Consider the following 57,671-nt stretch of genomic DNA (forward strand, 5'->3'; position numbering starts at 1 on the left):
GCAGGGCTCGTCGTCAACGAGCGCGGCTTCATCCCGGTGGACAAGCAGATGCGCACCAACGTGCCGCACATCTTCGCCATCGGCGACATCGTGGGCGACCCGATGCTGGCGCACAAGGCGGTGCATGAAGGCAAAGTGGCGGCGGAGAACATCGCCGGACATAAAGCCTTCTTCGAACCGCTCACCATCCCGTCCGTTGCCTACACCGATCCGGAGATCGCCTGGATGGGCCTGACCGAAACACAGGCCAAGGCGCAGGGCGTCGAATACGAGAAGGCATCCTTCCCGTGGGCCGCTTCCGGCCGCGCGCTGTCCATCGCGCGCGAAGAGGGTTCGACCAAGGTATTGCTCGACCCCAAGACCCGCCGCATCCTCGGCATGGGCATCGTCGGCGTCAACGCGGGCGAGCTGATCGCCGAAGGGGTACTGGCACTGGAGATGGGCGCGGACATGGAAGACATCGGTCTCACCATCCATCCGCACCCGACCCTGTCGGAAACCTTGTGCTTCGCCGCCGAAATGGCGGAAGGCACGATCACCGACCTGTTGCCGCCAAGAAAGAAATGATCGTACGCGCCCTGCTGCTCGGCATGCTCACACTTGGCATGCCGGCCGCAGCGTTCAATCTGGATGATCTTAAGTCCAAGCTGGACGGACTGAAGCAATCCAACTCAGCACCGTCCACTTCCCAGCCAACCGGACTGGATGCCTACTCGCCACAGCAGCAGGCCGAGAGTCTCAAACAAGCGCTCACCCAAGGGGCGGAATCCGCCGTCAAGGATCTGGCGCGCGTGGACGGCTATCTGGGCAATCCAAAAGTGCGCATCCCGCTACCGGAGAATCTGCAGAAGGCAGACAGCGCCCTGCGCAAGGTCGGCATGGGCAAGTATGCAGATGAGTTCGTCACCTCGATGAACCGCGCTGCCGAGGCCGCCGTACCGGAAGCCAGGGCGCTGTTGGTCGCAGCAGTGAAGAACATGACCGTGAACGATGCCAGGAACATCCTGCTCGGCGACGACGATGCGGCTACGCAATACTTCCGCCGCAACACCGAAACCGCGCTGGGTACCCGATTCAAACCTGTCGTGGCGGACTCCATGCAAAAGGTCCGTCTTGCCCGGACTTACGACCGGTTTGCGGGACAGGGCATCAAGCTCGGACTGGTCAAGGAAAAGGATGCGCACCTTGACGACTACATCACCCACAAAGCGTTGGACGGACTCTATCTGCTCATCGCGGAACAAGAAAAAGAGATTCGCGCCCATCCACTGCAAGCCACCGGCGATCTGGCCAAAAAGATATTCTCCGCCCTGCGTCCGTGATGACCACAACCAGACTGCATCTGGCGAACAACGACCTTTCAATCAACGGTTCGCCTGCGTGATCTGCCTCGCCAAATAGATGGATACGCTCGCCACCTACCTTTCCAGTGACATCAGCCTGTGGGGCCTGTTCATCTCCAGCCTGCTGGCCGCAACCTTGCTGCTCGGCGGTTCCGAAGCGGTACTGTTCGGCATCCTGAAACTGCACCCGGAGCTGTTCTGGCCCGCCCTTCTGGTCGGCACGCTGGGCAACACGATAGGCGGCATGATCTCGTTCGGCATGGGCTGGCTGTTGCCGCAGACACAGCAACTCAAGCACGTAGAAAAAGTAAGAGCTCACGGCACGCCCGCATTGCTGCTCGCATGGGTGCCGTTGATCGGCGATGCGTTGTGTGTGGCTGCAGGTTGGTTGCGACTGAATCCCTGGCACGCAGCGCTATTCATGCTGCTGGGGAAATTCGCGCGTTATCTGGTGATCGCGTTGACCGCTTGAGTCACTATTTTAGCTTGCGCTCTATAGAAGCCTGAGTCGACAACACGATGTCATGCAGCGGGCCGCCCAACTCTGCCGCGCGCTGCACGAACACCAGCGCCTCCTCATCGTGCCCCATATCTGAAAGTGTCTGCGCCAGATTGTTCAGCGCAGCGACCGAATCCGGATGCGCCGTAACAGCCGCCCTGAACTCGGCCTCGGCCTCATCCATGCGCTTCATCAAATAGGCGATATTTCCCAGTCCGATACTGACACCCAGACTATCCGGCCAGCGCTTCTTGGCAGAAAGATAGGCCAGACGAGAGGCGGGCAGTTGCCCAACCTTGCCGAATGCATTCACTGCAGCAACGTAACGAGATTCCGTTGCAGTATAGGGCACCTTCTCCGGCGGCATAGCGACCATCGCCCAGTGCGCACTGCGCGCCCAGGTGTTTTCGAATGCAACAAGCGATATGCGCTGATCACGCTCGCGCCCGGAACGCAGAATAACTTCCTTCTTATTCAGGTCGTAACCGATGACCACCGCGTAATGCCAGACCGGATACCAATCCAGCGCAAGGTTCTGCAACACCACCACCGGCGTGCCGCGCGCGACCTCTTCCAACACCTCGCCCAGCACCGGCGACATCTGATATGCCACCAGACCGTGACGCCGCGTCGCACCCATCATCTCGACTTGCAATGAACCTTCACGCCCCGGCAGATAGACCTCCGGTTTGAGCACTTCCGGATCGACCGCCAAACCTGCATGTTTCATGACCATCGCCAGTGCAGCTGGTCCGCACTGGTAATCTTCCTGTGCAAAGAAGGGCACTTCGGATAACTCGATCTGACGCGGCAATGCCGCAGCCATATCTTCGGACAAAGCTGCCGGAGGCGGCAGTGTCCTGCACCCCCCCAGCATTAGAAGGAATATGCCAGCCATCAGGCTGGCATAAGCTCTGGACATCGCTGATCAGCGTACCGAGCGTGTGAACGGGAATATCTTGGTGAAGCCGAGGATGTCGGTCACCAGCAGTATGATAAAGATGAATACTGCCGTACCAAGGATGTCACCACCTGCCGGCAACTGGTCCAGCTTGCCTGCGATCTGCATCGCTTCATCGTCGGTCAGCGCATCGACGCGTGCCTGAGCCTGCTCGGTCGTGACGCCGCGCACTTCCAGTTGGGCACGTACATCCTCTCGATTCACCAACGCCATGATCTTGGCTCGGCCCTGTTCGGCCAATGCATGATCGACCACCACATCGGTCTCCACCATCGCGGCATTCGCTGTCAACGGCATCGCCATGCACGTCATGAGCACGATCATCACACGGCTGGTCCAACGCATGAAACTGGAATCTTGCATCGTCATCTTGAATCCTCCTTACAGGTTGAAGAACGGCATCTACTAAAATGGTCGCGACAAAGCTGAAGTTGCCGCGGAGCCATACTATCAGGCGCTCATCCGCTTCCGCAATGACTAACTTGAGCCGGTCAATCCGCGTAGCCGATATCGCGCAAAGCTTCAAAGATCTTAGTGGCAAGCACTGCATGTCCGTCCGCGTTCGGATGGATCTGGTCGCCCTTGAGCAAAGGATCGGACAGCACCTCGGCGATGGCATCCTCGATCAGCGGCACCTGATGTGAGCCCGCCACCCGGCCATAGAATTCAGGCGCGGAGAGATTGCGCAACACGGCGCCGGCAAGACTGGGTTGCGGCGTCGCCACCATCACCACCTGCGCCCCTTCCGCCCTGCTCTTCACCACCAGGTGCGCCAGATTCTCTTCCAGTTGTTGCACCGGCAAGCGGCGCAGCATGTCGTTACCGCCCAATGTCAGCAATACCAACGCGGGCCTGTGTTCTTCGAGCAACGCTGGAAGTCGCTTTAGCGCATCGCCACTGGTGTTGCCGTTCACGCCGCCGTTGATCACCTGCCAGCCGGTACGCTGCGCCAGCAAGGCGGGCCAGGCTTGCTCCGGCGTCACGCCTGCCCCTGCGGTGAGGCTGTCGCCCAAGGCCAACACCACGCTGCCGGACGGCAATGCGGGAAGCTTCTCCGCCTCGCCGCAAGCAGACAGCGTCAACACCAGCGCAAGCAACAGCCAGCGCATCAATGTGTCCCCTTAAGCATCGCCACACCCCACGCCACACCGAAGCCATTCACCTCGCTCGCGACGATGCCCAAGCCGCCTTCGCAACGACTGGACGACAAGTCCACATGCAGCCAGGGCGTGTCGTGCTCGACAAAGCGTTTAAGGAAGCGTGTAGCAAGGATGTGATCGGCGTCGCCGGTCAACGTGCATTGCTTGATATCGGCCACCTTGGAATCAAGTTCCGCTTCGTAGTCTTCATCCTGCGGGAAGGCGCACAGGCGCTCGCCGCTCTGCTTGCCGGTGTTCACCGCGCGCTGCGCCAATTCGTCGCTGCTGGCGAACACGCCGGAATAGCGCGCGCCGAGTGCCGCCGCCATGCTGCCGGTGAGCGTCGCAAAATCGATCATCAGGTCGGGCTTGGCGCGCGAAGCCAGCGTCAAGGTATCGGCCAGCACCATGCGGCCCTCGGCGTCGGTGTGGATGATCTCGATATGCGTGCCATTCAGCGCCTTGACGATGTCGTTCTGCTTGTATGCCTTGGGGCTGATATGGTTCTGCGCGATCGCCAGCCAGCAGTCGATATTCACCGCCAGCTTCTGTTCGCTCACCGCAAGCAGGATGCCGAGCGACACGGCCGAACCATTCATGTCCTCGTGCATGTTGTGCATGTAGCGCGACGGCTTCAGGTTGTGGCCGCCGGTATCGAAGCAGATGCCCTTGCCCACCAGCGCCACGGTCTGTTTCGCCTTCGGATGCTTGTAAGTCAGATGCACGATGGCCGCATCTTCCGGGTCGCTCCCCTGCGCCACCGCGACGAATGCCCCCGCCCCCAGTTTGCGCAACTTGGGCATGGTGAACTCTTCATGCTTCCAGCCCTTCTCATGCGCCAGCTTCTTCACCCGCTGTCGATACAGTCCCGGCGTCAATTCGTTCGGGGCAGTTATCGTCAGCTCACGACTCAACAGGTTCCCGTTCGCCTGTGCTCGCAAGGCTTCGAACGGTTTCCTGTCCACCTCACCGACCAAGGTGATCTTCTGCAAAGGCTTGCGCTCATCCTTCTTCTTGCGCATCGGCAGCAAGGCGCTATTCACCCATGCGCCGTACACTGCCAATTCGGCAGCACGTTGCGCGGTCGCGCCGGACACATGGATCGCCAGCGCCTTCGGCTGCTCGTCCAGCAGCAACTGCAAAGCCTTGCGCACCAGTACCTGCTGCGCGAACGCGTCTTTCTCCACATCCAGCATCGCCCACGCCACCAGCGTGCCGTCCACCGCGTTCGCCGCCACCGGCGATTTCGCCAGCTCCTCCGCCTTCATGTCGCGGCGCTTGAGCACTGCGGCGAGCAGATCGCCGTGCGGCGCGTCTTTGGGCAGGCTCTTGTTCTTGGGTAGCAGCACCAGCAAGTGAGTAGTGGCGGGCAGAGTCTTGGATAGGGTCAGTTGTGCTAGCATTGCGGCCTCGAATTTAGTCAATGAACGCCGCGATTATACGGGCTACCCCATGCGCCAATACCTCGACTTGATGCAACACGTGCTGGACCACGGCACCACCAAATCCGACCGCACCGGCACCGGCACCACCAGCGTGTTCGGCTACCAGATGCGCTTCGACCTCTCGCAGGGCTTTCCGCTGGTCACCACCAAGAAGTGCCACCTGAAATCCATCGTGCATGAGTTGCTGTGGTTCCTGCAGGGCAGCACCAACACCAAGTACCTCAAGGACAACGGCGTCAGCATCTGGGACGAGTGGGCGGACGAGAACGGCAACCTCGGCCCGGTGTATGGCAAACAGTGGCGCTCGTGGGAGGCTGTCGATGGCCGCGTGATCGACCAGATCAAGATCGCCGTCGATCAGCTCAAGAACAATCCCGATTCGCGCCGCATCATCGTCTCGGCCTGGAACGTCGGCGAGCTGGACAAGATGGCGCTCGCGCCTTGCCATGCCTTTTTCCAGTTCTATGTTGCGGACGGCAATCTCTCTTGCCAGTTGTACCAGCGCAGCGCCGACATCTTCCTCGGCGTGCCGTTCAACATCGCCTCGTATGCATTGTTGACCATGATGATGGCGCAAGTGTGCGGCCTGAAGTACGGCGATTTCGTGCATACCTTCGGCGATGCGCACCTTTATTCCAACCACATGGAACAGACCGCGCTGCAACTGTCGCGTGAGCCGCGTGCGCTGCCGACCATGAAGATCAACCCGGAGGTGAAAGACATCTTCGGCTTCAAGTTCGAGGACTTCACTTTAGAGGGATACGACCCTCACCCTGCAATCAAGGCCCCCGTCGCTGTATGAGCGTTTCCCTGATCGTCGCCATGGCGCAGAACCGCACCATCGGCGTGAACAACACGCTGCCATGGCGCTGCCCGGAAGATCTCAAGCATTTCAAGGCGCTGACCATGGGGCATCACATGATCATGGGGCGCAAGACCTTCGATTCCATCGGCAAGCCCTTGCCGGGGCGCACCACGGTGATCGTCACACGCAATGACGCGCTGAAAGTGGAAGGCTGTCTCATCGCGCACTCGCTGCCGGATGCGATCAAGCTGAGTACAAACGATGATGAGGTCTTCATCGTCGGCGGTGCGGAGATCTACGCACAGGCATTGCCACTGGCGGACACCTTGTACATCACCGAGATCCAGCAGGATGTGGACGGCGATGCGCACTTCCCCGCGTTCAACCGGAACGCATGGCAGGAGACTGCACGCGAGGTGCGCAACCAGACCGAACCGCAGGCACTGCAATACCACTTCATCACTTACCGGCGACGATAGTCGACAAGCTTTTCTTCAACGGCCCGCCTCATGCGGGCTGTTTTGTTTTTGCCCCTAATTTTCAACTATTTACCAGCCTCCCTCTAAAACCACAAAACCCTCTTTGTCGACATAAGTAAAACTTACTTGCCATTAATTGCAGTTTTGGTGCTAGCATTTGCGCACTTTGTCGACAATCTGAGGTCGTCCATGCCATCCAGCCTTACCCAGCAAAGCACTCTGGCCGATCAGGCCACCCATCGCTTGGCGCACAGCATCGTGACCGGTGAACTGGCGCAAGGGCAGAAACTGAACGAAGCCGAACTGGCCGAACGTTACGGCATGGGGCGCGGTCCGCTGCGCGAGGCCTTGCGTCATCTCGAAGGCATGCGGCTGGTGAAACGCACGCCGAATGCCGGTGCGCGCGTGGTGGTGCTGGATCGCAAGATGTTGGCCGACCTGTATGGCGTGCGTGAAGCGCTGGAAGGCATGGCCTGCCGCCTCGCCGCCGCACAGATGAGCGACGACGAGATCGCGCAGTTGGGCGCCCTGCTCGACAAGCACGAAGCGCAGATCGCCAAACAGGGCGGCAAGGTCTACGCGCAGAGCGAGGGCGACCTCGATTTCCATTTCCAGATCGCGCGCGGTAGCCGCAACCACATGCTGATGGACCTGCTGGGCAGCGAGCAATACCAGTTGCTGCGCATGTGCCGCCACCGCACCAGCCGCCTCGCCCAACGCACCCTGCCCGCCCTGCACCAGCACCGCCAGATCGTGGAGGCGCTGGCGAACCGAGACGGCGAACTGGCCGAGATGCTGATGCGCCGCCACATCCACGGCGCGTGGCGCAGCATCAGCGAGATCATTGATAAAGAGGAGCAAGTCGCATGAACAACACCCCCGGCAACAAACTGCGCCAGGCAGTCGCAGACAATCACCCACTGCAAGTCGTCGGCGCGGTCACAGCCTATTGCGCCATCCTCGCGCAGAAGAGCGGCCACAAAGCGTTATACCTTTCCGGCGGCGGCGTGGCAGCTTCTTCACTGGGCATCCCCGATCTGGGTATCACCACTTTGCATGACGTATGCGAAGACGCGCGCCGCATCACCGCTGCCAGTGACCTGCCCTTGCTGGTCGATATCGACACCGGCTGGGGCGGCGCTTTCAACATCGCGCGTGCCACACGCGAAGTAGCGCAGTCCGGCGCGGCCGGTTTCCACATCGAAGACCAGGTGATGCAAAAACGCTGCGGCCACCGTCCGAACAAAGCCATCGTCAGCCAGCAAGAGATGGTGGATCGCGTGAAGGCGGCAGTGGATGCGCGCGTGGATAGCAGCTTCGTCATCATGGCGCGCACCGATGCGCTGGCCGTGGAAGGCATGAGCTCCGCCATCGACCGCGCCCAAGCCTGCGCCGAAGCCGGAGCCGACATGATCTTCCCCGAAGCGATGACCACGCTGGAGCAATACGCCGAGTTCACCAAGACAGTGAAAGTACCGGTGCTAGCCAACATCACCGAGTTCGGCGCGACGCCGCTATTCACCACCGAGCAACTGGCGGGGGTGGGCGTGAAGCTGGTGCTGTATCCGCTATCTGCCTACCGCGCCATGAGTCAGGCGGCTTTGAATGTGTACCAGCACATCCTCGCCGACGGCACGCAGCAGAACGTAGTGGACACCATGCAGACGCGCATGGACCTTTATGACTATCTCGGTTACCACGCCTACGAGCAACAGCTCGACCGCCTGTTCGCCGAGAAGGGTGCAGATTAACTACCAAGCAAGGGAGCAAGTGATGACTGAAGAGACCACCTTACCCAAACCAAAAAAATCCGTCGCACTGTCCGGCACTGTCGCGGGCAACACCGCCGTGTGCACCGTGGGCCGCACCGGCAACGACCTGCACTATCGCGGCTATGACATCCTCGACTTCGCCGAGCAGGCAGAGTTCGAAGAGATCGCCCATCTGCTGATCCACGGCACACTGCCGAACGCTACCGAACTCGCGGCCTACAAGGCCAGACTACGCACACTGCGCGGCCTGCCCCAAGCCGTCAAACAGGCACTCGAAGCACTCCCCCCCGGTGCGCATCCGATGGATGTGATGCGCACCGGGTGCTCGGTGCTGGGTACGCTGGAACAGGAATCCCCGTCACACGATCCAGAACAAACCAAACAGATCCTAGACCGCCTGATGGCGAGCTTCGGTTCCATGCTGGTGTACTGGTATCACTTCAGCCACAACGGCAAACGCATCGAAGTCGAGACCGATGACGATTCCATCGGCGGACACTTCCTGCATCTGCTGCACGGCAAACCAGCCAAGGCATCGTGGGTACGTGCGATGCACACCTCGCTCATCTTGTACGCCGAGCATGAGTTCAACGCATCGACCTTCACCGCACGCGTGATCGCAGGCACCAACTCAGATATCTATTCCTGCATCACCGGTGCCATCGGCGCGCTGCGCGGACCGAAGCATGGCGGCGCGAACGAGGAAGCGTTCCGCATCCAGAGCCGTTACAAGAGTGCAGATGAAGCCGAGGCCGATATCCGCGAACGCGTAGGTCGCAAGGAGATCGTCATCGGCTTCGGCCATCCGGTGTACACCATCTCCGATCCGCGCAACGAAGTGATCAAACGCGTGGCAAAACAACTTTCGGAAGAGAACGGCGACACGCTGATGTTCGACGTCGCCGCGCGACTGGAAACGACCATGTGGGACTTGAAGAAGATGTTCCCCAACCTCGACTGGTTCTCTGCCGTGTCCTACAACCAGATGGGTGTACCGACCGAGATGTTCACACCGCTGTTCGTCATCGCACGCGTCACCGGTTGGGGTGCGCACGTGATGGAACAACGCGCCGACGGCAAGATCATCCGCCCGAGCGCGAACTATGTCGGACCGGAGAATCTGCAATGGGTGCCATTGGCTAACCGCGGCTGAGTAACGCAAAGGACATCATGAACACCGAATACCGCAAGCCATTAGCCGGAACCACGCTGGACTACTTCGACACACAAGCTGCAGTCGAAGCCATCCAGCCCGGCGCCTATGCCAAGCTGCCCTACACTTCCAAGGTGCTGGCAGAACAACTGGTGCGCCGCTGCGAACCGAATGAACTGACTGATGCACTGAAACAGTTGATCGAACGCAAACGAGATCTGGATTTCCCGTGGTATCCGGCGCGCGTGGTGTGCCATGACATCCTCGGCCAGACCGCACTGGTTGATCTCGCCGGTCTGCGTGATGCGATCGCCGATCAGGGCGGTGACCCTGCCTTGGTCAACCCGGTCGTACCGACCCAGTTGATCGTCGACCACTCGCTGGCCGTGGAAGCAGCCGGTTTCGACCCCGATGCGTTCCGCAAGAATCGCGACATCGAAGACCGCCGCAACGAAGACCGCTTCCACTTCATCGAGTGGACCAAGACCGCGTTCAAGAACGTGGACGTGATCCCTGCCGGTAACGGCATCATGCATCAGATCAATCTCGAGAAGATGTCGCCGGTGATCCAGACGCGCGACGGAGTCGCCTTCCCCGACACCTGCGTGGGCACCGACTCGCACACCCCGCACGTCGATGCGCTCGGCGTGATCGCCATCGGTGTCGGTGGTCTGGAAGCCGAGACCGTCATGCTGGGTCTGCCTTCCATGATGCGTCTGCCGGACATCGTCGGCGTGAAGCTGGTCGGCAAGCGTCAACCCGGCATCACCGCCACCGACATCGTGCTGGCGCTAACCGAGTTTCTGCGCAAGGAAAAAGTGGTCGGTGCCTGGGTCGAATTCTTCGGCGCGGGCGCGGACAGTCTCAGCATCGGCGACCGCGCGACCATCTCCAACATGTGCCCGGAGTATGGTGGGACGGCGGCGATGTTCTACATCGACAAACAAACTATCGACTACCTGAAGCTGACCGGACGCGAGCCGGAACAAGTTGCGCTCGTGGAAAACTACGCGAAGACCACCGGGCTGTGGGCAGAGCAGATGATTGCCGCCGAATACGAGCGCGTGCTGGAATTCGATCTGTCCAGCGTGGTGCGCAACATGGCAGGGCCCTCCAATCCGCACCGCCGTCTGCCGACGTCCGCACTGCACGAGCGCGGCATCGCCGACGAAGCGAAGCTGGCAGCTGGCAAGACCGAAGAAGCCAAAGGTCTGATGCCGGATGGCGCAGTCATCATCGCTGCCATCACTTCCTGCACCAACACGTCCAACCCGCGCAACGTGGTTGCCGCTGCACTGCTGGCGAAGAAGGCCAACGCGCTTGGCTTGATCCGCAAGCCCTGGGTCAAGACTTCTTTTGCGCCCGGCTCCAAGGTTGCCGAGTTGTACCTGAAAGAAGCGGGCCTTCTGTCGGAGCTGGAGAAACTGGGCTTTGGCATCGTCGGCTTCGCCTGCACCACCTGTAACGGCATGTCCGGCGCACTCGATCCCAAGATCCAGCAGGAGATCATAGACCGCGACCTGTACGCCACCGCCGTGCTCTCCGGCAACCGCAACTTCGACGGTCGTATCCACCCGTATGCGAAGCAGGCATTCCTGGCTTCCCCCCCGCTGGTAGTCGCCTACGCTATCGCGGGTACGGTGCGCTTCGACATCGAGCAGGATGTACTGGGCACCGACAAATCCGGCAAGCCGGTCACACTGAAAGACATCTGGCCTTCCGACGAGGAGATCGACGCGATCGTTGCCGCTTGCGTGAAGCCGGAACAGTTCAAGCAGGTCTACAACCCGATGTTCGATCTGGGCGTGATCGAAGCGGCGAAGAGTCCCTTGTACGACTGGCGTCTGCAGTCCACCTACATCCGTCGTCCGCCGTATTGGGAAGGCGCACTCGCCGGTGAGCGCACCCTGAAAGGCATGCGTCCGCTCGCCGTCTTGCCGGACAACATCACCACCGACCACTTGTCGCCTTCGAACGCGATCCTGCTCGACTCTGCCGCCGGTGAATATCTGGCGAAGATGGGCCTGCCGGAAGAGGACTTCAACTCCTATGCGACGCACCGCGGCGACCACCTCACCGCACAACGCGCCACCTTCGCCAACCCGCAACTGGTCAACGAGATGGCCGTGATCAACGGTGAGGTGAAGAAAGGTTCCCTCGCCCGCGTCGAGCCGGACGGCAAGGTCATGCGCATGTGGGAAGCCATCGAGACCTACATGGGTCGCAAGCAGAACCTGATCATCATCGCGGGCGCCGACTACGGTCAGGGCTCGTCGCGCGACTGGGCGGCCAAAGGCGTGCGTCTGGCCGGTGTGGAAGCCATCGTTGCGGAAGGTTTCGAGCGCATCCACCGCACCAACCTGGTCGGCATGGGCGTGCTGCCGCTGGAGTTCAAGACGGGCGATACCCGCAAGACTTACGCCATCGACGGTACTGAAACTTTTGACGTGGAAGGCGACATCGCCCCGCGCGCCAACCTGTCTGTAGTGATGCACCGCAAGAATGGCGAGACGGTGCGCATCCCCGTCACCTGCCGTCTGGATACCGCTGCTGAAGTGCGTGTCTACAACGCGGGCGGCGTGCTGCAACGCTTTGCGCAGGATTTCCTCGAAGGAGCCGCATGATGTCCATCGCACCGCAAATAAAAATCCCCGCCACCTACATGCGCGGCGGCACATCGAAAGGCGTGTTCTTCCGTCTGGAAGATTTGCCGCAAGCGGCACAGGTCCCGGGCAAGGCGCGCGACAAATTGTTCCAGCGCGTGATCGGCAGCCCCGACCCCTACGCCGCACAGATCGACGGCATGGGGGGCGCGACCTCCAGTACCAGCAAGTGCGTGATCCTGTCGAAAAGCACTCGCCCCGGTCATGATGTGGATTACCTCTACGGTCAGGTCTCCATCGACAAGGACTTCGTTGACTGGAGCGGCAACTGCGGCAACCTGTCCACGGGTGCGGGCGCTTTCGCGATCCATGCCGGATATATCGATGCCGCTCGTCTGGTGCAAGATGGCGTCTGCACCGTGCGCATCTGGCAGGCCAACATCAGCAAGACCATCATCGCGCATGTACCGGTCAGCAACGGCCAGGTGCAGGAGACCGGCGACTTCGAACTGGACGGCGTGACCTTCCCGGCTGCGGAGATCGTGCTGGATTTCATCGATCCCTCCGATGACAGCGAAGAAGGTGGCAGCCTGTTCCCGACCGGCAATCTGGTAGACCAACTCGATGTCCCCGGTGTCGGCAGCTTCCCAGCCACCATGATCAGCGCCGGCATCCCGACCGTGTTCGTGAGTGCGGTGGATATCGGCTACACCGGCACCGAATTGCGCGAGGCCATCAATACCGATCCGGCAGCACTGGCGCGTTTCGAGAAGATCCGCGTGGCGGGCGCATTGCGCATGGGTTTGATCAATACTCCTGAAGAAGCCGCAACCCGCCAGCACACCCCGAAGGTCGCCTTCGTCGCACCACCGGTCGACCATGTGTCTTCGAGCGGAAAAACGATCAAAGCATCTGAAGTCGATCTGCTGGTGCGCGCGTTATCCATGGGTAAATTGCACCATGCCATGATGGGCACGGCAGCAGTCGCCATCGGCACAGCCGCGGCGATCCCCGGTACGCTGGTGAATCTGGCGGCGGGCGGCGGTGAACGCGATGTGGTGAAGTTCGGCCATCCATCCGGCACATTGCGAGTCGGTGCAGCCGCCAGCAAGAATGGCGGCGAGTGGAAGGTCGAGAAAGTCACCATGAGCCGCAGCGCGCGCGTGCTGATGGAAGGCTGGGTACGTGTTCCGGGAGACAGTTTTTAGATTCGTTTCAACCGAATAACTTTGCTTGCCCGCATGGGCTGCACTATCAGGGAGGAGTCGAAATGAGTTACCAATCAGAGTACGACCGTTCGATGAAGGATCCGGAGGGATTCTGGGGCGACCAGGCCAAGTTGCTGGAGTGGTATAAGTTCCCGCAGCAGATATTGAGCACCGACGCTGACGGCATCGGCCACTGGTTCGCCGACGGCGAGATGAACACCTGCTACATGGCGCTCGACCATCATGTGAAGAACGGTCGCGGCAACCAGACCGCGATCATCTACGATTCTCCCGTCACCGACACCAAAACCAAGATCACTTATGCCGAGCTGACCGACCAGGTGGCTCGCACGGCGGGCATGCTGGCCGACCTCGGCGTGGTCAAGGGCGACCGCGTCATCATCTACATGCCGATGATCCCCGAAGCGGTGGTCGCCATGCTGGCGGTGGCGCGACTGGGCGCGATCCACTCGGTGGTGTTCGGCGGTTTCGCGCCGCCCGAACTGGCGGTGCGCATCGACGACGCCACGCCCAAAGTCATCATGACCGCGTCCTGCGGCATCGAGGTGAAGAAGGTCATCGAATACAAACCGCTGGTGGACAAGGCCTTCGAACTGGCGAAACACAAACCGCAAAGCTGCGTGCTGCTGCAACGGCCGCAGGCCACCGCCAGCATGATCGCTGGGCGCGACCACGATTGGGCTACGTTGCTGGAAAAATCGAAAGCGGTGGATTGCACACCGGTGAAAGGCAGCGACCCGCTCTACATCCTCTACACCTCCGGCACGACAGGCAAACCGAAAGGCGTGGTGCGCGAGAACGGCGGCCATGCGGTCGCGCTCAACTACAGCATGAAGGCCATCTACAACGTGGAAGCGGGCGATGTGTTCTGGGCCGCGTCGGACGTGGGCTGGGTGGTCGGCCACTCCTACATCGTGTACGGCCCGCTGCTGCACGGCTGCACCACGATAGTCTACGAAGGCAAACCCATCATGACGCCGGACGCGGGCGCGCTGTGGCGCATCATCGACGAATACAAGGTGAAGTCCTTTTTCACTGCTCCCACCGCGTTCCGCGCAGTGAAGAAGGAAGACCCCGATGCGCTGCTGATGAAGCCGTATGACTTGAGCAGCCTGCAAGTCATCTTCTCGGCGGGTGAGCGTCTCGACCCGCCGACGCAGGAATGGCTCACCGAGAAGAGCGGCAAGACCGTGGTGGACCACTGGTGGCAGACCGAGACCGGCTGGGGCATCACCGCCAACCTGTGGGGCGTGGAACCGAAGCCGGTGAAGCTCGGTTCCTCCACCCTGCCCACACCGGGCTTCGACGTGCGCATCCTCGACGAGAACGGCAAGCAACTGGCGCGCAACGAACAGGGCTACATCGCCATCAAGCTACCACTGCCGCCATCCTGCATGAATCGCGTGTGGGGCGACGACAACAAGTTCCGCGACGGCTATCTGAGTTTCCTGCCCGGCTACTACACCACCGGCGACGGCGGTTACATCGATGACGAAGGTTATGTGTTCGTGATGGGCCGCGTGGACGACGTGATCAATGTTGCGGGACACCGTCTCTCCACCGGCGAGATCGAGGAAGTGGTGGCCGGACATCCGGCGGTGGCCGAGTGCGCCGTCATCGCCCGTGACGACGCCCTCAAAGGACAGATCCCGATGGGACTGGTGGTGCTCAAATCCGGCGTCAACGTCGATGAAGCCGTGCTTCAAAAAGAGCTCGTCACACGCATCCGCGAGCACATCGGTGCCATCGCCTGCTACAAGGACTCGGTGATATTGAAACGCCTGCCCAAGACCCGCTCCGGCAAGACGCTGCGCAAGACCCTGAACGGCATCGTCAACGGCAAACCCTACAACGTGCCGTCAACCATCGACGATCCCGGCGTCATCAACGAGATCATAGAGACCTTGCACAACAAAGGCTTTGTAGCCTGACCGTAAACAGGCATGGCGACGCGTATAATCCGCCGCCATGTCTGAACCCAAACACGCCTTAGAACTTCTCTCCCCCGCCAAGACCGCCGCCATCGGCCGTGACGCCATCACGCACGGTGCCGATGCGGTGTACATCGGCGGGCCGTCGTTCGGCGCGCGCGACAAGGCGGGCAACTCGATGGAGGACATCGCGGCGCTGGTCGAATATGCGCACCGCTTCCGCGCGAAGATCTACGTCACACTCAACACCATCCTGCACGATGCCGAGTTGGACGCCGCGCGCAAGCTGGCGTGGGATTGTTACGACGCGGGTGTGGATGCGCTGATCGTGCAGGACATGGGTCTGCTCGAACTCGACCTGCCGCCCATCGACCTGCACGCCTCCACGCAGTGCGACATCCGCACGCCGGAGAAGGCGAAGTTCCTCGCCGATATCGGTTTCTCGCAGCTGGTGCTGGCGCGCGAGCTGACCATCGAAGAGATCATCAAGGTGCGCGCCGCCGTGCCAAGCGACACGGTGATCGAACACTTCATCCACGGTGCGCTGTGCGTCGCTTATTCCGGCCAGTGCAACATCAGCCACGCGCACACCGGACGCAGCGCCAACCGCGGCGACTGCTCGCAAGCCTGCCGCCTGCCGTACACGCTGGAAGATGAACAGGGCCGCATCGTCGCCTTCGAGAAACACCTGCTGTCGGTGAAGGACAACAACCAGAGCGGCAATCTGCGCGCGCTGGTCAATGCGGGCGTGCGCAGCTTCAAGATCGAAGGCCGCTACAAAGACGCGCCCTATGTGAAGAACATCACCGGCCACTATCGCCAGTTGCTCGACGCCATCCTGGAAGGACGCAGCGACCTGCACGCCGCCTCCAGCGGCAAGACAAAGCTGTTATTCACGCCCGATCCGGACAAGACCTTCCATCGCGGCTCGACCGATTATTTCTCGCAAGGCCGCAAGGACGACATCGGCGCATTCGACACGCCCACCTTCGTCGGCCTGCCGCTGGGCACGGTGTCGCAAGTCGGCGACAAATGGTTCGAGATGGAATCGAGCGAAGCCCTCGCCAACAGCGACGGCCTGAACTATCTGAACCATCGCGAGGTGATAGGCTTGCAGGCGAACATCGTCGAGCAGCGCGGCCCGGTGTGGCGCGTGTTCCCGAACGAGCCGATGCATACCCTGAAAAACCTGCGCGCCGGCGTTTCCATCAGCCGTAACCGCGACCATGCGTGGGAACAGGCACTGAACAAGAAATCTGCCGAGCGTCGCATCGGCGTGTCCGCCACCTTCGCCGAGACCGCAGACGGTTTCTCGCTCACGCTGCTGGATGAAGACGGTTTCGTCGCCAGCGCGCAGACCGCGTTCGAAAAACAGCCCGCCAAACATCCTGCGGAAGCAGAGCACAGTGTGCGCGAACAGCTCGCGCGTTTCGGCAGCTCGGAATTCGAACTGGATACACTCAGCGTCGACTGGACTCAACCCTGGTTCGTACCCAGCTCGCTCGCCAATAAATTACGTCGCGAAGCTGTAGAGAAACTCGAAGCCACACGCCTCGCCGCCTACTCGCGCCTGCCGCGCAAAGCCGCCGTCGAGCCGCCCGCGAAATATCCGGAAGAGACGCTTTCCTTCCTCGCCAACGTGTACAACGCCGCCGCACGAAAGTTCTACGAGAAGCACGGCGTGAAGCTTATCGCTGCCGCGTATGAAGCGCACAAGGAAGCAGGCGATGTATCGCTGATGGTCACGCGCCATTGCATCCGCTACTCGCTCAGCCTGTGTCCCAAGCAAGCCAAGGGAGTGATCGGCGTGCAGGGCCAGGTGCGTGCCGAACCGATGACACTGATCAACGGCAGCGAGAGATTGCGACTGGAATTCGACTGCAAGGAGTGCGAGATGCACGTGATGGGCAAAGCGAAGAAACACATCCTGAAGTCGCCACCGCCTTCGGCCATACCGCTCACTTTCCACGCACAGCGACCAGCCGGCTGATACTGGCACGGCGTTCCATCGGCACACGCCGACCAGTCAAAAGCAAATGGAAGCAGGATATCCTCGAACTATTCGCGGCACGAAGACCGCGATTTTCAACTATCCTTGCCCCTCGCCCTGAACAAGAACACAGCAATGAACGCGACCACAGAGCAGAACGTTTCCGAGACGACCTTCCTGGGACTGGCGCCTTTTCTGCGCGCCAGCGTCGGCGGACAAGAGCTGAAGCCGTATGCAGAATCCCTGCTCGCTGAAGCGCAACAAAGACAAACTGACGGCCCGCTGTGGATGAACCTGTCGGTCGCCATGCAATGCATAGGACAACGCGACATCGGCCTTTCCATTCAGGCGATGGCGCTGGAGCAACAGCGCATCTTCCATCTGCCCGCGATGCAGCAGCCTGTCCTCACACGCTTGCTGGTACTGATGGCACCCGGCGACATCGCCGCCAACACGCCCATCGACTGTCTGCTGGAACGCACGGATGTAGACCTGATCTTTTATTACGTCAGCCAGCCTGACCCATTCACATTGCCGGTCCCCGCACACGATGTGATGCTGGTCGCCATCAGCGAATCCGATGACAACCGCGCCACACTCCGCGCGCTGGAAGAAAAATTGAAAGGCTGGCCGCAGCCGGTCATCAACCAGCCGGGGCGTATCCCCTGCGTCGGTCGTGATGCCGCCAGCGAACTGCTGCGGGATGTGCCTGGCATAGAGATGCCGCCGACGCTGCGCTGCGGACGCGAAGTGTTGCAGGCGATCGCCACAGGCCAGTCAACTCTTTCCGAAGCGTTCCCCGGCCTCGACTATCCGATCATCGTTCGCCCCTACGACTCCCAAGCGGGTCGCGATCTGGCGCGCATCGCCTCATCCGCCGAACTGCTGGAATATCTCGCCAAAGTGCAGGCCAGCGATTTCTTCATCGCACGTTTCGTCGACTACAGTGGCGACGACGGCCTGTTCCGTAAATTCCGCATCGCGCTCATCGATGGTCAGGCCTACGCCAGTCACATGGCCGTATCCGCGCACTGGATGATCCACTACCTCAATGCAGGCATGTACGAGGATGCAGACAAGCGCGCCGAAGAACTCGCCTTCATGGATCACTTCGACGACTTCGTGCAACGCCATCGCGCCGCGCTGGACGAGATATACCGCCGCACGGGTCTCGACTATCTGCTCATCGACGGCGCCGAGACGCGCGACGGCAAGCTGCTCATCTTCGAGATCGACCACACCATGGTGGTGCACGCGATGGACCCGGAAGAACTGTTCCCCTACAAACAGCAGCACATCGCCAAGGCGCGCGATGCCTTCCGCGCCTACCTGCAACGCCTGACCGCGAGCCACCATGCCTAAGCCCAGCAACCGGCTGAACTTCTCCGGCGGGCCCGGCGCGCTGCCGGAGACCGTGCTGCAACAAGTGCAGCAGGCCATCTCTGCCGTGCCCGAGGTGGGACTCTCCATCCTCGGCATCAGCCACCGTTCCGACTGGTTCGCCGCTGTGGTGGCCGAACTGGAAGACAACATCCGCAGCCTGCTCGGCCTGAACAAGGACTATCACGTGCTGTTCCTGCAAGGCGGCGCGACCCAGCAGTTCTCCATGATCCCCATGACATTGCTGCGCGGCAAAACCACGCCAGCGGAATATCTGCACACCGGTTACTGGAGCGGCAAAGCACTGGCCGAGGCCAGACGCGAAGGCCCGATACGCGTGCTATGGAGCGGCGAAACAGAACACTTCAGCCGCCTGCCGAGCGATGCCGAGCTCGACTACTCGCCGGATGCACCCTATCTGCACTACATCTCCAACGAGACCGTGGAAGGTCTGCAGTTCCAGCGCGTGCTCGGCCGCGACGACGTACCGCGCGTGTGCGACATGTCGTCCGACTTCCTGTCGCGCCCCTGCGCGGCGGAGCGCTACGCCATGATCTATGCGCATGCGCAAAAGAACATCGGCCCCGCCGGGGTAACGGTGGTGCTGTTGCGCGACGAGATACTGAAAGACGCACCGGACGACCTGCCCGGCTTCCTCAACTACCGCAGCCACATCAAAGCCCACTCCATCTTCAACACCCCGCCGGTGTTCTCCATCTACGTGGTGCTGCTGGTGACGCGCTGGCTGTTGAACGAGGTAGGCGGACTGGAGAACATGGCCGCGCTCAACACGCAAAAAGCCGAGCTGCTCTATCGCACGCTCGACCAAAGCGACAACTTCTACCGCGGCCACGCCGCCGTCGCCGACCGCTCGCAGATGAACGTGTCTTTCAACCTGCCCAGCAAGGAACTAGAACAACGCTTCCTGCAGGAATCTTCCGCAGCAGGCTTCTCCGGCCTGGGCGGCCACCGCTCCATAGGCGGCATGCGCGCCTCGCTCTACAACGGGTTGACGCTGTCGGCGGTGGAAGAACTGGTTGGATTCATGGCGGAATTCAAGAAGGCGAACGGCTGATTTTCGGCAACGAGGAATCAAGGGTAGACTTCTGCTGTCGGCCACTTTGAGACACCCAGATGTATCCTCCAATTTATGACGTTCAAGCCGTGAGGGCCAGTATGAGAACCCTTCAACTGTGGTTGCAGAGAATTTCCAAACTTGGATTGGTCTTGTTGCTGGGTGCAAGCATGAATGTTTGTGCTGGGATCTTGGGTTTCGGCGGCGATAGCTGGAATGAAGAAGTGCTGCTGCATGACGGGCAGAAAATCATCGCCGAACGCTCGCAAACCTATGGCGGTCGACATGAGGTCGGACAGGCGCTGCCAATCAAGGAGCACACCATCAAATTCACCTTGCCGGGTTCCAATCAGAAACTGACATGGTCAAGTGAATATGGAGAAGAAACAGGGCGCACAAACTTCAACCTGCTCGCACTGCATGTGCTGAACGGCACCGCCTACATCGTTGCCGAACCAAACCTGTGCTTGTCCTACAACAAATGGGGTAGACCGAACCCGCCTTATGTGTTTTTCAAATACGACGGCAAGGGCTGGCAACGTATACAACTGTCAGAGCTCCCCGCCGAGTTCAAGACGGTCAATCTTGATTTTGGAATGACTTGGGCTATTCGGGGTAGGGAGGTCAAATTTGACAGAGGCGACCTTCTTCTTGCTGAAACTATCGCCCGGCACAACCAGGAAAGCAGACAACCCGAATACCGCAGCATTCTGAGGGAGGTGATGAAGGGCGGGGAGGGTTCGCAGGTTCATTGCGAAATACTTATTCCTTACGGGCAAGGGGGATGGCTCGGTGTTGACTGGTTCACCGATCAGCCAACGCTGGCGGCATGCCTGAAATTCTGTGACACAAAAAATGTAAATGCTGATGCCTGCCCATGTAACTCAATCTTTAAGGGAGCGAAATAATCATGGCTACAGCAATCGAATATGCGTTGATGGCGGGTGCTGCATCTCGCTTCTTGAATGACCGCTATGGAGAGACCTCCATGTCCGTTGTGGGTTAGTTCCTGCCGGTCGCCATCGTCTGCTTTCCGGCATTTCAATAATTCAATTTACGTAATGCGCAATCATTACTGCGCCGGTTAGTCGCTGGCTTGCCTTCCCACCCACCCGGATATTCATTTTGCCGATCCCCGCAAAGAATCTATACTCCGGCACTCGCAAAGCAACATTTCCATCGATAGCTTGAAGTTGGATACAGGGAGTCATTCATGAAAACTTATCTTATGGGTTTACTTGCCGCTGCGATGATGCTGTTCGGTGCTAATGCCCTTGCAGCCGGTGAAGAAGGTGGCGGGCATAGCACAACCACCAAGCTGGAAGTTGAAGAACTGAAGCCGGTTACGGGACAGGCACCTGAAGCAGCGGCCCCCGTGGCGAAGCCGGTCAAGCAGCGCAGCAACTCAAACAAACCGCGCTCCAAGGATCTGGATCTCAGACATTGCCTGGAACTGACGGATAACGCTGCGATCGCGCAATGTGCACGGGAGTGAAGCGCTAGCTAGCCAACGCAACCTAGTCGCCGCGCATCCGCTGCGCACCGAGCAAGCGCCGGCCCCACTACCGGCGCGATTCAAAGATTCGCAACCATGATCAAACTCAAACTGCACTGGCAGATACTCATCGCCCTCTTGCTGGCCGCCGTTGCCGGGTCACTGGCGGGCACCGAGGCGACGTTGTTCGGCGTGCGTTATTACGCGGTGTTCGATTTCATCGGCACGCTGTTCCTCAATGCCTTGAAGATGCTGATCGTGCCGCTGGTGGTGTCTTCCATCATCGTCGGCATCGCGGGCATCGGCGGAGGTGGCGCGTTCGGGCGGCTGGGCGCAAAAACGCTGATCTATTACGCGACCACCAGCCTGTTCGCCATCCTGATCGGCCTCGCCATCGTCAACATGACCGCACCCGGCATCATCGACGGCCAACCGGCGAAGGAACGACTCGGCATGGCGCAGGTGAGCGAGGAGGTAGTTGCCAGCATGGAAGGCAAAGGTGCGGGCGATCTGGTCGGCATCTTCCTGCGCATGGTGCCAACCAATATCGTGTCGGCGGCGGCGGACGGGCAGATGCTGGGGCTGATCTTCTTCAGCCTGCTGTTCGGTTTCTTCATGACCAAGATCGAGGCGCCCTACGCCGAGAGTCAGTACAAGTTCTGGAACGGGCTGTTCCAGGTGATGATGAAGATCACCGACTGGGTGATGAAGTTCGCGCCCATCGGGGTGTTCGGTCTGGTGGCGAAGGTAGTGGCGAGCACCGGCTTTGCCGCCATCGCGCCGCTGGCCTGGTTCTTCTTCAGCGTGCTAACGGGGCTGGCTGTGCATTCCCTGCTGGTGTTGCCTGCCTTGCTGTATTTCGTGGGCGGGGTGAGCCCGCTGCGCCATTACCGCGCCATGGCACCCGCCCTGCTCACCGCCTTCTCCACCAGTTCTTCCGCCGCCACCCTGCCGCTGACCATGGAATGCGTGGAGAAGAACGCGGGCGTCTCCAACCGCACCAGCAGCTTCGTGCTGCCGCTGGGCGCGACGGTGAACATGGACGGCACCGCGCTGTATGAATGCGTGGCGGCGATGTTCATCGCGCAGGCTTACGGCATCGAGCTGGGCTTCGTGCAGCAGTTCACCATCGTGCTGCTGGCGCTGGTCACCTCCATCGGCGTGGCGGCCATCCCCTCCGCCAGCCTGGTCGCCATCGCCATCATCCTCGCTGCCATCGGCCTGCCGCTGGAGGCGATCGGTCTCATCCTGGCGGTGGATCGCGTGCTGGATATGTGCCGCACTTCGGTGAATGTCTTCAGCGATTCATGCGGGGCGGTTATCATCGCGCGTCTGGATGGCGAGGAGAACGTGTTGCTCGACACGCCTCCGTCCGCAGCCAAAGGTTAATAATCAGCAAGTTGTTCTAATCAGGAGTCTCCGTTGAGCGTCAATTACGATGAGTCGTCATTCAAGGTGCTGCGCGGCCTGGACCCCGTGCGCCAGCGCCCCGGCATGTACACCACGCTGGACAATCCCAACCACATCATCGCCGAGGTGGTGGACAACGCCTGCGACGAAGCACTAGCCGGTTTTGCCAAGAACATCTTCGTCACCGCGCACATCGACGGCTCGGTATCGGTACAAGACGACGGGCGCGGCATCCCGGTGGGCATCCATCCGGAAGAGCAGAAATCCGTGGTCGAGGTCGCCTACACCGTGCTGCACTCGGGCGGTAAGTTCGACAAGGAAGCAGGCGGTGCCTACCAGTTCTCCGGCGGTCTGCACGGCGTGGGCGTGGCGGTCACCAACGCGCTGTCCACCGCGCTCGAGGTCACCGTGTTCCGCGACGGCGGCGAACACCATCTACGTTTCGAGCAAGGCGTCGCCAAGCAGCCGCTGCTGCGCGTCGGCGAATGTCCCAAGCGCAAGACCGGCACCAGCGTGCGCGCCTGGCCCGACCCGAAACATTTCGACGCGCCCAACGTCAACCTCGCACAACTGGAACGCGCGCTGCGCTCCAAGGCAGTGTTGCTGCCGGGCGTGGTCGTCACGCTGCTGATCGAGAAGACTGGCGAGCGCAAGGAATGGACCTATCCGGACGGACTGCGCGGCTATCTGACGCAGGCACTGGATGCGCAGGAAGACGGCGGCACTTTGATCGCGCCGATCTTCTCCGGCGAGCGCTACGTCGGCAAACACGACGACAACTATGCCGAAGGCGAAGGCGCGGCTTGGGCGCTTGCTTGGACCGAGGAAGGCGCGATCACGCGCGAGTCCTATGTGAACCTGATCCCCACCTGGAACGGCGGCACGCACGACTCCGGCCTGCGCGACGCGATGTTCAACGCGGTGAAGAGCTTCATCGAGATGCACGGCATGCTGCCCAAGGGCGTGAAGCTGACTTCGGACGACGTCGCCAACCGCGCCAGCTTCGTGCTGTCGACCAAGGTGCTCGACCCTTCTTTCCAGGGGCAGACCAAGGACAGGCTGGTATCGCGCACCGCGCTCAAACTGGTCTCGTCGATGATCAACGACCCGCTGCTGCTGTGGCTGAACGAGCATGTGGACTACGGCAAGCGCATCGCCGAGGTGGTCATCAAGCAGGCGCAGAGCCGCATGAAGTCGGCACAGAAGGTGGAGAAGAAGAAAGGTTCCTCGGTGGCGGTGTTGCCGGGCAAGCTGACCGACGCGGCGGATTTCAATCCCGAGCGCAACGAGCTGTTCCTGGTCGAGGGTGATTCCGCCGGCGGCTCGGCCAAGCAGGGACGCAGCAAGGAGTTCCAGGCCATCCTGCCGCTGCGCGGCAAGGTGCTCAATACTTTCGAGGTGGACAGGAACCGTCTGTTCGCCAATGCCGAGGTGCACGACATCGCGGTGGCCATCGGCGTCGATCCGCATGACCTGACCGACAACGTCGATCTGTCCGGCCTGCGTTACAAGGGCATCTACATCATGGCCGACGCGGACGTGGACGGTTCGCACATCGCCACGCTGCTGCTGACGCTCTTCTTCCGCCACTTCCCGCGACTGGTCGCCGACGGCCACATCTTCCTCGCACAGCCGCCTTTGTTCCGCGTCGACGTACCGGCGCAGGGCAAGAAGCCGCTGCGCAAGATCTACGCCTTGAACGAAGACGAACTGACCTCCATCGAAGACCGTCTGCGCAAGGACAAGGTGCGCGAAGGCGCGTGGTCGATCTCGCGCTTCAAAGGTCTGGGCGAGATGAACCCGGAACAGTTGTGGGACACCACGATGAACCCGGACACGCGACGCGCGCTGTGCGTGGCGCTGGATGCGTCGACCAAGGACCACACGCACCGCATCATGAACATGCTGATGGGTAAACAGGAATCGGGCGCGCGACGCGCCTGGCTGGAATATCACGGGAACGAGGTCACAGTCGATGTCTGATCTGCCACAACTTTTCGAAGAAGAGAACGAACAACCGGAAGACGCTGCGCAGGAATCCACTGCTGTGGGCGACGGCGGCAACGGCGCAGTCGAACGCTTCGCGCCGCTGCCCCCGCCGCCGGATGGCGACTCGGTGCCGCTGGCGCAATACGCCGAGCGCGCCTATCTGGAATACGCGGTGTCGGTGGTCAAGGGCCGCGCCCTGCCCGACGTGTGCGACGGCCAGAAGCCGGTGCAGCGCCGCATCCTGTACGCGATGCGCGAGATGGGCCTGGCGCACAACAGCAAACATGTGAAGTCCGCACGTGTGGTGGGTGAGGTGCTGGGTAAGTTCCACCCGCACGGCGACTCATCCGCGTATGAAGCGATGGTGCGTTTGGCGCAGAGTTTCTCCATGCGTTATCCGCTGGTGGATGGCCAGGGAAACTTCGGTTCGCGCGACGGCGACAATGCTGCCGCGATGCGATACACCGAAGCGCGTCTGACACCGATCGCCGATCTGCTGCTGTCCGAGTTGAACATGGGCACGGTGGACATGCAGCCGAACTACGACGGCCACTTCGACGAACCGTCGATGTTGCCCGCGCGTCTGCCCATGGTGCTGCTCAACGGCGCATCGGGTATCGCGGTGGGTATGGCGACCGAGATCCCTTCGCACAATCTGCGCGAAGTCGGCACCGCCGCCGCAATTTGCGTGCGCGACCCAAATTGTTCCGATGAAGAACTGCTGGCCTCGATCACCGGTCCCGACCTGCCCAGCGGCGGACAGATCATCTCCTCGCCGCGCGAGATCAGCGAGTGTTACCGCAGCGGTCGCGGCTCGCTCAAGATGCGTGCGCGCTGGAAGATCGAAGAACTGGCACGCGGCCAGTGGCGCGTGGCAGTGTATGAACTGCCGCACGGCACGTCGGCCAAGAAGATCATGGAAGAGATCGAGGATCTCACCAATCCAAAAGTGCGCACCAACAAGAAGGCACTGACGCAGGAGCAGGTGCAGAACAAGCAACTGCTGCTGTCTGTGCTGGACAAGGTGGCGGACGAATCGGACAAGGATCAGGCAGTACGTCTGGTGTTCGAACCGAAGTCCAGCCGCCAGTCGGCGGAAGAGTTGATGACCATCCTGCTGGCGCACACCAGTTTGGAAAGTTCGCTGCAACTGAACATGGTGATGATCAGCTTGGACGGTCGTCCGCGCCAGAAACCGATGGCGGAGATATTGCGCGAGTGGGCAGCGTTCCGTTTGGGCACCGTGCGTCGCCGCTGCGAACATCGTCTGGCGCAGGTGAACGACCGCATCCACATCCTCGACGGTCGCATGATCGTATATCTGAATCTGGACGAGGTGATCGCGCTGATCCGCGAATCGGACGAACCCAAGCAGGCCTTGATCGAACGCTTCGATCTGTCCGACCGTCAGGCCGAAGACATCCTTGAGATCCGTCTGCGTCAGTTGGCGAAGATGGAAGGCATCAAAATCGAGCGCGAGTTGAAGCAACTGAAGGACGAAGGCGAAGAGCTGGGCAAGCTACTCGCCTCCGACGCTATGATGCGCCGCCGCGTAGCGAAAGAGATCGACGAAGACATCAAGACCTTCGGCGACGAGCGCCGCACTTTGATCGAGCAAGCCGAGCGCGTAGTGCTGACCACGCAGGTGGTGGACGAGCCGGTTACCGTATTAATCTCGAAGAAACACTGGGGGCGCACGCGTCAGGGCCACGGACTCGATCTGGCTGCCATCTCGTTCAAGGACGGCGATGGTTTGCTGGGCGCGTTCGAATGCCGTACCACTGACCACTGCATCGTGATCTGCAGCAACGGTCGTGTGTGCAGCATCCCGGTGCATCTGCTGCCGGGCGGTCGCGGTGACGGTGTGCCGCTGGCGACACTGATCGAAGTGGCGACCGGCGCCAAGATCGTGCATGTGATCTGCGGCAAGGCTGAACAACATGTGCTGCTGGCGACTGCTGCCGGTTACGGCTTCATCTGCACCATCGCCAATATGGTGGGACGCAACAAGGCCGGAAAACAGTTCATCAGCGTGGAAGGCGAAGTGATTCTCGCGCCTGCGTTGTTCACACCAAGCGATAACGCACTGGTGGTGGCGGCTTGCAGATCAGGCCGTCTGCTCACCTTCCTGTTGGCCGAGATGAAACAACTCGCAGGCGGCGGCAAGGGCGTGGTGGTGATGGGTATCGCTGACGATGATGCATTGGCGGCGGTAACCGTAACCAACCAACCCAAGATCACCGTGATCACCAACAACGGCGGCAAAGAGCAGAGCATGCAACTCAACGATAAAGACTTGCAAAACCATTTCGGCAAACGCGCACGCATGGGTAAAGCGCTGGCACTGAAAGGCAAGTCAGTCGTGACAGAGTTGAAGTCGTAAGAATGTGTGTTGCGGGTGACGACATCACCGTCATCCGCACACATCCGCGTTAGAATCCCGCCCCCGTTTTTTCTTCAAAGTTCAGGTCAAATTTATGTGGTTCAAGAATCTACTCATCTATCGTCTAAACAAATGGGATGTCACGCCCGAACAGTTTGAAGAGAAACTCTCCAACCTTGCACTGCAACCTTGCTCCGGTCTGGAGATGCAACGCGTGGGTTGGATCGCACCAAAAGAGAATGCACCCGCTTTCGTGCACACGCTGGGCAAGCAGATGTTGATCTGCCTCGGTGCGGAGAAGAAGTTGCTGCCCGCCTCGGTCATCAACACCATCAGCAAAGAGCGTGCAGCGGAGATGGAAGAGCAGCAAGGCTATAAGCCCGGCCGCAAACAGATGAAGCAACTGAAGGAAGCGGTCACCGACGAGCTACTGCCGCGCGCGTTCGCCGTGCGTCGCCGCACCTATGCATGGATAGACACTGCCGCCGGGCTGCTGGTGCTGGACGCGGCCAACCTCGCCAAGGCAGACGAGTTGGTCGAGCTACTGGTCAAGTCGGTGGACGGCATCGGCTTCACACCGCTCAAGACCGAAGTCTCACCCACCACCGCCATGACTGCATGGTTGGCCGGCGACGATCTGGCATCGGTATTCACCGTCGACCGCGATTGCGAACTGCGCGCCTCCGGCGACGAGAAAGCGACCGTGCGTTACGTGCGCCACACACTGGAAGCGGAGGAGATCGCCAAGCACATCACCGGCGGCAAGGAAGTAACCAAACTGGCAATGACCTGGTATGACCGCATCTCATTCGTGCTGCACGAGAACGGCCAGATCAAACGCCTGCAAGCGCTCGACTTGCTCAAAGACCAGGCCGACAGCGATGCACAGGACGACGCCTTCGATGCAGACTTCGCCTTGATGACCGGCGAGTTGAAGAAGTTACTGCCCGCCATCATCGAGGCTCTGGGTGGCGAGAGTAAACCGACGGCATAGTAGGCACCATGACCGTTAGTGAGGGGCACTAAAGAAGGAGTGCCACTCACACTTAAGAATTATTGTTTCTTGCCGAAACAGGCTTATGCTTCGCCCGAACTGGCAAAGCGTGACCATATTTTGAAAGGGCAATAATGGCGAGCAAGACTCCCTCCATACTCAAGCAACTGAAGTATTCCTTCCTCGGCTTCGGCCTGCTGATGGGCATCATCTTCCCGTTCTATGCAAACATCTTCGTGGAGTGGAAACCCGGCATGCTGGGCTGGTTCGTCACCGGCTGCATCGTGGCCGGCATCACGATAGGCATCACCAATCACATGCTGCTGGAGTGGCTGCTGGTGGGCAAATTGCGCAAGGTCGCGGTCGCCGCCGAACGCATACGCGGCGGCGACTTGCGTGAGGGTTGCGGCATCCGCAGTGCGGATACGGTGGGCGAGATCACCGGCGGGTTCGATTCCATGGCATCGGAATTGCGCGACACACTGAGTGGGGTAACCGCATCCGCGCACACGGTCGATGTGACAGCGCGCGAGATAGGCGATTCGATGAGCTCGCTCGGCAGCAGCATGCAGGAATATCGCCAGAACGAGCAGGAGATCATCAAGGTCATCAACGGCATGGCCGATGCGTCGCGCGCCATACTCGAACTGTCCGACTCGGCGGGCGGCAGTGCCGCTTCCGCCGATGCACTGGTGCGCAACGGTGTGAAGCATGTCGCGGCGACCGAGCAAGCCATCTCCGTGCTGGATGCGGCCAGCCGCAAGATCTCCGCCAATGCCGACAGTCTGGAAAGCAGCGCCAAGGAGGTCGAGACAGCGGTGTCCGCCATACGCGCCATCGCGGAACAGACCAATCTGCTGGCCCTCAACGCGGCCATCGAAGCGGCGCGCGCGGGCGAACAGGGTCGCGGCTTCGCAGTCGTCGCTGATGAAGTCAGGAAACTGTCCGAGCAGGCGGCACAGGCGACCACGCGCATCGACGGCGTGCTCAAACAGGTGAGCGCCGATGTCGCCTCCACGGTCAGCATCTCCGAAGAGAACGCCAGTGCCGTCGCCGACGGTTTGCGCGCTTCGAAACTCTCCTCCGAGACCTTCGTGCAGATCGAGCAAGCCACTGCCGCCATGAATGCATCGGTCGCGGAGGTACGCGAGGCTGCTGACGACCAGCAGATGCTGGTCGGACTCGTACTCAAGCGTATCGAAGAGAATCAACACAGCACGGACGAGACCGCCAAACTCACCTCGCAATGCGTCAAGGAATCGGAGCGCATGATCGCCACGGCGCACACGCTGAATGAAGCCACGCACCGATTCATCGTCTAACCGACAGAAAAAACCATCTGATGCCGCCACTTAAGGACTATTGACCAGCCATAGGGTACGGGTTAGGGTTCGCCACATGATCTCCGCATCCACCTTCCTTGCTGCATGCCGCAGATCGATGCTGCCTGTCGCCGCGTTACTGGCACTGGCAGCGACGCCGCCGCTCTGGGCAGCCCAACCGGTGCTGCGCGTGCTGGCATGGCCGGGGTATGCAGAACCTGAAGTGGTGCAACGTTTCGAACTTGAGCATCAGGTGAAGGTCGAGCTGACCGTGGTCACCTCCGATGCGACGCTGTGGGAGAAGGTCAGCGCACACAACCGCGACTTCGACGTGTTCGCTGTCAACACCGCCGAACTGCAGCGCTACATCGCCGCCAATCTGGTGCAGCCGGTGCATGCCGGGAAGATCCCGAACACACACAACCAACTCGCACGCTTCCGAGACCTGTCCGCCATCCCCGGCCTGATGCACAACGGCAAGGCCTATGCGCTGCCCTATACCTATACGCAGATGGGCCTGATCTATGACCGCAAGCAGTTCCGAACGCCGCCGCACTCGATCAGCGCGCTTTGGGACGAACGCTATCGCGGCAAGGTGATCGCCTACGACGGTGGCACGCACAACTTTTCACTGGCCGCGCAGTCGTTGCGACTCGCCTCTCCCTTTCGCATCGCGCCGCAGGATGTCCCCCGGGCCGCCGCACGCCTGATCGAATTGCGGCGCAATGCGCTCGGCTTCTACACGCAGCCGGCAGAATCGACACAGTTGTTCATGCGGCACGGTGCCGCGCTGATGTTCGCCAATTACGGTATGCAGCAGGTACAGATGCTCAAGCAGGCGGGCGCGGACATCGGTTACGTGATCCCGCAGGAAGGTGCGCTGGCCTGGCTGGATTGCTGGAGCATCACGCGCGATGCGCATGACCCGGCGCTGGCGCATGCCTGGATAGACCATCTGCTCGATCCGCAGGCCAGCCGCTTGCTAGTCGAACGGCAGGGACTTTCCAACACCATGGTCGATGACAGCAACGGCCAGCCGAACGGCAAGCCGCTGTGGCTGGAGCCGCCGGAAGATACCGTCCGGCGCGAAAGACTGTGGGAACGGATACGTTCCGGCGACCGCCTGACACGGGTACTGGCGCCATGAGATTCACCATCGCCTGGCGTCTCGGTCTGGTGCTAGTCATGGTCGGCTTGCTGGGCACCGGCCTGACCGGATACTTCGCCTATCAGGCCAGCCGCGAACAATTGCTGAAGTCTTCCGAGGAACGCCTGCTGACCGCGACCCAGGTGTTGATGCGGCAAGTGACGGTCGCCCTGAATGACGTAAAAGCCGATGTGCAACTGATCGCACAGCATCCGCAAGCGCCGCGCATCCTGCAACGCAGCACAGCCGGCTACCAGGCACTCAGCGAAGAGAACGTCGCCAAGATATTCGAGGGTTTGATGGCGGTGCATCCGGAATATTTCCAGATGCGCCTGATCGAAGCCGACAATCACGGCATGGAACGCATCCGTATCGATCGCGACATGGGCGGACTGCTGCGCATCAGCGGCGACGATCTGCAGGAGAAAGGCCACTATCCCTATGTGTTCGAGACGCTGCGGCTCCCGCCCGGCAGCATCTATGTCTCACGTGCCACGATCAACCACGAGACCGGCGCGCACGCCGGCGAGGGCCGCCCCGCCCTGCAGGTGGCAGCCCCCATCCATGATGCACGGCGACACGCCATCGGACTGATCGTGATCAACGTCGACCTGCAAGGTTTGTTCGCGCAACTGGCTGCCGACCTGCCACCCGAGTTGAAACTCTATCTGGCGAATGGCAGGGGCGACTACCTGATCCATCCCGATCCGTCGCGCAGCTTCGCATTCGACCGCGGGCAAGTCGCCCGCGTGCAGGATGAGTTCCCGGCCATGGCCGCAGCGCTGAATGGCAGTCAGGAAGAAAGAACGCATCTCGTCACTTCCAACCGTGCGTCTGATGCGGAACCATTGGTGGCGGCTTTCGGCACCAGGACCATCCCGGACATGGAAGGCAACGATGCGTTCATCCTGGGCCTGTCACAACCGCGGGAGAGCGTGCTATCGGAAAGTAAGCAGCTCGCCTCGATCACGCTGGGCATCGTGCTGAGCTTCAGTGCGATGACGGTTCTACTCGCCTACTTTCTGGCACGCGCCTTCAACCGTCCCTTCTATCGCATCGTGGCGGAGATCAGACGTTTTTCAGCGGAAGGCAAGATCGGCAACCTGCCCACGAACCGGCGTGACGAGATCGGTGAACTGGCGCACAGCATCCAGTTGATGGAAAGACAGATCCAGCATCAGATCGAAGACCTGCAGATGCAGCAGGAGATGCTCGACCATCAGGCCAGTCACGACAGCCTGACCGACCTTCCCAACCGCCGCATGTTCCTCGACCGGCTACAACATGCGCTGGCACGGGCAAAAAGACAGGATGAACAATTACTGTTGTTGTTCATCGATCTCGATGACTTCAAGATCATCAATGACACGCACGGCCATGCGGCAGGCGATGCGGTGTTGCAGGCGGTCGCGCAACGCCTGCGCGCCCTGCTGCGTGAATCCGATACTGCAGCGCGTCTGGGCGGTGACGAATTCATCATCCTGTTCGAAGGGACATGGGACGATGCGCAGATCGAACAGATGGTACACAAGGTGCAGACCGCCATGGCAGATCCCATCCCATATCAAGATATTGAACTGCACTCCGGCGGCAGCATCGGCTACAGCCGCTTCCCGCAAGACGGCAGCACCTCATCGACGCTGATCGCGGCGGCCGACCAGGCGATGTATCACTGCAAATCGAACGGGCGCTGAGACCTACCAGGGAGAAAAGGCGGGAGAATGCTTCTGCAAGGCCGGCTTCATCAGCAGGTCTTCCTTGATGACGTGATCGATCAGCCAATTGCGCAGGAAGTCAGCAAAGCCTTTGGTCAGTTCCGGCGACCAGGTCTGTTCTGCAGTCACAAAATCCGATTCCATCTTTGCCAGTTTTTCCATCAGCGACTGATGCGACTGCTGCAAGCCCGGGGTCTGCTTATAACCCACCGCGATGGCGATCTTCTCTTCGCGGTCGAAATGCAGCATCGAGTAATCATGCAGGCGCTTCAGCTCCGCTTTCAATGCGGACATATCCTTCTTCGTCAGGCAAACCTCGACCCTGTTGATGATCTCGATCAGGTATTTGTGATCTTCGTCGATGATGTTATTGCCGACACTCAGTTGTTCACGCCACGCTATCGCCATTGCACTGCCCCTTTATTTAATTTTTGCATCCCCACTGCGGCTGACGCATGCTACCAGTACGCGACCGAATTTACAGCGCGTAAACAAACTTTAACAAGCGGCGCCAGCTGCGCGCATTCTCCCCGGATTGGGGTGGTCGCATGGTGTTGAAGCGCACCGCCACCTCCTGCTCCAACGCAGACAACGGCTGCTGCACCGCCTGCAGTTTCTCCAGCACATTCACATCCGCCTCCGAAGCATCATGACGGCGCTGGCGCAGACGTTCGCGCAATGTCTCCGCATCCGCATCCAGCGTTGCAATGATGAACGGCGATGCGGTTTCACACGCCAGTGCGCGAAACTGCTCGCGTTCCTCATGCTGCAGGAATGCCGCATCCACCACCACCGTATGGCCCGCCCGCAACAAGTTGCGCGCCAGCGCCAGCAGTCTGGCATAGGTCTGTGCCGTAGCCTGCCGGCTGTAGATATCCACATTCAATTTGCGACTGCCTTCCAGCGCCGACAAGCCGAACGATCTTTTGCGCTCAACATCGGAACGGATACGCACCGCGCCAATCTGTTCCAGCACGTATTGCGCAAAGGTGGTCTTGCCGGAACCGGGCAGACCATGCGTGATGATCAGGGCCGGCTGTCGTTCAACCAGACATCGCTGCGCCAACAGCAGATGTGCCCTGCATGTTTGCAGAGCACTTGCTCGGTCACTGCCCGCCGACTGGCTGGCACGGATGGCTGCCACCTTGGCGCGCACTGCCGCGCGGTAAGCCAGATAGAATCGCAGCACACCCACGCCGGCATAGTCACCGCTCGCCTCCAGATAGGCGTTCAGGAACCGCCATGCCAGATCCACTCGCTCGTGATGCAGCAGATCCATCATGGTGAAGGCGACCTCGTCCATCACATCTATCCAGCGCAATGCCGGTGAGAACTCGATGCAATCGAACGGCACGGGCACTTCATCGATGAGCGCGATGTTGCCCAGATGCATGTCGCCGTGGCATTCGCGCACGCGGCCCGCACTTCGTCGTTCTTCGAACAGTACCGCACGACCTTTCCACTCGCGCAGCGTCGCCTGCTGCAGCGCTTCAACTAGCTGCAGATCGTCCGAATCCTTCAGCAGTGTGCGCAACTGCTCGAAGTTCTGCAGCGCGGCTGCGAGAATGGTCTTGGCGTTCCCATATTCTGTTGCCTCAGTCACCGTCGCGGCCCGCTCATGGAAACGCGCAACTGCGCCTGCCAGCGCATCGATGTGTGCAGGCACCACCCGGCCCTGCCGCAGGCACGCATCCATCAGCGCATCATCAGGAAAGCGGCGCATCTTCACTGCGTATTCGATGGCGGGCTGCACACCCAACTGCGGCGCATCCGCGCTGCCGCCTATGCTCACCACGTCGAGATAAAGCTCGGGCGCGGTGCGCCGGTTGAGACGCAGCTCCTCTTCGCAGAAATGTTTTCTGGCAGACAGATCGAGATAATCGAGAAAACCAAGATCGATAGCTTTCTTGATCTTGTATGCGTGATCTCCGATCAGCAGCACCCATGAGATATGCGTCTCGATCACCTGCGCCGCATGCGCACTTTGCAGTGCGCGGATCAAACCATGCTGTGAGGCGAGTGTGGACATGCCCTAGTCGAAATCGCCCCAGGCGCTCTTGCGCGACGGGCGTTCGCCTTCCACCATGCGCGCGATCTCGCGCCGGTCACGCTTGGTCGGGCGGCCTTTCAATTCCGACTGCGGCAACAACTTGTTCTGCTCTGCCTGTACCGCGCGGCGTTTCTTGCTCTCGTCCGTTTCGCGATACAACTTCTGCGCGACCGGCGCCGGACCGCGCTTGCCGGACAGTTCCAGTATCTCGATCTCGTGCTGGTAGGGGCCGAGGCGGATCACCAGCACATCGCCCACACCGACCGTCTTGGCCTGCTTGATACGCGCGCCATTCATGGTCACCTTGCCGCTCTCGACAGCATCGGCGGCGATGCTGCGCGTCTTGAAGAAGCGCGCGGCCCACAGCCATTTATCGACGCGGAGTTTTTCTGACGGTTCGTTCATTTTGTTCGTCTGGAAATTCGTTTCTGTGAAGATATGTAAAGTCTGCGCGACTGCGGAACCACCGTTCCATAATGGCATCCGACGCCACGGATTGTGGGCGAGTCGGGGTGATGCGTCAAACTGGCAATGACCCGTACGGTTTATACAAATCGACATATATCCTCTATAGAATCCCGTTCGTATCCGGCCGCTTCGGCCGACCCATTGAAAGGTGGATGTGAAAGCGCAGCTCCGCATACTGATGTTGTTGGTTCCGCTGGCCGGTTGTGCCGTGGGGCCGGACTACGTCAGGCAAGATCCCGCCGCACCCACGAACTGGAGCGTCACTGCCGGGACGCGCCTCTCGCAACAACAGGAAGACATCTCGCACTGGTGGCTGCGCCTGAACGACCCCGTGCTGAACGAGCTGATCGCCACCGCGCTGCGCAACAGCCCGGACATGCGCAGTGCACGCGCCAAGCTGCTGGCATCGCGCGCGCGCCTCAACCTCTCCGACGCCGACTTCATGCCCCGCCTGAACGGCGCACTGGGCGGCAGCCGCAGCAAGGTGGGCGATGCCTCGCCCGCCAATCAGTTCAACGCCGGTTTCGATGCGAGCTGGGAGATCGATCTTTTCGGCGGCTTGCGCCGCGCATCCGAAGCGGCGGAAGCCGATGCCGGTACGACACTGGCGAACCTTTACAACACACAGGTCACCCTCGCCGCCGAAGTGGCGCTCAACTATGTGCAGTTACGCAGCCTGCAGCAGCGCCTCGCCATCGCGCGCAACAATCTGGCGGCGCAGCGCGAGACACTGAAGATCACCGAATGGCGCGCGCAGGCCGGACTGGTGACGTCGATGGAAGTGGAGCAAGCGAACAGCAATCTGCAACAGACATTGGCCGGCATCCCCACCCTGTCCACCAATCTGAACAAGACCGAGAATCGATTGGCCGTATTGTTGGGACAGTTCCCCACTACGCTGCATGAAAAGCTGGCTGCGCCTGCGGCCTTGCCGCCCCTGCCCGACGAGATCGCGCTCAGCATCCCCGCCGACACACTGCGCCAGCGCCCCGATGTGCAGGCTGCGGAAAGACACGTGGCGGCCGAGACCGCGCGCATCGGACAAGAGTCGGCGGCGCGCTATCCCTCGCTCTCGCTCAGCGGCAGTCTGGGCTGGAAGGCGCTCACCGTCGGCGGCTTGGGCGACAGCGCCAACCTGACGCGCTCGCTCTCCACCAGTCTGGCACAGACCCTCTTCGACGGCGGCAGACTGAGCAGCCGCGTCGAAGCGCAGAATGCGGTGCAGCAGCAGGCGCTGATCGCCTATGAGCAGACCGTGCTGCTCGCGCTGGAAGAAGTGGAGAACGCGCTGACCAGCTACGCCAACAGCCACGAACGCCGCGCCGCCTTGCAGAACGCTTCGACCTCGGCACGCAATGCCGCGCTGATGGCGCGCCAGCGCTACGAAGGCGGCCTGATCGATTTCCAGAGCGTGCTCGATACCGACCGCACCCTGCTTTCCAGCGAGGACAGTCTGGCCAGCGCCGAGTTCGATGAGCGCGCCGCGTTGATCGCTCTTTACAAAGCGATGGGCGGCGGCTGGAACGAAGATTCCGCCCAGCCCGTTGCGCAAACAAATAACAACGAAGGTTCACAACCATGAACGACTCCTCCAAAGCCAGCCAGAACCTGTTACTCGCCATCACCCGCACGTCGGGCAATAGCAAACGCAATCGCGTGTTATTGATTGCGCTGATCGCGGTCGCCGCTCTGCTGATCGGCTGGATGGTGTGGCCGAAGTCGAACGGTTCGAGCAACGGCAGTTACCTCACCGAACAAGCAGCACTGGGCGATCTGTCGGTGACGGTATCGGCCACCGGCAATCTGTATCCCACCAACCAGGTGGATGTCGGAAGCGAGTTGTCCGGCATAGTGGAGAGCGTGCTGGTGGACGAGAACGACCGTGTCAAACGCGGGCAGGTGCTGGTACGGCTCGATATGTCCAAACTGAACGATCAAGTGGTCAAGTCGCAGGCCGCCGTACTGTCCGCCCAAGCGCAGGTGGCGCAGATGCAAGCCACGGTAAAGGAATCCCGCGCCACGCTGGCCCGCTTGCGTCAGGTCGCCGAACTGACCGGCGGCAAAGTACCGTCGCGCAGCGAACTGGAGGCGGCGGAAGCGGCGGTGACCCGCGCCGAAGCGAACGAAGCCAATGCGCGTGCCGCTGCGGCACAAGCCTCCGCCAGCCTGCGTTCAGACCAGACCAACCTGTCCAAAGCCACCATCCGCTCACCCATCGACGGCATCGTGCTGACGCGCAAGATCGAACCGGGGCAGACCGTGGCCGCCTCGTTGCAAGCACCGGTGCTGTTCACCATCGCGGAAGACCTCGCGCGCATGCAGTTGCAGGTGGATGTGGACGAGGCGGACGTGAGCCAGGTGAAGAACGGGCAGTCCGCCTACTTCATGGTCGATGCATGGCCGGGCCGCAAATATCCGGCCGAGATCGCGCGCGTCGGCTTCGGCGCACAGACCACCGACGGAGTGGTGACCTACAAGACGCTGCTCAACGTATCGAACGCCGACTTGAGCCTGCGCCCCGGCATGACCGCCACTGCCGAGATCTCCACCGCGGATCTGCACGAGGTCTTGCTGGTGCCGAACGCCGCATTGCGCTTCACACCGGTGACCAAAACCGCATCCTCCGGCGGCTTCGTCGCCAGTCTGATGCCGCGCCGTCCGCAGCAACCCAAGCAGGCAACAGAGAGCGCCTCGGCTGGCAGCACCGCACGCACCCTGTGGGTATTGCAGGACAACAAGGCTACGCCGGTCGAAGTCACCATCGGCCTCACCGACGGACGCCGCACGCAGATCGTCAGCGGCGCCCTGCAAGCAGATGCGCGCGTCATCATCGGCATGCAGAAGTCGGCAAAATGAATGATGCAGCAATCACCGTCGAACCCGATGTGCTGATCCAGCTGGCCGGCATCACCAAGACCTACGGCCGCGGACAGGCCGAGTTCCAGGCATTGCGCGGCGTCGACCTGTCCATCCGTCAGGGCGAGTTCGTCGCCATCATGGGACCCAGCGGTTCCGGCAAGTCCACCGCGATGAACATCCTCGGCTGTCTCGACACGCCGACCTCGGGTGCCTATCTGTTCGACGGCGTGCATGTGGAGCACCTGTCGCGCGACCAGCGCGCGCTGCTGCGCCGCAACTATCTTGGTTTCGTGTTCCAGGGTTTCAATCTGCTGGCGCGCACCACAGCGCAGGAGAACGTTGAGCTGCCGCTGCTCTATCGCGGCGAGAATGCCGAAGCGCGGCATGAGATAGGTATGGCTGCACTGCGCTCGGTCGGCTTGGCCGAGTGGGCACATCACACATCCTCAGAGCTCTCCGGTGGCCAGCAGCAGCGCGTCGCCATCGCGCGCGCCATCGTCACCAATCCCAAAGTGCTGCTGGCCGACGAGCCAACCGGCAACCTCGATTCCAAACGCGGCCACGAGATCATGGAGCTGCTGGTCAGCATGAACCGCGACCACGGCATCACCATCCTGATGGTAACGCATGAACCCGACATCGCCGCCTACGCCAAACGCATCGTACATTTCGTCGACGGACAGATCGCGCATGACAACGAGAATGGAGCAGCAGCATGATGGGCTGGACCACATTGCTGCTGGCCTTGCGCGAGATCCGGCGCAACCTGATGCGCTCCTTCCTCACTGTGCTGGGCATCGTCATCGGCGTGGCGGCCGTGGTCACCATGGTGACGCTGGGCAACGGCGCGACGCAGTCGGTCTCCGACCAGATCTCCAGCCTCGGCAGCAACCTGCTCATGCTGCGCCCCGGCCAGCGTATGGGGCACAGCAGCTCCGGCGCACCTAATTTCAAAGCCGAGGACGCAGAAGCGATCAAGGCTCAGGTCGGCTCGCTCAAAGCGGTCGCGCCCACCGTCAGCCGCACCAGCGTGGTGGTGGTCGGCACCAAGAACTGGGCGACCTCCATCACCGGCAGCACCAGCGACTATTTCACCGCAGGCAACTGGACGCTGGAAGAGGGGCGTTTGTTCAGCGCCACCGAGGAGCGCGCGGGCAAGGCCGTGTGCATCATCGGCGCGACCGTGCGCAAGGAACTGTTCGAGGCGCACAGCCCGGTGGGCGACCTGATGCGCATCAAACAGTTCTCCTGCGAGGTGATCGGCGTATTGGCAGCAAAAGGACAGAGCGCGATGGGGCGCGACCAGGACGACACGGTGATCATGCCGTTGCGCACCGTGCAGCGTCGCCTGACCGGCAAGCAGGACGTGAACACCATCCTCATCTCGATGCAAGACGGCGCCTCGACCGAACAAGTGACGAATCAACTCACCGTGCTGATGCGCGAACGGCGCAAGCTGTCCGACAACGAGGAAGATAACTTCAGCATCCGTGACACCAAAGAGATCGCGCAGACCCTGTCCGGCGCCATAGGCACCATGACCGCATTGCTCGGCGCAGTCGCCGCGGTGAGCCTGCTGGTGGGCGGCATCGGCATCATGAACATCATGCTGGTGTCGGTGACCGAGCGCACGCGCGAGATCGGCATCCGCCTCGCCATCGGTGCACTGGAGAAAGAAGTGTTGATGCAGTTCCTCACCGAAGCGGTGGTGTTGTCCGCGTTCGGCGGACTAGTGGGATTGCTGCTGGCGGCCATCGCCTGTTACGGGCTGGCTTCCATGCTGTCGCTGCCCTTCCTGTTCAGCCCCAGCATCAACCTGCTCGCCTTCGGCTTCTCCGCCGCCATCGGGGTGATCTTCGGTTATGTTCCGGCAAGACGTGCGGCGCAGCTGGACCCTATCGAGGCATTGCGCCACGAGTAGTATCAGGCGGATTTGCGCTGCACCTTCTCCTCGTACATCTGCCGGTCTGCCATCTTGGGGCGAATAGAGAAAACGGAAAAAATCGTACGTTAAGGTTTTCCGGGCAGCCTTAGCGGCCGAAACTTCCCGTCCTCCAGCCTGCGGCTCTGCCGCCAGACATAATCGCCGGTCAGGTTGATGTGCTCCCACCCCAGCGGCGACAGGTATTGCAGCAGCTCGCTATCCACCGACTTCCCCGCTTCGCTCATCGCCTGGGTGGCGCGTTCCAAGTACACCGTGTTCCACAGCACGATGGCGGCCGTCACCAGGTTGAGACCGCTGGCCCGGTAGCGCTGCTGCTCGAAGCTCCGATCCCTGATTTCGCCGAGGCGGTTGAAGAACACCGCCCTGGCCAGGGAGTTGCGCGCCTCGCCCTTGTTCAGTCCGGCATGCACGCGGCGACGTAGCTCTACGCTTTGCAGCCAGTCGAGGATGAACAGTGTGCGCTCAATCCGGCCCAGTTCGCGCAAGGCCACGGCCAGACCGTTCTGGCGCGGGTAGCTGCCGAGCTTGCGCAGCATCAGCGAGGCAGTGACGGTGCCCTGCTTGATCGAGCTGGCCAGGCGCAGGATGTCGTCCCAGTGGGCGCGGACATGCTTGATGTTCAGGGTGCCGCCAACCATTGGGCGCAATGTCGGGTAGTCCTGGACGCTATTCGGAACATACAGCTTGGTTTCGCCGAGGTCGCGGATGCGCGGTGCGAAGCGGAAGCCCAGCAGGTGCATCAGGGCGAAGACGTGATCGGTGAAGCCAGCCGTGTCGGTGTAGTGCTCCTCAATCCGTAGGTCGGACTCGTGGTACAGCAAGCCGTCAAGCACATAGGTGGAATCGCGCACGCCGACATTCACCACGCGGGTGCTGAACGGTGCGTACTGGTCGGAAATATGGGTGTAGAACAGCCGCCCCGGCTCGCTGCCGTACTTCGGGTTGACGTGCCCGGTGCTTTCACCCCGACCGCCCGCCCGGAAGCGCTGGCCATCGGAAGAAGAGGTCGTTCCGTCGCCCCAGTGAGCGGCGAAGGTATGACGGTACTGGTGGTTGACCAGCTCGGCTAGGGCCGCCGAGTAGGTTTCGTCTCGGATGTGCCAGGCTTGCAGCCAGGATAGCTTGGCGTAGGTCAGGCCGGGGCTCGACTCGGCCATCTTGGTCAGCCCGAGGTTGATCGCATCGCCCAGGATCGCTGACAGCAGCAATGTCCGGTCTTTGGCCTCGGCACCGTCCTTCAGGTGGGTGAAGTGGCGGCTGAAGCCCGTCCAGTCGTCCACGTCCATCAGCAGTTCGGTGATCTTGATGCGCGGCAGCAACTGGCTGGTCTGGTCGATCAGCGCCTGCGCGGTATTGGGCACCGCGGAATCCAGTGGGGTGATCTTCAGCCCCGACTCGGTGAGGATGGCATCGGGCAGCTCGTTGTCCTTGGCCAGGCGGGTGACGGTGGCCAGCTGCTCGTCCAGCAGCTGCAAGCGCTCTTCCAGGTACTGGTTGCTGTTCGGGTTGATCGCCAGGGGCAGAGCCTGCGCATGCTTGAGCGCGGCGAACCTCTCTGCCGGCAGCAGGTAGTCGTCAAAGTCGCGGAACTGCCGCGAGCCCTTGACCCAGATGTCGCCGGATCGCAGCGCGTTCTTCAGCTCGGACAGGGCGCAGATTTCGTAAAAGCGCCGGTCGAGGCCTTCCGGGGTTATCACTAGCGGCTTCCAGCGCGGCTTGATGAAGGCGGTGGGCGCATCGGCCGGCACCTTGCGCAGGTTGTCGGCGTTCATCTCGCGCAGGGCCTGCACGGCCGCCAGCACGCCTTGCGCAGCCGGGGCGGCGCGCAGTTCCAGCACCTCCAACAAGGCCGGCGTATAGCGGCGCAGGGTGGCGAAGTTCTCGCCAACCAGGTGCAGATGGTCGAAGCCCTCCGGCCGGGCCAGCAGCTCGGCCTCGCTGACGCTCTCGGTGAACTCGTCCCAGGGAATCACCGCCTCGATGGCGGCGTAGGGATCGCTGCCGCTTTCCTTGGCCTCCAGCAGGGCCTGGCCGATCTTGGAGTACAGGCGCACCTTGTCGTTGATCGCCTTGCCTTGCTTCTGGAACTGCTGCTGATGCTTGTTCTTGGCGCTGCTAAACAGCTTGACCAGGATGCGGTCGTGCAGATCGACCAGCTCATCAATCACGGTCGCCGTACTCTCCAGCACCACGGCGGCCAGGGTCGCGTAGCGCCGCTGCGGCTCGAACTTACCGAGGTCTTTGGGCGTCATCTGCCCACCCTCGCGGGCCAGCTTGAGCAGGCGGTTCTGGTGGATGTGCCGGCCCAGAGCTTCGGGCAAATCCACCAGCTGAAATGTCTTCAGCCGCTCGATGTGTTCGAGCATGTGCCGGGAATTCAGTTTTAGTGGGGCCTGCCGCAACCAGGTCAACCAGGTGATGCTGCTGCCGGCCTTGAGCTTCAACAGCTCGTCCAGCTTGGCCCGATGCGAGTCCGTGAGTGGTTCGACGAGGGCGCGGTAGACCCGGCGATTGGCCCGCGCAATGGCTTCCGAGCAGGCCCGGTCAATCACGCTCAGCGCCGGCAGGATGCGCCGCTTCTGCCGCAGACTCTCCAGCGCCTGGCCGGCCAGCAGCAAACCCTTATCGGTCTGCTGGGCCAACTCGGTCAGCTCGCGCACCAGGGCGCGGAAGTCGGACAGGCCGAACGGGGCCAGTTGTAGGTAGGTGCGCAGTTCCTGGGCGTGCTCGCGGCGAGTCACGTCGCGTTCGCCGTACTTCGCCCAGCTCGCCGGGTCGGCCTGAACTTGCTTGGCCACCCACTGGATGACCGGCTCGGGCAGCTCACTGTCAGTACCCAGTGCATAGCCGGGGTAGCGCAGCAGGCAGAGCTGCACCGCAAAGCCCAGGCGGTTGGCGTCGCCGCGCCGCTGGCGGATCAGCGACAGGTCGGAGTCGTTGAAGGTGTAGTAGCGGATCAGGTCATCCTGGCTTTCTGGCAGCGCAAGCAAGGTGTCTCGCTCAGTGGCCGAGAGAATCGAGCGACGCGGCATGGTTCAGTCGTCCGTGCGAAGGTACTGGTAGAGGGTTTCACGGCTGATGCCGAACTCGCGGGCGAGCTGAGCCTTCGGCTCGCCCGCAGCGGCCCGCTGCCGCAACGTGATGGCTTGCTCGTCGGAGAGGGCTTTCTTGCGGCCCCGGTAGGCACCGCGCTGCTTGGCCAGGGCGATGCCCTCGCGCTGCCGCTCGCGGATCAGGGCGCGCTCGAACTCGGCAAAGGCACCCATGACCGACAACATGAGGTTGGCCATGGGAGAGTCCTCGCCGGTGAACACCAACCCCTCCTTCAAGAACTCGATGCGTACACCGCGCTTGGTCAGCTTTTGCACCAGACGGCGCAGATCGTCGAGGTTGCGCGCCAGGCGATCCATGCTGTGCACCACCACGGTATCGCCTTCGCGGACGAATCCGAGCATAGCCTCCAGTTGCGGGCGCTGGGTGTCCTTGCCTGAGGCCTTGTCGGTGAACAGCTTGCCGATCTCGACCTGCTCAAGTTGGCGTTCCGGGTTCTGGTCATAACTGCTGACTCGGACGTAACCGATGCGTTGTCCCTGCAAGATGCCTCCATAGGCTGGATGGGCGGTAGGGCTTACGTTGGTTTTTGGTTCCATTGCGCCCGAAGCCTTGAATTTGTCAGGCTGAAATCTATGACCTTGGCAAGCATGTGTCAAAGAATGTGAAAGCGGACTCTATTCTGACGGCGCGGTGCGGCCTTGCCTGACATCCAGTTAGGGTATAGCTCAGGCTGACATCCAAACAGGACGCCCTAGTCCGGGGGTGACTCGCAGAAATTGCCCTCTTCCTGTAGACTGTTGCGGCCATTGAGTTACTAAAGACACCCGATAAGGCCTCATGCTTACTCTGCAAAACATGATCTGGCTGCCTACGCCGCCATAGCGCTTCGCCCCCCGCATCATCTGTGACTGCTTGCTCTGCCAGCGGTCGCTTTCTGCTGTGCCTTCGGTTTTAACACCCTCCACAGCACCCCTACATCCGACAATTTGACCTCGTATCGACCAGCTGCACTTGGCCTGCGCCATGCTGTGCTGCGCGATCCATTGCCTTGGGAATTCTGATGCTCCACTCGTTAAAACAAACCTGGTTATCCAACATCCGTGGCGACATCCTCGCCGGTCTTGTGGTCGCCCTGGCCCTCATCCCTGAAGCCATCGCCTTCTCGATCATTGCCGGTGTCGACCCTAAAGTCGGCCTGTACGCCTCTTTTTGTATCGCCGTGGTCATCGCCTTTGTCGGTGGTCGCCCGGGAATGATCTCGGCCGCAACCGGTGCAATGGCACTGCTGATGGTGACCCTGGTCAAGAACCATGGTCTTGAATATCTGCTGGCCGCCACGCTGCTATGTGGCGTGCTACAAATCGCTGCTGGCTACCTGAAGCTCGGATCGCTGATGCGCTTCGTCTCGCGCTCGGTGGTGACCGGTTTCGTCAATGCACTGGCGATCCTGATTTTCATGGCTCAGCTGCCTGAGCTGACCAATGTCACCTGGCACGTCTACGCCATGACAGCCGCAGGCCTCGGCATCATCTATCTGTTCCCCTATGTCCCCAAGATCGGCAAGCTCATCCCATCGCCGCTGGTGTGCATCATCGTGCTGACCGCCGTCGCCATGTCGGTTGGGCTGGATATCCGCACGGTCGGTGATATGGGTGAACTGCCGGATACGCTACCGATTTTCCTCTGGCCTGACGTGCCGCTGACATTCGAGACGCTGGCCATCATCTTCCCTTATTCGGCAGCACTGGCTGTGGTCGGTCTATTGGAATCGATGATGACCGCGACCATTGTCGACGACCTGACCGACACCTCCAGCGACAAGAACCGCGAGTGCAAGGGCCAGGGCGTGGCCAACATTGCTTCGGGTCTGATCGGCGGTATGGCCGGCTGCGCGATGATTGGTCAGTCGATCATCAACGTGAAATCTGGCGGCGGTTCTCGCCTGTCGTCCCTGGCCGCAGGCGTATTCCTGCTGCTGATGGTGGTGTTCCTCGGCGACTGGCTGAAGCAGATCCCGATGGCTGCACTGGTGGCAGTGATGATCATGGTGTCCATCGGCACCTTCAGTTGGGATTCGCTGCGCAACCTGAAGAAGCACCCGTTGTCGACCAACATTGTCATGGTCGTCACCGTGGTGGTCGTGGTCGCCACCCACAACCTTGCCTTCGGCGTGTTGGCCGGCGTACTGCTGGCCGCGATGTTCTTCGCCAACAAGGTTGGCCATTACATGGCGATCAGCTCTTCGCTGGACGAAGCAGGCGAGCACCGTAGCTATAACGTCACCGGCCAGGTGTTCTTCAGCTCGGCAGACAAGTTCGTCGCGGCCTTTGACTTCAAAGAAGCCCTGAACAAGGTAACCATCGACCTGAACCGTGCTCACTTCTGGGATATCACCGCCGTTGCCGCTTTGGACAAAGTGGTCATCAAATTCCGCCGCGAAGGCACCGAAGTTGAAGTGCTGGGCCTCAACGAAGCAAGCGCCACTATCGTGGATCGCTTCGGTGTTCACGATAAACCCGACGCCATTGATCAACTCATGGGCCACTGAGAAGGAGAAAAACAATGACCCACGTAATTGCCTGTATCGACGGTTCCGCCTCGGCCCCAGCCGTTTGCGACTACGCAGCCTGGGCCAGTCTGAGCCTGGAAGCCCCGCTGACCTTTCTGCATGTGCTGGATCAGCGACAGTACCCGGTTACAACGGATCTGAGTGGCAATATCGGCCTTGGCAGCCGCGAGCACCTACTCGATGAGCTTGCTTCCCTGGATGAACAGCGCGGCAAGTTGGCCCTTGAACAAGGGCGGATCATGCTTGCCGCCGCGAAAGAGCGGGCCATGACGGATGGTGTGGCCGCGCCGGAGTCCAAGCAACGTCATGGCGATCTGCTGGAAAACCTGCAAGAGCTGGAAAGCGAAACGCGCCTATTGGTCATCGGTCGCCAAGGCGAGTCTAGCGGCGGTCTGAGTCAGCATGTCGGAAGCCAGCTGGAGAGCGTGATTCGTATCATGCACCGGCCAATCCTGGTCACCCCGGCCAACTTCCAAAAGCCCGAGAGCGCAATGCTGGCCTTCGATGGCAGCGCTACTACCCGCAAGGGTGTGGAGATGCTGGCGGCCAGCCCCCTGCTGAAGGGGCTGCCGATCCACCTGGTGATGGTTGGGCCAGTGAACGACGAATCGTCCGCGCAGCTGGACTGGGCGCAGAAAGTGCTGCTCAACGTCGGATTCACTGTTCGCGCCGAGACCCTGAACGGCGAGATAGAGCCTACCTTGCACGCCTATCAGAAAGAGCACGGCATCGACCTGCTGGTGATGGGGGCCTACGGTCATTCGCGCATCCGTCAGTTTCTGGTCGGCAGCACCACGACCAGCATGCTGCGCACCACCACTGGCCCACTGTTGCTGCTGCGCTAACGGCCATGGACGACGCCCTCGATCTTGCCCATTTCAAGACCCTACTGGAACAGCGGGCTGCCGAGCTGGATCGGTTGCTGGAAGACGCTGAGTCTCGCTCGCAATCGGTGAAGTTGGATCAAAGCAAGGTAGGGCGTCTGTCGAGGATGGACGCACTCCAGCAGCAAGCGATGAACGATGCCATCCGCAGTCGGGCGCAGCATGAACGCGTCCGCCTCCAGCTGGCCCTCAAGCGTTGGTACGAGGGCGAGTATGGCTGGTGTAACCAATGCGGCGAGTTGATCGCCTCGGGCCGCCTGGAATTCGATCCGGCCACGCCGTTGTGCATCACCTGTGCGAGCCGCGCCGAGTCGGATTGAAACCATGACAGCTCGTGACGTCAGTCCCAATTAACGAGGCTTCTATGTATTTGTTGGCAAAAAACTGGCTGGGCCGAACACGGAAAACTAGCACTTGGATGTGGGCACTGCTGTGCCTTGCGTTGCTCACCGTATTCCAAGTCCGCACCCATCACCTTGATGATCGTTTGTACTTCTGGATCAAGACCCACTGGCACACCGATGATTGGCAGGAGCGCTCTGTGTGGCTGCCTGACTACCGGGTTGAGCTGGATGCTAAGGCGGTTCCCGGTGTGGACAACAATCTTTCGGGCCTGACCTTCGACCCTGACCTAAACCTGCTGTGGGCGGTCACCAACGGCCCAAACGAACTATTGGCCCTTAGTCGTGACGGTGATGTGGAAAGGCGTTACAACCTGGACGGCTTCCACGATGTGGAAGCTGTGTCCTATGCCGGCAACGGCCAGCTGGTAATCGCCGAAGAGCGCCGGCAGAGCCTGGTTGTCGTGGATGTCCCCATCGCCGAAGACGGTAAACTTTCTCCTGATCGACCATTGAGCCGAGACCAGTATCCAGCGCTGACCCTGGCGCTTGGCAAGGAAGACAACAAAGGCCTTGAAGGGCTCGCCTACGACCTGAAAGGTGATCGCTTGTTTGTGACCAAGGAGCGTGACCCACGCCAATTGCTGGAAGTGAGCGGCCTTCGTGCCAGCCTGGCAGGAGGCTTTTCCCTGCACGTCCGCGACCTGTCCAGCCTGGTAAAAGACAAGGTGTTTGCGACTGACTTATCTTCGGTCGTCTTCGATCAACAGAGCGGCCATCTGATTCTGCTCAGCGACGAGTCGAAACTGCTGATCGAAATGACCGACGAGGGCAAGGTGGTGAGTTTCCGCTCCCTGGCGCGCGGTTTTGCCGGTTTGCTGAAGGGCATACCTCAAGCCGAAGGTGTAACCATCGACGATGAAGGGTATTTGTACGTGGTCAGCGAGCCGAACTTGTTCTATCGCTTTACCCGCGAGACAGATTGACCAGTCAACAAGCTACAGTCAGGCGTGGCCGGGACGCTTGAACTGTTAGCGTACGATTTTTTCCGAATTCTGCGGGCTCCCCATCTTCAACATCTGATCCAGACTGCCGCCGACCGCCGGGCAGACTGCCATCCCGACCGACACGCCCACGCTCAGTGTCTGGCCTTCGAACATCACCGGCGCTTCGATCTCGCTGCGCAATCTTTCTATCATGTTCTGCAAAGTCGCCTGATCGACATCATCCATCAATACGATGAATTCATCCCCGCCCCAGCGCGCGACCGTATCGTTCTCGCGTACCACTGAACTCGCACGTTCTGCCACGGCCAGCAACACCGCATCGCCCGCTTTGTGGCCGTAATGGTCATTGATATCTTTGAATCCATCGAGGTCGAGGAACAGGATGGCGCAGGACTGTCTGGGATTGCGTTTGTGACGCGCGAAAGCCATCTCGGCACGGTCTTCCAGCAGATGACGGTTGGGTAATCCGGTCAGTTGGTCGTACAGGGCCAGCGTGGCCAGATCGGAGCGGCTGCGGATCAGCATGTACATCATCCATGCCGCCATCGCGGCCAGTGTGTAATCCAACAGACGCAACAAAAATGAGATCCTGTCGAACCCTACATCGCGCGTCGAACGGACGGCGATGATCCAGCTGCCGCCCGGGATGTCGATCTCCTGTATGTATACATCGGTCTTGTCGAAGGTGGTGCCGCTCCCCAGCACCATATCGCCGTTCGCACCGGCACCATCGCGACCGCGGATGGCGAACTCGAACTTCGAGCCATCCACGCCGGCAGAGATCACCCGCGCGAAAGAATCCAGGTCGATGACCGTCGAGAGCAAGCCCCAGTAGCGTTTGTCGATATACAACGGGACGCGATAGATCAAACCGCGACCGCCCTGCACCAGGTCGACCGGCCCGGCCAGCGCCGGCACGCCACTTTCCGTTATCTTCTTTACCAGCGGCCACTGCTTGGGATGGTCGGGGTAATGCAAGCCCAAGGCGCCTTCGTTGCCGGCGCGCGGATAGACGAACTTCATGGTGTATCCGACAGCGACGCCAAAGTTGCGAATGTGGCCGCTGCTCTTGTGCAGCACGCCGAGGATATCGTTGACTTCCTGGGGTTGAAGCTTGTTGTTGCGCACCACCAGGTAACTGCCAAGGCCGCTACTCAGATACAGCAGCGAGTTCAACTCGCTCTCGACCTGCGCACGCAGCTTGGCACCGAAGGCCATGCTATCCCGGAAATATTCATCCTTCAGGTCGGTTGCGCGTTTGTACAGGATCATCTCGCCCAGGGACGCGACGAGCAGGAACACCACGGCCGCGCCAAGCAGCGCCATGCGGTGCATGCGTAAGAACAGAATCACCCTGTCAGACAAACCATCTCCCCCTTGCTGCAAGAATCATGCTCCCCGCCACACACATGGTCAATAGCGGCAGAGCCCATAAAAAAAGGCAGCGCTCTGACGCTGCCTTTTTCGTGTGCCGCCACAAATCACTTCACACAGTCCACAAAGTAGATGCGCTCGCCGTTGACCTTGTCCGACACCAGACCGTGGATGTCGGTCTCGAAACCGGGGAACTTCTTGTTGAATTCGCGCGCGAATTTCAGGTAATCAACAATGGTCTTGTTGAAGCACTCGCCGGGAATCAACAGCGGGATACCGGGCGGGTAAGGCGTGAGCAACACAGCAGTGATGCGGCCTTCCAGTTCGTCAACCGGCACGCGTTCGATCTCGCCGTGCGCCATCTTGGCGAAAGCGTCCGACGGTTTCATTGCGGGAACCATGTTGGACAGGTACATCTCGGTGGTCAACTTCGCCACGTTGTTAGCTTTGTAGATGCCGTGGATCTGGTCGCAAAGATCGCGCAGGCCGATCTTTTCGTAGCGCGGGTTCTTGGCGATGAATGCCGGCAACACGCGCCATAGCGGCTGGTTCTTGTCGTAGTCATCCTTGAACTGTTGCAGCTCGGTCACCATGCTGTTCCAGCGTCCCTTGGTGATGCCGATAGTGAACATGATGAAGAAGGAATACAGGCCGCACTTCTCCACCACCACGCCGTGTTCAGACAGATACTTGGTGACGATGCTGGCGGGAATACCGCTATCGGCGAAGTCACCACCCACATCCAGTCCCGGCGTTACCACGGTGGCCTTGATCGGGTCGAGCATATTGAATCCTTCGGCGAGTTTGCCGAATCCGTGCCAGCGATCATCCGCACGCAACACCCAGTCCTCACGGTCGGCCATACCATCTTCAGACAGATAATCAGGGCCCCACACTTTGAACCACCAGTCCGTATCGAACTCGGCTTCAACTTTGCGCATGGCGCGGCGGAAGTCCAGCGCTTCGGAGATGCTTTCCTCCACCAGCGCGGTGCCGCCGGGTGGTTCCATCATCGCGGCAGCCACATCGCACGAGGCGATGATGGCGTATTGCGGCGAAGTCGAGGTGTGCATCAGATAGGCTTCGTTGAAGCAGTCGCGATCAAGTTTGCGCTCTTCGCTGTCGCGCACCAGGATCTGCGAAGCTTGCGACAAACCGGCCAGCAACTTGTGCGTTGATTGCGTGGCAAAGATCATCGATTCTTTGGCGCGCGGACGGCCTTTGCCGATAGCGTGCATGCTCTTGTAGAAATCGTGGAAGGCGGCATGCGGCAGCCAGGCTTCGTCGAAGTGCAGTGCGTCGATCTTGCCGTCCAGCATCTCCTTCAGGATCTCCACGTTGTACATCACACCGTCGTAAGTGCTTTGCGTGATAGTGAGGATGCGCGGCTTCTTGGTCTTGTCCTTGATGAACGGATTGGCATCGATCTTCTTCTGGATGTTGGCCATCTCGAATTCGGATTTCGGAATCGGTCCGATGATGCCGAAGTTGTTGCGGGTCGGTGTCAGGAACACCGGCACCGCGCCGGTCATCATGATCGCGTGCAAAATGGATTTATGGCAGTTACGGTCCACCACCACGATGTCGTCCGGTGCCACCATCGAGTGCCACACGATCTTGTTGGAAGTCGATGTGCCGTTGGTGACGAAGAACAAATGATCCGCATTGAAGATACGCGCCGCGTTGCGCTCCGAAGCCGCCACCGGCCCGGTGTGGTCAAGCAACTGTCCCAGTTCGTCCACCGCATTACACACGTCGGCACGCAGCATGTTCTCACCGAAGAACTGATGGAACATGCGCCCCACCGGCGACTTCAGGAACGCCACACCGCCGGAGTGACCCGGGCAGTGCCAGGAATATGAACCATCCTGTGCATAACCCACCAGCGCGCGGAAGAATGGCGGCGCCAACGAATCCATATACGACTTCGCTTCACGGATGATATGGCGCGCCACGAACTCCGGCGTGTCCTCGTGCATGTGGATGAAGCCGTGCAGTTCGCGCAGGATATCGTTGGGAATATGACGCGAAGTGCGCGTTTCCCCGTACAGATAGATGGGGATGTCTGAATTCTTGAAGCGGATCTCCTGCACAAACGAGCGCAAGGTACGCAATGCCATTTCCGTCTCTTCCGCGCTGCCCCCGCCGAATTCCTCATCGTCGATGGACAGCACAAAAGCTGAAGCGCGGCTTTGCTGCTGCGCAAAGGAAGTCAGGTCGCCGTAGCTGGTCATACCGACGACTTCGGTTCCTTCTTTTTCAAGCGCCTCGGCCAACGCGCGAATACCGTGTCCGCTGGCGTTCTCCGAACGGTAATCTTCGTCGATGATGATGATAGGAAAATGGAATTTCATGTCTCTCTCCTGCTGGAGCTAAATAGTGATGGGAATTCTCGCAGAATGCGCAAGCGATAGGGGGTGTTAATTGCCAGCCGGATACGGACTGGCGAGGGTGGCGACCAGATCGGCCAGCACTTCGCGGAACTGCTGTTCGTCGCAGCCCATGAGCACCGCGTCTTCCAGCGCGTCGCGGCAGACCTGACCGATCTCGGCCAGGTTCTCCTGCATCACTTTGTTCTTCTCGTAGCAGGCCACCACCTCGCCTTCGGGTGAGTGCCAGACGACTTGTTTGAACTTGTCCATCAGATCTTCGGCAGGGTGACGCCGTGCTGGCCCTGATACTTGCCGCCACGGTCTTTATAGGAGGTCTCGCACACTTCGTCGCTCTCGAAGAACAGCACCTGTGCCACGCCCTCGTTGGCGTAGATCTTGGCGGGCAGCGGGGTGGTGTTGGAGAACTCCAGCGTCACATAGCCTTCCCATTCCGGCTCGAACGGCGTGACGTTGACGATGATGCCGCAGCGCGCATAAGTGGACTTTCCCAGACACACGGTCAGCACATTGCGCGGGATGCGGAAATATTCCACGGTGCGCGCCAGCGCGAAGGAGTTGGGCGGGATGATGCAGTAATCAGCCTCGACGTTCACAAAGGAACTCGGATCGAAGTTCTTGGGGTCGACGATAGTGCTGTTGATGTTGGTGAATAGCTTGAATTCGCGCGAGCAGCGGATGTCGTAACCATAGCTGGAAGTGCCGTAGGACACAATCTTCTGGCCGTTCGCTTCCTTGACCTGTTGGGGTTCGAACGGCTCGATCATGCCGTGCTGTTCGCACATGCGGCGTATCCATTTGTCTGACTTGATGCTCATCACGATTCCTTGAAGGGTTTTTGCGGGCGCGATTTTACCTAATTCCTCGGCGGTGCGTGGGTTTTGCTACAATCGCGCCCTCATCGAATTTAAGCAAAATCGAGCGGGACGGATGCAATGCAAGGCGCACGACGCCGCAGTGCGCCATCCAGCCGCTTTTCAAGGAAATCAGCCACATGACCCGCAAGATACTCGTCACCTCCGCCCTGCCCTACGCCAACGGCAGCATCCACCTCGGCCACCTGGTCGAATACATCCAGACCGACATCTGGGTGCGTTTCCAGAAGATGCGCGGCAACACCTGCCACTATGTCTGCGCCGACGACACCCACGGCACGCCCATCATGCTGCGCGCCGAGAAGGAAGGCGTGACGCCGGAACAGCTTATCGCCCGCGTGTGGCAGGAACATTTCGACGACTTCTCCGCGTTCCACGTCAACTTCGACAACTACGGCTCGACCAACTCGGCCGAGAACAAGGAGCGCGCGCAGAGCATCTACCGCACGCTGAAAGGCAACGGCCTGATCGAGGTGCGCTCCATCGAGCAGTATTTCGACCCGGTCAAGAACATGTTCCTGCCGGACCGTTTCATCAAGGGCGAGTGCCCCAAGTGTCACGCCAAGGACCAGTACGGCGACAACTGCGAAGTGTGCGGCGCGGCCTATGCACCCACCGACCTGATCAACCCGTTCTCCGCCGTGTCCGGCGCTGCGCCGGTACTGCGCAACTCCGACCACTATTTCTTCAAGCTCTCCGACCCGCGCTGCCAGAACTTCCTGCGTGAATGGACGCGCGGCGGTTCGCTGCAGGCCGAGGCTGCCAACAAGATGCAGGAATGGCTGGGCGCAGAAGGCGAGAACAAGCTGACCGACTGGGACATCTCGCGCGACGCGCCTTACTTCGGCTTCGAGATCCCGGATGCACCGGGCAAATATTTCTACGTGTGGCTGGATGCGCCGGTGGGTTACATGGGCAGCTTCAAGCAACTGTGCGCGAAGACCGGCATCGATTTCAACGACTACTGGAAACAAGGTTCCGACGCCGAGCTGTACCACTTCATCGGCAAGGACATCCTGTATTTCCACGCGCTGTTCTGGCCTGCCATGCTGCAGCACGCCGGTTTCCGCACGCCGACCAAATTGTTCGCGCACGGTTTCCTCACCGTCAACGGCGAGAAGATGAGCAAATCGCGCGGCACTTTCATCACCGCGCGCAGCTATGTGGACCACATCAAGAACACCGAATACCTGCGCTATTACTACGCCGCCAAACTGAACGGCACCATGGAAGACATCGACCTCAACCTTGAGGACTTCGTGGCCAAGGTGAACAGCGACCTGATCGGCAAGTACATCAACATCGCCAGCCGCTGCGCGGGGTTCATCAGCAAGAAGTTCGACGGCAAGCTGGGCGATTGCGATGCCGCTGCCAGTTCTGAATTCAGGAGCGCGTTCAACGATAACGAGATCGCGCGCTGCTTTGAAGAGCGCGACTACGCGCGCGCGCTGCGCGAGATCATGCGTCTGGCCGACGTGGCGAACCAGTACATCGCCGAGAAGGCACCGTGGGCGATTGCGAAGCAGGAAGGCAAGGAAGCAGAGCTCCACGTAGTCTGCTCCACCGCGCTGACCCTGTTCCGCGACCTGACGCTGTACCTGAAACCCGTTCTGCCCGAACTCGCCGCGCAAGTGGAAAGTTTCCTGAACATCGAACCGATCGTGTGGAACGGCACATGGCAAGCACTGCCAGCCGGCCACACCATCAACACCTACCAACATCTGGCCACCCGCCTCGATCCCAAGCTGATCGAAGCGATGGTCGCCGCCAACCAGGAAAGCCTTAAACCCATGACCGACACCCATTCCGAGACCCGCCACGCCGAACACCAGCAGCGCCAGATCGACCCCATCGCCGAGACCATCAACATCGACGACTTCGGCAAGATCGACCTACGCGTGGCGCGCATCGTCAACGCTGAGCACGTAGTGGGTGCGGACAAGCTGATCCAGTTGACGCTGGACATCGGCGAAGAGAAACCGCGCAACGTGTTCGCAGGCATCAAGTCCGCCTACGATCCGGAGAAGCTGAAGGGCCGCATGACCGTGATGGTCGCCAACCTCGCGCCGCGCAAGATGAAGTTCGGTCTGAGCGAAGGCATGGTGCTGGCCGCCTCCGGCAGCGAGCCCGGCCTGTTCATCCTGTCGCCGGACGACGGCGCACAGCCAGGCATGCGCATCAAATAATCCAATCGACCAAGGAGCCGAGCAGATGGACTACGACATCCTCATCATCGGCTCCGGCCCAGCAGGACAACATGCAGCCTGGCAGGCGGCGCGCATGGGCAAACGCGCGGCGATCATCGAGCGCAAACCCAAGCTCGGCGGCGCGGGCTTGCAAACCGGCACCATCCCCAGCAAGGCGATGCGCGAGGTGGCGTATCTGCTGTCGCGTTCCGGCGGCATGCGTTCCGCGCTCGCGCCGGACAGCCGCAGCCGCCACGGTCTGCTGGCCGACGCGGTGCGCCGCAAGGAAGGCGTGATCGCGCAACAGGAATCGGTCATCCTGAAACGCCTGCTGAAACACGGCGTGGCGCTGATCCCCGGCGAGGCGTCGTTCGTCGATGCGCACACGCTGCAGGTCACCGACGCTTCCGGCAACACACGCAAAATCTCTGCTGAAGTCATCCTGCTCGCCGCCGGTTCGCGTCCGCGCCGCCCGGCGAACATCCCCTTCGACAAGAAGACGGTGCTCGATTCCACCTCCATCCTCAACCTGCGCCATCTGCCCGACAGCCTGCTGGTGGTGGGCGGCGGCGTGATCGCCTGCGAATTCGTATCCATCTTCGCCGCGCTCGGCGTGCACGTATCGGTAGTGGATAGCCACAAGCAACTGCTGACCTACCTGAGCGAAGACGTGGTGGGCGTGCTGGCCGACAGCTTCCTCGGCATGGGCGTGGACTTCTACATGGAAGAGCGCGTGGCCGAGATCGTGCGCGAGGATCACGGCGTGCTGACGCGGCTGGCGAGCGGTAAGGAATTCCGCACCGATGCCGTGCTGTTCGCGCAGGGCCGTGAACCGAACAGCGCGGGCATGCAAGTGGATAAAGCAGGCATCGCGCTGGATGAAGGCTGGGTCACGGTCAACGCGCAGTTCCAGACCAGCGTGCCACACATCTACGCGGTAGGCGACCTGATCGGCCGCCCCGCACTCGCCTCCACCGGCATGGAACAGGGACGCAGCGCCGTGCTGCATGCCTTCGGCGGTGCGGAACAACAGTCCGCCGAGAACATGCCGATGGCGGTGTACACCATCCCCGAGATCTCCTACGTCGGCAAGACCGAGAAGGAAGTGCAGCAGGCGGGCATCCCCTACGTGCTCGGGCGCGCCTATTTCAAGGACAGCGCGCGCGGCCAGATCATCGGCGACGCGCAGGGCTTGCTGAAGCTGGTCGTGGATGCGCGCAGCGGCAAACTGCTGGGCGTGCACATCGTGGGCGAACAGGCGAGCGAACTGGTACACATCGGGCAACTGGTGATGAACCTGAACGGCAGCGTGCGCGACCTGATCAGCAACGTGTTCAACTACCCGACGCTGGCAGAATGCTACAAACTGGCGGCGCTGGATTGCACACATCAGATGGAGCGGCGCAACAAGGGATAAGCAGTCGGCGGCACATCATCGTTTTGTTTCTTCGTCTCACTATTGAAAGGCGCATATGAACAAATTACTCGGCTTGCTCTTACTCCTCCCCGCCCTCGCATTCGCGGCGCCTTTCAACATCGAGAACGTCGCCCCTGGCGTGTACGTCCATCGCGGCGAACACAAAGACCTCTCCGGGCATTACGGCGGTGACATCTGCAACACCAGCTTCATCGTCGGCAGCAAAGGCGTGGCGGTGATCGACACCGGCGGATCGCCTGCCGTAGGTGCAAGCCTGCGCAAAGAGATCCGCAAGGTCACCAAGCTGCCCATCCTGTACGTCATCACCACCCACGTCCACCCGGACCACGCTCTGGGCAGCGCCGCGTTCAAACAGGACAAACCGGTGTTCGTCGGACACGCCAAGCTGGCGAACGAGATGGCGCTGCGCAAGGAAGTCTATCTGCGCAACCAGCCAGAATGGGTGGGCAAGGATGCCGCCGGCAGTGAACTCATCGCGCCCGATCTGGCAGTGGACACCACACGCGAACTCGACCTCGGCGGCCGCACGCTGCGCCTCACCGCCCACCCTGTCGCGCACAGCCCTTCCGACCTCAGCGTGCAAGACAGCGCCACCGACATCCTGTGGACCGGCGACCTGCTCTCCATCGAACGCACCCCATCGGTGGACGGCAATCTGGCCGCATGGCTGGAAGTCATCGAGGCCCTGCGCAACGTGAACGCCCCCCGCCTCGTGCCCGGCCACGGCCCCGTCACCGCGAACGGCGGCAAAGCGCTGGATGATGAGAAGCGTTATCTCGCGGCGCTGTTAGGCGACGTGCGCGCCGCCATCGCACGCGGCGACAGCATGGAGCAGACCATAGAGACCGCCGCGCAATCGGAGAAAGATAAGTGGCTGCTGTTCGACATCACCAACCGGCGCAATATCGCCAGGGTGTTTCCGATGTTGGAGTGGGAGTAGCTACCTTTCGGCAATGCCAGAGGTAGCCTGAAAATTAAGGATTGGCTAGAAATCAGATTTCACAAAACTGATGTTGATCACAGATCGTTCTCACGAACGCGTGTGCACAACAAAAATACATAGATACTTTTGGAAATATATAGGCCAAATGGCATATTGAGGCATTGAGAGTATTCATGATATATACGCCCCCCCCTTTGTATATATTCCCACATCAATTCACGTCAACCAGATGAGCACCCAAGAGACATCACCTGTTCTAGAAAGACTGTTTGCGGCAATCGAGAATGACGAGATTCGACTGCCTGCAATGCCTGATTTGGCACTTAAGATTCAGAACATGCTGGATGATATGAATGTCTCCACACAGCAAATCGTGGCAATCGTCGCAACAGACCCTGTGCTTTCATCGCAGATCATCAAGACAGCCAATAGCGCGCTCTATGCCGGCAAGCCGCAGGTTGATACGCTCATGGCGGCCGTATCCAGAATCGGATACAAGATGCTGCGAAATATCATCATCACGTTCTCGATGAACAAGATGTCTAACGCGACGCACCCGGCCGTAAAAAAACATATTGCCGATTTTTGGGCGCATAGCAAGGAAGTGGCTGCGATCAGCTATGTGCTATCCAAGAACCACAGACACCTGAATCCTGATCAGGCGATGATGGCCGGACTCATTCATGACATCGGCACTCTGCCTTTATGTCTACACGCTGAGAAGATGGTTTCAAATCTGGACGAGGCCATTCTCGACTCTCTATCCAGAAGGTTCAGAGCGATCATCGGGAATAGGCTATTGCTCGATTGGTCATTTCCAACTGAAATAACCGAGGTCGTATTGATACATGAAGACCTGCATTACGACCCGGAGAGTTCAACAATCAGTTATGCAGACGTTGTGACGGTTGCGAACTTACTGAAACCAGCGACCACAAAGATCGTCAATTGGGATGACGTCGCTGCCGCAAAAAGAATGTTCCTTAGCAAAGAAACTTGCCAATCATTCTTTGATATTTTTAAGGGCGA

48 protein-coding genes (2 of these 48 only partly in view) are annotated in these 57,671 nt (G+C 60.4%); 35 read left to right on the forward strand and 13 right to left on the reverse strand.

Features of this window, described 5'->3' with window-relative positions:
- The 3 genes from lpdA to ACYCZ5_RS08050 all read left to right on the forward strand — a co-directional run.
- Positions 1-567, forward strand: partial view of a dihydrolipoyl dehydrogenase gene (lpdA, locus tag ACYCZ5_RS08040; RefSeq protein WP_461544279.1) — the final stretch only. The gene continues 1,188 nt to the left of window position 1, outside the view; the window shows 567 of its 1,755 coding nt (coding positions 1,189-1,755); the start codon falls outside the window, past its left edge; it ends in the stop codon at positions 565-567.
- Positions 564-1,322 (forward strand): DUF4197 domain-containing protein, encoded by a 759-nt coding sequence (locus ACYCZ5_RS08045; protein WP_461544280.1) that lies wholly within the window; start codon positions 564-566, stop codon positions 1,320-1,322. Before lpdA ends, ACYCZ5_RS08045 begins: the two co-directional genes overlap by 4 nt.
- Positions 1,323-1,401: 79 nt before the next feature.
- Complete coding sequence (locus ACYCZ5_RS08050) at positions 1,402-1,815, forward strand: YqaA family protein (RefSeq protein ID WP_461544281.1); 414 nt, start codon at positions 1,402-1,404, stop codon at positions 1,813-1,815.
- A gap of 4 nt (positions 1,816-1,819) precedes the next feature.
- Here the strand turns inward: ACYCZ5_RS08050 and ACYCZ5_RS08055 are convergent, their stop codons facing one another.
- The 4 genes from ACYCZ5_RS08055 to ACYCZ5_RS08070 form a co-directional block, all read right to left on the reverse strand.
- Positions 1,820-2,764, reverse strand: coding sequence for a PA2778 family cysteine peptidase (locus ACYCZ5_RS08055; RefSeq protein ID WP_461544282.1), 945 nt, complete (start codon positions 2,762-2,764; stop codon positions 1,820-1,822).
- Positions 2,765-2,770: 6 nt separating this feature from the next.
- Positions 2,771-3,172: a PA2779 family protein gene (locus ACYCZ5_RS08060; RefSeq protein ID WP_461544283.1), complete on the reverse strand. Its 402-nt coding sequence runs from the start codon at positions 3,170-3,172 to the stop codon at positions 2,771-2,773.
- A 122-nt stretch (positions 3,173-3,294) separates the two neighbouring features.
- Positions 3,295-3,912: an arylesterase gene (locus ACYCZ5_RS08065; RefSeq protein WP_461544284.1), complete on the reverse strand. Its 618-nt coding sequence runs from the start codon at positions 3,910-3,912 to the stop codon at positions 3,295-3,297.
- Positions 3,912-5,345: a M17 family metallopeptidase gene (locus ACYCZ5_RS08070; RefSeq protein WP_461544285.1), complete on the reverse strand. Its 1,434-nt coding sequence runs from the start codon at positions 5,343-5,345 to the stop codon at positions 3,912-3,914. The genes ACYCZ5_RS08065 and ACYCZ5_RS08070 overlap by 1 nt, the downstream gene beginning before the upstream one ends.
- Before the next feature lie 49 nt (positions 5,346-5,394).
- Here ACYCZ5_RS08070 and ACYCZ5_RS08075 point away from each other — a divergent pair, with 49 nt between their 5' ends.
- The 20 genes from ACYCZ5_RS08075 to ACYCZ5_RS08170 all read left to right on the forward strand — a co-directional run bounded on the left by ACYCZ5_RS08075 (position 5,395) and on the right by ACYCZ5_RS08170 (position 32,238).
- Positions 5,395-6,189, forward strand: coding sequence for a thymidylate synthase (locus tag ACYCZ5_RS08075; RefSeq protein ID WP_461544286.1), 795 nt, complete (start codon positions 5,395-5,397; stop codon positions 6,187-6,189).
- On the forward strand, positions 6,186-6,671 hold the full coding sequence (locus tag ACYCZ5_RS08080; RefSeq protein ID WP_461544287.1) for a dihydrofolate reductase: 486 nt from the start codon (positions 6,186-6,188) through the stop codon (positions 6,669-6,671). The genes ACYCZ5_RS08075 and ACYCZ5_RS08080 overlap by 4 nt, the downstream gene beginning before the upstream one ends.
- A gap of 189 nt (positions 6,672-6,860) precedes the next feature.
- Positions 6,861-7,541, forward strand: a complete 681-nt coding sequence (locus tag ACYCZ5_RS08085; RefSeq protein ID WP_461544288.1) for a GntR family transcriptional regulator — start codon at positions 6,861-6,863, stop codon at positions 7,539-7,541.
- A complete protein-coding gene (gene prpB / locus ACYCZ5_RS08090) occupies positions 7,538-8,422 on the forward strand; it encodes a methylisocitrate lyase (protein ID WP_461544289.1) in 885 nt (294 codons plus the stop codon). Before ACYCZ5_RS08085 ends, prpB begins: the two co-directional genes overlap by 4 nt.
- A 22-nt stretch (positions 8,423-8,444) precedes the next feature.
- A complete protein-coding gene (gene prpC, locus ACYCZ5_RS08095; protein WP_461544290.1) occupies positions 8,445-9,596 on the forward strand; it encodes a bifunctional 2-methylcitrate synthase/citrate synthase in 1,152 nt (383 codons plus the stop codon).
- Positions 9,597-9,613: 17 nt separating this feature from the next.
- Positions 9,614-12,220 carry a Fe/S-dependent 2-methylisocitrate dehydratase AcnD gene (acnD, locus tag ACYCZ5_RS08100; RefSeq protein WP_461544291.1) on the forward strand — a complete coding sequence of 869 codons (2,607 nt, stop codon included), beginning with the start codon at positions 9,614-9,616 and terminating at the stop codon, positions 12,218-12,220.
- Positions 12,217-13,407 carry a 2-methylaconitate cis-trans isomerase PrpF gene (gene prpF, locus ACYCZ5_RS08105; RefSeq protein WP_461544292.1) on the forward strand — a complete coding sequence of 397 codons (1,191 nt, stop codon included), beginning with the start codon at positions 12,217-12,219 and terminating at the stop codon, positions 13,405-13,407. Before acnD ends, prpF begins: the two co-directional genes overlap by 4 nt.
- A gap of 62 nt (positions 13,408-13,469) precedes the next feature.
- Positions 13,470-15,359 carry a propionyl-CoA synthetase gene (locus ACYCZ5_RS08110; RefSeq protein ID WP_461544293.1) on the forward strand — a complete coding sequence of 630 codons (1,890 nt, stop codon included), beginning with the start codon at positions 13,470-13,472 and terminating at the stop codon, positions 15,357-15,359.
- A 37-nt stretch (positions 15,360-15,396) separates the two neighbouring features.
- On the forward strand, positions 15,397-17,349 hold the full coding sequence (locus tag ACYCZ5_RS08115) for a peptidase U32 family protein (protein WP_461544294.1): 1,953 nt from the start codon (positions 15,397-15,399) through the stop codon (positions 17,347-17,349).
- Positions 17,350-17,484: 135 nt separating this feature from the next.
- A complete protein-coding gene (locus ACYCZ5_RS08120) occupies positions 17,485-18,711 on the forward strand; it encodes an ATP-grasp domain-containing protein (RefSeq protein WP_461544295.1) in 1,227 nt (408 codons plus the stop codon).
- On the forward strand, positions 18,704-19,804 hold the full coding sequence (locus ACYCZ5_RS08125; protein ID WP_461544296.1) for a phosphoserine transaminase: 1,101 nt from the start codon (positions 18,704-18,706) through the stop codon (positions 19,802-19,804). The genes ACYCZ5_RS08120 and ACYCZ5_RS08125 overlap by 8 nt, the downstream gene beginning before the upstream one ends.
- Before the next feature lie 101 nt (positions 19,805-19,905).
- Positions 19,906-20,712 carry a hypothetical protein gene (locus ACYCZ5_RS08130; RefSeq protein ID WP_461544297.1) on the forward strand — a complete coding sequence of 269 codons (807 nt, stop codon included), beginning with the start codon at positions 19,906-19,908 and terminating at the stop codon, positions 20,710-20,712.
- A 305-nt stretch (positions 20,713-21,017) separates the two neighbouring features.
- Positions 21,018-21,299: a hypothetical protein gene (locus ACYCZ5_RS08135; protein ID WP_461544298.1), complete on the forward strand. Its 282-nt coding sequence runs from the start codon at positions 21,018-21,020 to the stop codon at positions 21,297-21,299.
- Positions 21,300-21,395: 96 nt separating this feature from the next.
- A complete protein-coding gene (locus ACYCZ5_RS08140; protein WP_461544299.1) occupies positions 21,396-22,688 on the forward strand; it encodes a dicarboxylate/amino acid:cation symporter in 1,293 nt (430 codons plus the stop codon).
- A 33-nt stretch (positions 22,689-22,721) separates the two neighbouring features.
- Positions 22,722-24,692 carry a DNA topoisomerase IV subunit B gene (locus ACYCZ5_RS08145; RefSeq protein ID WP_461544300.1) on the forward strand — a complete coding sequence of 657 codons (1,971 nt, stop codon included), beginning with the start codon at positions 22,722-22,724 and terminating at the stop codon, positions 24,690-24,692.
- Positions 24,685-27,081 (forward strand): DNA topoisomerase IV subunit A, encoded by a 2,397-nt coding sequence (parC, locus tag ACYCZ5_RS08150; RefSeq protein ID WP_461544301.1) that lies wholly within the window; start codon positions 24,685-24,687, stop codon positions 27,079-27,081. The genes ACYCZ5_RS08145 and parC overlap by 8 nt, the downstream gene beginning before the upstream one ends.
- A 94-nt stretch (positions 27,082-27,175) precedes the next feature.
- Entirely contained in the window at positions 27,176-28,075 is a 900-nt protein-coding gene (locus ACYCZ5_RS08155) for a recombination-associated protein RdgC (RefSeq protein ID WP_461544302.1), read from the forward strand.
- 134 nt (positions 28,076-28,209) lie between these two features.
- Positions 28,210-29,397: a methyl-accepting chemotaxis protein gene (locus ACYCZ5_RS08160; RefSeq protein WP_461544303.1), complete on the forward strand. Its 1,188-nt coding sequence runs from the start codon at positions 28,210-28,212 to the stop codon at positions 29,395-29,397.
- Positions 29,398-29,473: 76 nt separating this feature from the next.
- Positions 29,474-30,544 carry an extracellular solute-binding protein gene (locus tag ACYCZ5_RS08165; protein ID WP_461544304.1) on the forward strand — a complete coding sequence of 357 codons (1,071 nt, stop codon included), beginning with the start codon at positions 29,474-29,476 and terminating at the stop codon, positions 30,542-30,544.
- Positions 30,541-32,238 carry a diguanylate cyclase domain-containing protein gene (locus tag ACYCZ5_RS08170; RefSeq protein ID WP_461544305.1) on the forward strand — a complete coding sequence of 566 codons (1,698 nt, stop codon included), beginning with the start codon at positions 30,541-30,543 and terminating at the stop codon, positions 32,236-32,238. Before ACYCZ5_RS08165 ends, ACYCZ5_RS08170 begins: the two co-directional genes overlap by 4 nt.
- 3 nt (positions 32,239-32,241) lie before the next feature.
- On the opposite strand, the gene ACYCZ5_RS08175 is transcribed toward ACYCZ5_RS08170, so the two are convergent.
- The 3 genes from ACYCZ5_RS08175 to ACYCZ5_RS08185 all read right to left on the reverse strand — a co-directional run bounded on the left by ACYCZ5_RS08175 (position 32,242) and on the right by ACYCZ5_RS08185 (position 34,714).
- Positions 32,242-32,667: a bacteriohemerythrin gene (locus ACYCZ5_RS08175; RefSeq protein WP_461544306.1), complete on the reverse strand. Its 426-nt coding sequence runs from the start codon at positions 32,665-32,667 to the stop codon at positions 32,242-32,244.
- Between the two features lie 70 nt (positions 32,668-32,737).
- A complete protein-coding gene (locus ACYCZ5_RS08180; RefSeq protein WP_461544307.1) occupies positions 32,738-34,288 on the reverse strand; it encodes a bifunctional aminoglycoside phosphotransferase/ATP-binding protein in 1,551 nt (516 codons plus the stop codon).
- Positions 34,289-34,291: 3 nt separating this feature from the next.
- Positions 34,292-34,714, reverse strand: coding sequence for an RNA-binding S4 domain-containing protein (locus ACYCZ5_RS08185; RefSeq protein ID WP_461544308.1), 423 nt, complete (start codon positions 34,712-34,714; stop codon positions 34,292-34,294).
- A gap of 217 nt (positions 34,715-34,931) precedes the next feature.
- Here ACYCZ5_RS08185 and ACYCZ5_RS08190 point away from each other — a divergent pair, with 217 nt between their 5' ends.
- Genes ACYCZ5_RS08190 through ACYCZ5_RS08205 form a run of 4 tightly spaced genes read left to right on the forward strand, consistent with a single transcriptional unit; the run spans position 34,932 to position 39,557 of the window.
- Positions 34,932-36,359, forward strand: coding sequence for an efflux transporter outer membrane subunit (locus ACYCZ5_RS08190; RefSeq protein WP_461544309.1), 1,428 nt, complete (start codon positions 34,932-34,934; stop codon positions 36,357-36,359).
- Positions 36,356-37,633 carry an efflux RND transporter periplasmic adaptor subunit gene (locus ACYCZ5_RS08195; protein WP_461544310.1) on the forward strand — a complete coding sequence of 426 codons (1,278 nt, stop codon included), beginning with the start codon at positions 36,356-36,358 and terminating at the stop codon, positions 37,631-37,633. Before ACYCZ5_RS08190 ends, ACYCZ5_RS08195 begins: the two co-directional genes overlap by 4 nt.
- Positions 37,630-38,355, forward strand: a complete 726-nt coding sequence (locus tag ACYCZ5_RS08200) for an ABC transporter ATP-binding protein (RefSeq protein WP_461544311.1) — start codon at positions 37,630-37,632, stop codon at positions 38,353-38,355. The genes ACYCZ5_RS08195 and ACYCZ5_RS08200 overlap by 4 nt, the downstream gene beginning before the upstream one ends.
- Positions 38,352-39,557 carry an ABC transporter permease gene (locus ACYCZ5_RS08205; RefSeq protein WP_461544312.1) on the forward strand — a complete coding sequence of 402 codons (1,206 nt, stop codon included), beginning with the start codon at positions 38,352-38,354 and terminating at the stop codon, positions 39,555-39,557. The genes ACYCZ5_RS08200 and ACYCZ5_RS08205 overlap by 4 nt, the downstream gene beginning before the upstream one ends.
- Positions 39,558-39,646: 89 nt before the next feature.
- Here the strand turns inward: ACYCZ5_RS08205 and ACYCZ5_RS08210 are convergent, their stop codons facing one another.
- Entirely contained in the window at positions 39,647-42,613 is a 2,967-nt protein-coding gene (locus ACYCZ5_RS08210) for a Tn3 family transposase (RefSeq protein WP_461544313.1), read from the reverse strand.
- Between the two features lie 3 nt (positions 42,614-42,616).
- On the reverse strand, positions 42,617-43,177 hold the full coding sequence (locus ACYCZ5_RS08215) for a recombinase family protein (RefSeq protein WP_034064682.1): 561 nt from the start codon (positions 43,175-43,177) through the stop codon (positions 42,617-42,619).
- 518 nt (positions 43,178-43,695) lie between these two features.
- Here ACYCZ5_RS08215 and ACYCZ5_RS08220 point away from each other — a divergent pair.
- From ACYCZ5_RS08220 to ACYCZ5_RS08235, 4 genes are all read left to right on the forward strand, one after another.
- On the forward strand, positions 43,696-45,183 hold the full coding sequence (locus tag ACYCZ5_RS08220) for a SulP family inorganic anion transporter (protein WP_461544314.1): 1,488 nt from the start codon (positions 43,696-43,698) through the stop codon (positions 45,181-45,183).
- A 14-nt stretch (positions 45,184-45,197) separates the two neighbouring features.
- A complete protein-coding gene (locus tag ACYCZ5_RS08225; protein WP_054897304.1) occupies positions 45,198-46,049 on the forward strand; it encodes a universal stress protein in 852 nt (283 codons plus the stop codon).
- Between the two features lie 5 nt (positions 46,050-46,054).
- Positions 46,055-46,408: a TraR/DksA family transcriptional regulator gene (locus ACYCZ5_RS08230; RefSeq protein ID WP_034064688.1), complete on the forward strand. Its 354-nt coding sequence runs from the start codon at positions 46,055-46,057 to the stop codon at positions 46,406-46,408.
- Positions 46,409-46,506: 98 nt separating this feature from the next.
- Positions 46,507-47,415 carry an SdiA-regulated domain-containing protein gene (locus ACYCZ5_RS08235; protein WP_049308103.1) on the forward strand — a complete coding sequence of 303 codons (909 nt, stop codon included), beginning with the start codon at positions 46,507-46,509 and terminating at the stop codon, positions 47,413-47,415.
- Positions 47,416-47,460: 45 nt separating this feature from the next.
- On the opposite strand, the gene ACYCZ5_RS08240 is transcribed toward ACYCZ5_RS08235, so the two are convergent.
- The 4 genes from ACYCZ5_RS08240 to dcd all read right to left on the reverse strand — a co-directional run bounded on the left by ACYCZ5_RS08240 (position 47,461) and on the right by dcd (position 52,018).
- Positions 47,461-48,801 carry a diguanylate cyclase domain-containing protein gene (locus tag ACYCZ5_RS08240; RefSeq protein ID WP_461544315.1) on the reverse strand — a complete coding sequence of 447 codons (1,341 nt, stop codon included), beginning with the start codon at positions 48,799-48,801 and terminating at the stop codon, positions 47,461-47,463.
- A 116-nt stretch (positions 48,802-48,917) separates the two neighbouring features.
- Positions 48,918-51,164 (reverse strand): Orn/Lys/Arg family decarboxylase, encoded by a 2,247-nt coding sequence (locus tag ACYCZ5_RS08245; RefSeq protein ID WP_461544316.1) that lies wholly within the window; start codon positions 51,162-51,164, stop codon positions 48,918-48,920.
- 66 nt (positions 51,165-51,230) lie between these two features.
- Positions 51,231-51,452, reverse strand: a complete 222-nt coding sequence (locus tag ACYCZ5_RS08250) for a hypothetical protein (protein WP_461544317.1) — start codon at positions 51,450-51,452, stop codon at positions 51,231-51,233.
- Positions 51,452-52,018 (reverse strand): dCTP deaminase, encoded by a 567-nt coding sequence (gene dcd / locus ACYCZ5_RS08255; protein WP_461544318.1) that lies wholly within the window; start codon positions 52,016-52,018, stop codon positions 51,452-51,454. Before dcd ends, ACYCZ5_RS08250 begins: the two co-directional genes overlap by 1 nt.
- A 176-nt stretch (positions 52,019-52,194) precedes the next feature.
- On the opposite strand from dcd, the gene metG reads away from it, so the two are divergent.
- The 4 genes from metG to ACYCZ5_RS08275 all read left to right on the forward strand — a co-directional run.
- Entirely contained in the window at positions 52,195-54,261 is a 2,067-nt protein-coding gene (gene metG, locus ACYCZ5_RS08260) for a methionine--tRNA ligase (RefSeq protein ID WP_461544319.1), read from the forward strand.
- A gap of 25 nt (positions 54,262-54,286) precedes the next feature.
- Positions 54,287-55,678 carry a Si-specific NAD(P)(+) transhydrogenase gene (sthA, locus tag ACYCZ5_RS08265; RefSeq protein ID WP_461544320.1) on the forward strand — a complete coding sequence of 464 codons (1,392 nt, stop codon included), beginning with the start codon at positions 54,287-54,289 and terminating at the stop codon, positions 55,676-55,678.
- Positions 55,679-55,733: 55 nt separating this feature from the next.
- Entirely contained in the window at positions 55,734-56,639 is a 906-nt protein-coding gene (locus tag ACYCZ5_RS08270) for a quinoprotein relay system zinc metallohydrolase 2 (protein ID WP_461544321.1), read from the forward strand.
- Positions 56,640-56,871: 232 nt separating this feature from the next.
- Positions 56,872-57,671, forward strand: the 5' portion of a protein-coding gene (locus ACYCZ5_RS08275; RefSeq protein ID WP_461544322.1) for an HDOD domain-containing protein. It continues 31 nt past the right edge of the window; the window shows 800 of its 831 coding nt (coding positions 1-800); the start codon lies at positions 56,872-56,874; its stop codon lies off the right edge, out of view.

This window comes from Sideroxydans sp., assembly GCF_054604835.1.

What these genes read in the sequence shown, in the direction of transcription:
- ACYCZ5_RS08225 (WP_054897304.1), top strand. Translation starts at nt 45,198, where the DNA reads ATGACCCACGTAATTGCCTGTATCGACGGTTCCGCCTCGGCCCCAGCC.
- ACYCZ5_RS08130 (WP_461544297.1), top strand. Translation starts at nt 19,906, where the DNA reads ATGAGAACCCTTCAACTGTGGTTGCAGAGAATTTCCAAACTTGGATTG.
- dcd (WP_461544318.1), bottom strand. Translation starts at nt 52,018, where the DNA reads ATGAGCATCAAGTCAGACAAATGGATACGCCGCATGTGCGAACAGCAC.
- parC (WP_461544301.1), top strand. Translation starts at nt 24,685, where the DNA reads ATGTCTGATCTGCCACAACTTTTCGAAGAAGAGAACGAACAACCGGAA.
- ACYCZ5_RS08140 (WP_461544299.1), top strand. Translation starts at nt 21,396, where the DNA reads ATGATCAAACTCAAACTGCACTGGCAGATACTCATCGCCCTCTTGCTG.
- ACYCZ5_RS08055 (WP_461544282.1), bottom strand. Translation starts at nt 2,764, where the DNA reads ATGTCCAGAGCTTATGCCAGCCTGATGGCTGGCATATTCCTTCTAATG.
- metG (WP_461544319.1), top strand. Translation starts at nt 52,195, where the DNA reads ATGACCCGCAAGATACTCGTCACCTCCGCCCTGCCCTACGCCAACGGC.
- ACYCZ5_RS08230 (WP_034064688.1), top strand. Translation starts at nt 46,055, where the DNA reads ATGGACGACGCCCTCGATCTTGCCCATTTCAAGACCCTACTGGAACAG.
- ACYCZ5_RS08170 (WP_461544305.1), top strand. Translation starts at nt 30,541, where the DNA reads ATGAGATTCACCATCGCCTGGCGTCTCGGTCTGGTGCTAGTCATGGTC.
- prpC (WP_461544290.1), top strand. Translation starts at nt 8,445, where the DNA reads ATGACTGAAGAGACCACCTTACCCAAACCAAAAAAATCCGTCGCACTG.
- ACYCZ5_RS08200 (WP_461544311.1), top strand. Translation starts at nt 37,630, where the DNA reads ATGAATGATGCAGCAATCACCGTCGAACCCGATGTGCTGATCCAGCTG.
- ACYCZ5_RS08065 (WP_461544284.1), bottom strand. Translation starts at nt 3,912, where the DNA reads ATGCGCTGGCTGTTGCTTGCGCTGGTGTTGACGCTGTCTGCTTGCGGC.
- ACYCZ5_RS08220 (WP_461544314.1), top strand. Translation starts at nt 43,696, where the DNA reads ATGCTCCACTCGTTAAAACAAACCTGGTTATCCAACATCCGTGGCGAC.
- ACYCZ5_RS08250 (WP_461544317.1), bottom strand. Translation starts at nt 51,452, where the DNA reads ATGGACAAGTTCAAACAAGTCGTCTGGCACTCACCCGAAGGCGAGGTG.
- sthA (WP_461544320.1), top strand. Translation starts at nt 54,287, where the DNA reads ATGGACTACGACATCCTCATCATCGGCTCCGGCCCAGCAGGACAACAT.
- ACYCZ5_RS08080 (WP_461544287.1), top strand. Translation starts at nt 6,186, where the DNA reads ATGAGCGTTTCCCTGATCGTCGCCATGGCGCAGAACCGCACCATCGGC.
- ACYCZ5_RS08160 (WP_461544303.1), top strand. Translation starts at nt 28,210, where the DNA reads ATGGCGAGCAAGACTCCCTCCATACTCAAGCAACTGAAGTATTCCTTC.
- prpB (WP_461544289.1), top strand. Translation starts at nt 7,538, where the DNA reads ATGAACAACACCCCCGGCAACAAACTGCGCCAGGCAGTCGCAGACAAT.
- ACYCZ5_RS08085 (WP_461544288.1), top strand. Translation starts at nt 6,861, where the DNA reads ATGCCATCCAGCCTTACCCAGCAAAGCACTCTGGCCGATCAGGCCACC.
- ACYCZ5_RS08180 (WP_461544307.1), bottom strand. Translation starts at nt 34,288, where the DNA reads ATGTCCACACTCGCCTCACAGCATGGTTTGATCCGCGCACTGCAAAGT.
- prpF (WP_461544292.1), top strand. Translation starts at nt 12,217, where the DNA reads ATGATGTCCATCGCACCGCAAATAAAAATCCCCGCCACCTACATGCGC.
- ACYCZ5_RS08245 (WP_461544316.1), bottom strand. Translation starts at nt 51,164, where the DNA reads ATGAAATTCCATTTTCCTATCATCATCATCGACGAAGATTACCGTTCG.
- ACYCZ5_RS08235 (WP_049308103.1), top strand. Translation starts at nt 46,507, where the DNA reads ATGTGGGCACTGCTGTGCCTTGCGTTGCTCACCGTATTCCAAGTCCGC.
- ACYCZ5_RS08120 (WP_461544295.1), top strand. Translation starts at nt 17,485, where the DNA reads ATGAACGCGACCACAGAGCAGAACGTTTCCGAGACGACCTTCCTGGGA.
- ACYCZ5_RS08175 (WP_461544306.1), bottom strand. Translation starts at nt 32,667, where the DNA reads ATGGCGATAGCGTGGCGTGAACAACTGAGTGTCGGCAATAACATCATC.
- acnD (WP_461544291.1), top strand. Translation starts at nt 9,614, where the DNA reads ATGAACACCGAATACCGCAAGCCATTAGCCGGAACCACGCTGGACTAC.
- ACYCZ5_RS08205 (WP_461544312.1), top strand. Translation starts at nt 38,352, where the DNA reads ATGATGGGCTGGACCACATTGCTGCTGGCCTTGCGCGAGATCCGGCGC.
- ACYCZ5_RS08060 (WP_461544283.1), bottom strand. Translation starts at nt 3,172, where the DNA reads ATGACGATGCAAGATTCCAGTTTCATGCGTTGGACCAGCCGTGTGATG.
- ACYCZ5_RS08110 (WP_461544293.1), top strand. Translation starts at nt 13,470, where the DNA reads ATGAGTTACCAATCAGAGTACGACCGTTCGATGAAGGATCCGGAGGGA.
- ACYCZ5_RS08075 (WP_461544286.1), top strand. Translation starts at nt 5,395, where the DNA reads ATGCGCCAATACCTCGACTTGATGCAACACGTGCTGGACCACGGCACC.
- ACYCZ5_RS08185 (WP_461544308.1), bottom strand. Translation starts at nt 34,714, where the DNA reads ATGAACGAACCGTCAGAAAAACTCCGCGTCGATAAATGGCTGTGGGCC.
- ACYCZ5_RS08270 (WP_461544321.1), top strand. Translation starts at nt 55,734, where the DNA reads ATGAACAAATTACTCGGCTTGCTCTTACTCCTCCCCGCCCTCGCATTC.
- ACYCZ5_RS08115 (WP_461544294.1), top strand. Translation starts at nt 15,397, where the DNA reads ATGTCTGAACCCAAACACGCCTTAGAACTTCTCTCCCCCGCCAAGACC.
- ACYCZ5_RS08050 (WP_461544281.1), top strand. Translation starts at nt 1,402, where the DNA reads ATGGATACGCTCGCCACCTACCTTTCCAGTGACATCAGCCTGTGGGGC.
- ACYCZ5_RS08210 (WP_461544313.1), bottom strand. Translation starts at nt 42,613, where the DNA reads ATGCCGCGTCGCTCGATTCTCTCGGCCACTGAGCGAGACACCTTGCTT.
- ACYCZ5_RS08195 (WP_461544310.1), top strand. Translation starts at nt 36,356, where the DNA reads ATGAACGACTCCTCCAAAGCCAGCCAGAACCTGTTACTCGCCATCACC.
- ACYCZ5_RS08070 (WP_461544285.1), bottom strand. Translation starts at nt 5,345, where the DNA reads ATGCTAGCACAACTGACCCTATCCAAGACTCTGCCCGCCACTACTCAC.
- ACYCZ5_RS08135 (WP_461544298.1), top strand. Translation starts at nt 21,018, where the DNA reads ATGAAAACTTATCTTATGGGTTTACTTGCCGCTGCGATGATGCTGTTC.
- ACYCZ5_RS08155 (WP_461544302.1), top strand. Translation starts at nt 27,176, where the DNA reads ATGTGGTTCAAGAATCTACTCATCTATCGTCTAAACAAATGGGATGTC.
- ACYCZ5_RS08125 (WP_461544296.1), top strand. Translation starts at nt 18,704, where the DNA reads ATGCCTAAGCCCAGCAACCGGCTGAACTTCTCCGGCGGGCCCGGCGCG.
- ACYCZ5_RS08045 (WP_461544280.1), top strand. Translation starts at nt 564, where the DNA reads ATGATCGTACGCGCCCTGCTGCTCGGCATGCTCACACTTGGCATGCCG.
- ACYCZ5_RS08165 (WP_461544304.1), top strand. Translation starts at nt 29,474, where the DNA reads ATGATCTCCGCATCCACCTTCCTTGCTGCATGCCGCAGATCGATGCTG.